This is a genomic window from Roseateles sp., from assembly GCF_052436255.1.
Classification (GTDB): Bacteria; Pseudomonadota; Gammaproteobacteria; order Burkholderiales; family Burkholderiaceae_C; genus Pelomonas.
Map to the genome: position 1 here is coordinate 1 of NZ_JBQVNP010000010.1, position 56,306 is coordinate 56,306.

Below are 56,306 nucleotides of genomic sequence, written 5' to 3' on the forward strand. Positions count from 1 at the left end.
GGCCTGGGCGACGCGCCGGAGCCGGCCGAGGGCCCGCGCTTCGTCGACCTGGGCCTGACACTGGCCGCCGCCCAGGCCGGCCAGGGCGTGGCGCTGGCACGGCACAGCCAGGCCCGCCACGAGCTGGCCGAGGGGCGGCTCGTGCAGCCCTTCGCGTTGACCGTGCCGGCCGAGCGCCACTACGGCCTGGTGCGCCACCGCGCCAGCCCGGCGGCAGAGGCCTTCGCCGGCTGGCTGCACGCCCACTGCCGTGCGGTGGAGGCGGAAAACTCTTCCCGCCCGCGCTGAGGTTTTTTCCGAGCCCGGCCGCGCGGCGCGGGCCTAGCATCGCGGCCTCACTCCACCCGCCCGCCATGCCCGTCATCACCTGCATCGAAGATCTGCGCCAACTCGCCGAAAAGCGCGTGCCGCGCATGTTCTACGACTACGCCGACTCCGGCTCCTGGACCGAGAGCACCTACCGCGCCAACGAGAGCGACTTCCAGGCCATCAAGCTGCGCCAGCGCGTGGCCGTGAACATGGAAGGCCGCAGCACCGCCGTGACGATGGCGGGTCAGGCCGCCAGGATGCCCGTGGCCATCGCACCGGTGGGCCTGACCGGCATGCAGCACGCCGACGGCGAGATCCACGCGGCCCGGGCGGCCGAGAAGTTCGGCATCCCGTTCACGCTGAGCACGATGAGCATCTGCTCCATCGAGGACATCGCCGAGAACACCTCGGCGCCGTTCTGGTTCCAGCTCTACATGATGCGCGACCGCGAGGCGATGGCACGCATGATCGAGCGCTGCAAGGCGGCCAAGTGCTCCGCGCTGGTGCTGACGCTGGACCTGCAAGTCATCGGCCAGCGCCACAAGGACCTGAAGAACGGCCTCACCGCGCCGCCGCGGCCGACGCTGGCCAACCTCATCAACCTGGCCACCAAGCCACGCTGGTGCCTCGGCATGCTGGGCACCAGGCGCCACACCTTCCGCAACCTGGTGGGTCATGTGAAGGGCGTCAGCGACATGCGCTCGCTGTCGGCCTGGACCAACGAGCAGTTCGACCCGCGCCTGTCCTGGGCCGACATCGCCTGGGTCAAGGCGCAGTGGGGCGGCAAGCTGATCCTCAAGGGCATCATGGACGTGGAAGACGCCAGGCTGGCCGTGCAGGCCGGCGCCGACGCCATCGTCGTCAGCAACCACGGCGGCCGGCAGCTGGACGGCGCGCCGAGCAGCATCCATGCGCTGCCGGCGATTGCCGCCGAGGTGGGGCAGCAGACCGAGGTGTGGATGGACGGCGGCATCCGCTCCGGCCAGGACGTGCTCAAGGCCTGGGCGCTGGGCGCGCGCGGCACGATGATCGGCCGCGCGATGGCCTACGGCCTGGGCGCGATGGGCGAGGAAGGCGTGACCAAGGCGCTGCAGATCCTGCACAAGGAGCTGGACGTGACCATGGCCTTCTGCGGCCACACGCAGCTGACGAATGTGACGCGCGACATCCTCGTGCCGGGCACCTACCCGACGGCATGACGGCCGCACGCCGGGGTGGTGCAGCTCGACTTCGAGGCGCTGCAGTGGGGTCGGCAGTTCATCCATCCCTTGGTTGTGGCCAGGCCCCGCTTGCAGTTGCCAGCACCGTGCAGTTAGGCTGGGTGATGCGCTCAACCCTGCTCACCTGCCTGCTCGCCGCCTTGCCGCTGCTGACTGCGGCGTCTCCACCGGCCGTGCCCGGCAGCGCGGCCATCGACGCCGAAGTCGCGCGGCTGATGCGCGCCACGCAGGCCCAGGGCCTGGCGGTGGCCGTCATCGACGCCGGCCGCGTCGTGCACGTCGGCGCCTATGGCAAGCGCAATGCCGGCGGCGAGCCACTGCTGACCGACACCGTCATGTACGGCGCCTCGCTGACCAAGGCGGTGTTCGGCTGCTGGGTCATGCAGCTCGTCGACCAGAGCGAGCTGGACCTGGACCGGCCCCTCGCCGCCTACCTCGACAAGCCGCTGCCCGACTACCCCCACGACCCCAAGTCCGGCCCCTGGCACCACCTGGCGGACGAGCCGCGCTGGCGCAAGCTGACCGCGCGCATGCTGCTGACGCACAGCAGCGGCTTCGCCAACTTCGCCTTCCTGGAGCCCGATCGCAGGCTGCGCATGCACGTCGACCCCGGCACGCGCTACGCCTACTCGGGCGAGGGGCTGATGCTGCTGCAGTTCGTGCTGGAGCGCGGGCTCAAGCTGGACGTGGGTGCGGAAGTGCAACGCCGCGTGTTCGATCGCTTCGGCATGACGCGGACCAGCTTGATGTGGCGCGCCGACTTCCGGCCCAACCTGGCCGACGGCTGGAAGGCAGATGGCAGCGTGGAACCGCACGACGAGCGCGGCAAGGTGCGCGTTGCGGGCTCGATGGACACGACCATTGCCGACATGGCGAAGATGGCCGCCGGCTACGTCAACAGCGCGAGCCTGGCCACGCTCACGGCACCGATCCTGCCTATCACGACGGCCACACAGTTCCCGACGCTGCAAGCCGAACTGCCGCCGAGTCAACGCCGCCCCGACCTTGCCGCCGGTCTCGGCGTCATCGCCTTCGACGGGCCGCAGGGAGCGGGCTTCTACAAGGGCGGGCACAACGACAGCACGGGCAACACCTGGGTCTGCGTGAAGGCGGGCAAGCGCTGTGTTGTCGTCCTGGCCAATGACGTGCGCGCCGAGGCGGCGTTCCCACGGCTTGTCGAGTTCATCCTCGGCGAGACGGGGGTGCCGTGGCGCTGGGAGTACGGCGAGATGACGTTTGTACGTTAACGCCCCGCAGCGTCCACCAGGGCCTGGGCCTCGGCCCACGTGACTGCGCCCTCGCCCGGCAACTCAACCACGACGGCATACCCCGCCAGGTCGGCCCGCGCACCAGCCGCCGCATAGGCCTGCGCCAAGCTCAACTGCCGGCTGGCCAGCAGCCGGCCCGTGGCCGTGTCCCAGTCCTCGTTGGAGATCATGCAGCCCTGCTGCGGCGTGCCGGGGAAGTAGCGGCTGCCGGCGTAGTAGGCCGGGTTGATCGTCGTGCCGTGGATGAGCAGCTCGTCGCGTCCGGCGCGGCCGGCGAGCCAGGCTTCCTTGATGGCCAGGTGGCCGCGCCAACTCGGCGGCAGGAAGCTGTCGTAGACCGCTTCGCTCCATGCGGCGACAGGCGCGGCGTCGGCATGCTCGAACTCCGCGATCGTCGCCTCGATGGGGAGCTTGCTGTGCAGATAAGGCGTGGGGCCGATGTTGGGGTTGGTGGCCGTGCCGGCGCCGACGATGGTGAAGACCCCCTGCGGCGTGTTGCCGTTGGTGATGGTGCCAGGCAGGCCGCTGCGCGACAGCGCGAGCTGGGGCTGGGCGAAGAGGCGGCCGGCCGCATCGCGCACGAAGCGGCCATCGGAAGCGCGCACCAGCACCAGGCCCATGTCGACTCGCCCGGGTCGCTGCAGGCTGTAGACGACCGGATAGCCCGGGCGCAACGGCGCGGCCAGCAGGTCGGCCAGCGGCGGCTGGGCCGCGCGCACCGGCGCAACCTCGTCCATCAACGCAACCAGCCGCGCGTCGTCGCGCCACTGCGGGAACCGGCGCGGCACGAGGTCGCGGATGAACTCGGCGTAGCCGGGGTTGGCAGCCGTCAGCGTGTAGGCGGCGATGGCGAAGGGCCGGCTCAGCGTCAGTTGCGTCAGCAGCGGCTGCACAGCCGCCTGCACGGCGGCGTCGCCCGTGTACAGCGCACGCGCGGCGGTCAGCAGGGCGCGCTGGTGGTTGGGGTCGCGGCTGGCGAGCGTGGGCAGGGCTTCCAGCAGCAGCGGCTTGGCGGCCGCAATCTCCAGGTTGTATTGCGCGACCAGGTCGAACAGGCGCGGCAAGGCGGCGTCGCGCTCCGGACCGGGGGGCAGCGCGATGCGCGCGCGGATGTCCGCCAGCACCGCTTCGCGCAGTGCGCGTTCACCGGCAGTGGCGGTGGCCGGCCAGCTGAAGTCGGCGGGCCGCAAGGCGAGCAGTTCGGCGGCGGTGTAGCGCTTGCCGATGGCGGGCGGCGGCGGGGTGGCGCATGCAGTCAACACAAGGGCCGCGGCCACCGTCAGCAGGGAGCGGAGCTTCATCGGTTCAGCAGGTGGAGAGAGTTGGCCACGCGGCGCAGCGCGGGCTCGTTGAAGGGGCGCGGCAGGCGCGATTCGCTGCCGATCAGCAGCGTGGACGAGCCCCCGCCATCGAGGTTGAACGCCTGCACGGCGCCCAGCTCGCGCAGCAGCTGGGCGGTCTGCGCCAGCGTCAGCCCCTTGACCGGGCCGCGGCGCCCGGCGGCCAGCAGCACGATGAGCTGGCGGCCCGATGCGTCCAGCCCGACCGCCGTGCGGGGGTGGGACCGGGCGCAGAGGCTGGCGCAGGTTGCGTCATCCTCGGCCGTGCGCGCCTGGCCATCGCGCACCAGCCAGGGTGTGCCGCTGACGGCCATCGCCCAGGCCGGTTCGGCGGCCGTGGGGCCATCGAAGCGGATGGTGCAGCGACTGGGCAGGTCGCTGCAGGCCAGCAGCGGATCCCTGACCGGCGGGCTCGGCTTGATGAATTGCGGCCACGGCTGGCCATCCGACACGGTCAACCCACGCGGGCGGAACTCGCGGTCGAAGAAGGACGCGTTGACGCTGGCCAGCGCGCTGCGGCCGCTGGCCATCTGGTCCATCGGCAGGCCCGCGTCGGCGGGCGGCGACAGCGCTACGCGCAGCGTCGTGAGGTCCACGCGCAGGGCCTGCACCTCGCTGTCGGCCCAGGGCGCCCAGGCCCGGTGCACCAGGCCCGGCGCCAGCGGCTGCCAGCCGTCGGCGGGCGGCGGCGGCGCCACGCTGGCGCAGCCGGCCAGTGCCAGCAGCAACGGCGCCAGGAGGACATGAAAACGAAGCATGGCGGCGATGCTAACGGCCCGTTGCACGGCGCCCACCCGGGCATGCGCTTGCACGCGCGACTCATCGGCGTGTCGAAAATCGCCTGCATCGCTCGTCGTGTGAATGACGTCCTGCCGAAACACCCCATCACCCAAGGAATGCCAATGAAAGTCCTGCCCCTGCTGGCCTGCGCCCTGTTCGCCAACCACGCCTTTGCCGCGCCGCTGACCTACGAGATCGACCCGACCCACACCTATCCCAGCTTCGAAGCTGACCACATGGGCCTGTCGGTGTGGCGCGGCAAGCTCAACAAGAACAGCGGTACGGTCGTCTACGACAAGGCCAACGGCACGGGCAATGTGGACGTTCAGATGGACCTGGCCAGCATCGACTTCGGCCTGGACGCGATGAACGCCTGGGCGCGCGGCAAGGACTTCTTCAACGCCGAGAAGAATCCGTCGGCCAGCTACAAGGGCCGCTTCGATGGCGCCACCGGCGGTGTGCCCGCGCGGTTGGTGGGCGAGCTGACGCTCAACGGCAAGACCCGGCCCCTGGCACTGACCATCCATCAGCTCAAGTGCATCCCGCACCCGCTGCACAAGCGCGAGCTGTGCGGGGCTGACGCGTCGGGCAGCTTCAACCGCGAGGACTTCGGCCTGGCGGCGGGCAAGGACTGGGGCTTCAAGATGGACGTCAATCTGCGCATCCAGGTCGAGGCGGTGGCCACGCAGTAACTTCCAACGAAGAACGGCAGCCTGGGGCTGCCGTCAGGCCGCAGGGGGCGGGCTATCGAACGCCCATCTCGTCGAGCAGGCGCTTCGTCTTGTCCACCGTGCTCATCTGCCAGAGCATGTAGCGCGCGTCGACGGAGATGCTGCGGACCATCTTGGGGTTGAAGTCCCAGTCGGAGATCACCGCGTCCAGCGTGCCGTCGAACAGCAGGCCGACGAGTTCGGCGTTCTTGTTCAGCACCGGCGAGCCGGAGTTGCCGCCGGTCGTGTCCAGCGTGGACAGGAAGTTCACGGGCACTGAGTCCAGGCCCTTCACGTAGTACTTGCCGAAGTTGCGCGCCTTGATCGCGGCGAGCTGTTCGGCCGGCGCGTTGAATTCGCCGCCGGCCTCGTCCGGGCCCTTGTGCTTGGCGACGATGCCGCGCAGCGTCGTGAAGGCCGTCCAGGTGCTGCCGTCGGTGCCGGGGCTGCGGCCCTCGACCTTGCCGTAGCTGATGCGCAGCGTGCTGTTGGCATCGGGGTAGACGGCCTCGCCGCGGCTGGCGTGGTAGTCGATCATGGCCTGCTGGACACCGGCGTAGGCCTTCTGCAGCTTGCCGCCCAGCTCCTTGTCACGGTTCTCCAGGCGGCGGTCGTCGTCGTAGAGCGCGACCGCGGCCTTGATGAAGGCGTCGTCGCTGGCCTTGAAGGCTGCCACGTCCTTGTCCAGCCAGGCCATGCGCAAGGCGCTGTCGGACAGCTTGCTGTCGGCGTAGACCTGATCGAGCCGGGCGCGGATGGCCGCTGGGTCCTGGCCCGCCTTCAGGCCGAAGACCTCCACCCAGGCCGGGTTCAGCGTGTCGGCCGGTTGGGCCAGGTACTGGGCCAGGAAGCGGGCGGCGACGCGCTTGTCGGTGGGCTCGTCGTAGCGGCGGTCCAGCGACTGCTGCGCAGCGCGCAGGCGCGGCAGGTCGCGCTCCTGGTAGCCGGCCTTGCGCTCGGCGTCGGGCTTGGCGCGCTCCTGGGCGATCAGGTAGAGCTGGCGGGCCGAGTTCAGCAGGGCCGGCATCATGAAGGTGTGCAGCAGCTCGGCACGGGTGTGGGTCTGGCGCTCGGCGATGAGGCTTTCGGTGGCGGCGATGTCGGCGCCGTAGCGCGCCCTGCGCTCGGGCGAGCCGTCGACCCAGGCCTTGAGTTGCTCGAATCCGGCGGTCTTGCGGTCCAGGATGTCGCTGCCGTCGTAGCTCTGCTGCTGGCCTTGCAGGTTCTTGTAGTAGTTCTGCAGGCCCTGCAGGCGGTTGGCCATCTTGATTTCGGCGTCACGGCGGCCGGCCGTCTCGGCCTTGATGAGCTCGATGGCCTCGCCCATCACGCGAGCTTGCGTGGGCTGCTGCCAGCCGAAGGCGAAATCGACCTCGGTGGGCAGGCGGTGGCGGTTGGTGTGGCCCGGGTAGCCGGCCACCATGACGAAGTCGCCCTGGTTGAGCGGGCTGCTGGGCATCTTCAGGTGGTGCCTGGGCGCATAGGGCTTGTTGTCCTGGCTGAAGTCGGCCGGCTTGCCGTCGGCGCCGACGTAGGCACGGTAGAAGCTGTAGTCGCCGGTGTGGCGCGGCCAGACCCAGTTGTCGGCGTCGCCGCCGAACAGTCCCACGCCGGTGGCGGGCGCATGCACCAGGCGCACGTCGCGGATTTCCATCTGCTTGATGAGCTGGTACTGCAGGCCGCCGAAGAAGGGGTGGACGTTGCAGCGGTGGCCGGCATCGGCCTCGCAGGCGGCCACCAGGCGCTTCTCGGTGGCTTCGATCGCGTCGGTGCGCGCCTTGCCGGTCAACGCGCGCGTCTTGTCGTTCAGGACCTCGGCGCTGACGTCCTTCATGTCCACGGTCACCCACATGCGCGTACCGGGCGCGGCGGGCAGCTCATCGGCCAGCGTGGCGGCATAGAAGCCGTTCTTCAGCAGGTCGCGCTCGGGCTTGGCGTTGTACTGGATGCTGCCGTAGGCGCAGTGGTGGTTGGTGACCGCCAGGCCATGGGGCGACACGAAGCTGGCCGTGCAGCCCGGGATGGCCACGACGGCGCCCATCGGGAAGTCGGTCAGCTCCCTGAGCTTGGCCGGATCCAGCGCCAGGCCGCCGGCCTTCAGCGCCTTGCTGATCTGCGGCAGTTGCTTGGGCATCCACATGCCCTCGTCGGCATGGGCGGAGGTGGCGGCCAGCGCTGCGACGGCCAGCAGCGAGAGGGAATGACGTGTCATGGAGCGGTTCGGCGAAAGACGAAACCGCGAGGGTACCCCGCAGGCATCGATTGCCCGGGGTGAGGAAAGGCAGGCTTCGGCCTGGGGAAAGCCCCGAGAACCGGCCGGGCGTGCGGTCCGGCGCCGGGACACGGCTGCGCGCGAAAACGGGGCGCGAAAGACCCGTCAGTGGGCCAAGCCGATCCACTCCCCGGCGGCCTGATAGGCCTCGAACAGCTCCAGAGCCAGCTCGCGCAGTCCGGGTTGGTTGCTGGCATGCCCGTCGGCCAGGCGCTCATGGGCGTAATGGCGGTCGTAGAGCATGCGGGTCGGGTTGATCGCCAGCCCGGCATCGTTCATCAGCTGCCCGAAGCGCAGCAGGTCGGCCGTGGCGACCGGGCCGCTGGTGGCGCCCGCCACGGTCAGCCCGAGCGCGCGGATGTCACCCAGGTGCACGCCCTGCGCAATCTTCAGGCCGCTCCAGGCATGGCCGGGATCACCCAAGCCGCGGGGCTCGTCGGCGGGAACGGGGATCAGGTGCAGGGGAATGAGCATGGCGGGCCTCGGACAGCTGGGCTGTGATGGCTGCCATCGTGCCGGGTCCTCGGCAAAGCCAAGGCCGGATAAAGCCCGAAATGACCCGGCTATCCGCCGCTGATGCCGCTCAAGTTCCGCGCCTGGCCAGGGCCTGTTAGCACGACCGCAGTAGGACCTAAAAGAACTGCAGGTCCAGATCCCCATGCGCATACAGGATGACGCCGGTGTCGGTCTCGGTGATGCGGTGGCCCGTGCCGGCCGGGGCCAGCTGGTAGTCGCCTTGCTGCAGCAGCACGTCGTCCAGGAAGAGCTCGCCCTGCACCATCAGGCATTCCTCGTCGTGGCCGTGGCTGTGGTTGGGCACGCTGGCGCCGGGGTCGGTCTGGTACAGCAGCGCCGCCTGGCCACCGGCCGTCCAAAGCACGCGGCGCCGGATACCCGGGGCGAACTCGGGCCAGCCGGCCTGCCGATCCCGCACCAGCAGGCGTTCGACGCCTTCGGCCTCGGACTCGCGCACGAAGACATGGGTGCCGTCCACACTGGCCAGCCGCACCGCGCTGCCTGCGGGCAACAGCAGGAAATCGCGCAAGCCGAGCGACTCGCCGTCGATGGCCGCGTTGCCGCGCAGCACCAGGAACTCGCGCGGCCCGCCGGCTGGCAGCTCAAGCGTGGCGCCCGCCTGCAGCTCGATGAGGCTGGCCGCGCGCGGCTCACCCCGCCGCAACGCACGTTCGCGTGGCGCGCGGTAGAGCCAGCGCTGCAGCACACCGTCGGCCAGCGGCTCGGCCTCGGCCTTGCGGCGGCGCACGGTGACCATGCCCTGCTCGGCTTTCAAAGACTGCGCCAGGCGCGAGCCCAGGCGCTCGCCCAGGCGGCCCGGCAAGCCGGGCGCGGGCGCGGCCCAGGCCTGGGCAAAGGGTTCGCTGAGCAGGGGGCTCAGGTCGTTGTCGTCGTGTTCGGGATAGTTCGGCATGTTTGTCATGGCGTCGCCTTCCTCGATCTCAGGCAGGCAGCGCGTGAGCGCCGTTGTCGCCCAGCGCCTCACGCAGGGTGATCAGCGCGCGGCGGATCTGGGATTTGACCGTGCCGAGCGGCAGGTGCGTCTGGCTGGCGATCTCTTCATGGGACAGGCCGTTGAAGAAGGCCAGCGCGACGAGTTGGCGAGGTTGCGGTTTAAGCAGCAGCAAGGCACGGTGCAGCTCGGCATGGCCCTGGGCCACGGCCAGCAACTCGTCGCCCGATCCGGTGGCCGGCCCGGATACCGCGGCGCCCTCCTCGTCCAATTCCTCGTGCTGGAAGCGCGCCTCGCGGCGGATGGCATCGATGGCGCGCGAGCGGGCCATGCCCAGCAGCCAGGTCAGCGGCCGGCCGCGCTCGGGATCGAACCGCGGCGCCTGGCGCCAGACCTGGAAATAAACATCCTCCGCCACCTCCTCGGCCAGCTGGCTGCGCCGCACCAGGCGCAGCACCAGGCCGTAGACGCGCGACAGCGTGGCTTCGTAGAGCGCGACCAGGGCGCGCTCGTCGTGGTCGACGATGCCGGCGATCCAGGTCTCGAGCAGGGCGTCGTCAAGCGGCGCGCAGCCGGCCTTGGCGGCGAGGGCCACACAGGCCGCCTCGGCCTCGGCCTGCGCTTCGGCTTGCGCGGCCTGCAGCTCAACGTCGTCGAAAAGCAGCGCGTGCGCGGGCACCTCGTCGTCGCCGGGCTCTTGGGGATGCGGGAGGTTCATCGTGTTCCTCAAACCAGCAGTTGGTCCATGCCCGGCTCGGCGCCGCGCAGGAAGATGGTGGCACCCGTCTCGGTGGCGATGCTGGCGTGCAGGCTGCCGGCCCGCGCCAGGTGATAGCCGCCGGGGCCGACCTCGATCTGGCTGCCCACCTTGAGCACGCCTTCCAGCACCACGCATTCCTCGTCCAGCGGGTGGCGGTGGGCGTCGATGCGGGCGCCGGGTGCAAAACGCAGCAGATAGCTCAGCACGCCGGCGTTCTCGTGCAGCACCTTGATCTGCACGCCGTCGCCGTAGGGCTGCCAGCCGGCGGGGCCGGCGGGCACGGTCAGGTGGCTGTCATCGGTGTCGGCCACCCGCTCCAGCAGGCGCCGGCGGATGGCGCGGGCCTGGGCTGGGGTGGTAAGGGGCGAGGTCATGTGAGGGCTGTACGCAGCGACATTGTTTCTGGATGCAGGTTACTCCCTGGCGCTGGCTAGCATCTACCCTGCGCGGTCGGTCGTATTCCTTTTCACATGTCCCGAATCGCTTATTTCGACCTTGTCAGCCATTGGCGCCTGGATGCCCCGGTGACGCATGTCTGGCGCGCCATTACAGAAACCGAACACTGGCCGCGCTGGTGGCCCGGCGTGGTGGGCGTGAGGAAGCTGCGCAGCGGCGACGGCACGGGCGTGGGCCTGCTGCAGGAGATCAGCTTCCGCACCGGCCTGGGCTACCGGCTGCACCTGCAGCTGGAAGTGACCGAGGTGCTGAAGGAAGAACGCCTGCGCGCCAAGGCTGCCGGCACACTGGCGGGCGAAGGCATCTGGCTGATGAAGCAGGCCGCACCCGAGGTCGGTGCGCATACCGACGTGACCTTCGTGTGGCGCGTTACGCTGCCGCCGGGCATGCTGCGCTGGACGGCGCCGCTGCTGGGGCCGCTGTTCCGGTGGAACCACAAGCGGGTGATGCGGGCGGGCCGGATCGGGCTGATGCAGTACCTGGCGCTGATGGGGGGCTGAGCCGCGCGGGCGTTCCTGGGCTGACGCCGGGGGCTTCAGCTCAAGCCTTCGGCAACGTCACCCCCACCTGCCCCTGGTACTTGCCGCCGCGGTCCTTGTAGCTGACCTCGCAGACCTCGTCGCTCTCGAAGAACAGCACCTGCGCGCAGCCCTCGCCCGCATAGATCTTGGCCGGCAGCGGCGTGGTGTTGCTGAACTCCAGCGTCACATAGCCTTCCCACTCGGGTTCGAAGGGCGTGACGTTGACGATGATGCCGCAGCGGGCGTAGGTGCTCTTGCCCAGGCAGATGGTCAGCACATTGCGCGGGATGCGGAAGTACTCCACGGTCCGCGCCAGGGCGAAGCTGTTGGGCGGGATGATGCAGACGTCCTTGTTGATGTCGACGAAGCTGTTCTCGTCGAAGTTCTTCGGGTCCACCACCGTGGAGTGGATGTTGGTGAAGACCTTGAACTCGGGCGCGCAGCGGATGTCGTAGCCGTAGCTGCTGGTGCCGTAGCTGACGATCTTGTGGCCGTCGCGCTCGCGCACCTGGCCGGGCTCGAAGGGCTCGATCATGCCGTGCTGCTCGCACATGCGGCGGATCCATTTGTCGCTCTTGATGCTCATCTCTTTTCCCTTTTATCGGGGCAGGACCCCGTCGAAATACATGCTGCCGTCCAGGTCGAGCACAAAGCCCTTGACCGCCGCACGCTCGGGCACGGCCAGGCGACCGTAGGCTATTGGGCTCCAGGGCAGCTGCTCCATGGCGAGGCGCTGAGCTTTGACGTAGTAGGCCTTGCGGTCCTCCTGCCTGAGCGCCTGGCGCGCCTGCGTGAGCAGCTTGTCATAAGCGGCGTTGCACCAGAAGCTGCCGCTGGCCGCGCCGCAGCCCAGCTGGGCTGCCGTGCTGGCGGGTTCGGGCTCGCCCATCCAGCCACTCAGCGCCGCGTCGTGCTCGCCAGCGTCGATGCGGCGCAGGTACTCGCCCCATTCATAGGTGACGATGCGCGCCGCGACGCCGACTTTGGCCCAGTCCGACTGGATCATCTGCGCCATGCGCTGCCCGTTGGGGTTGTAGGCGCGCACGACCGGCATGGCCCAGAGCGTGATGTTCAGCGGCAGCAGGCCAGCCTTTTGCAGCAGCGTTTTGGCCTTGTCCGGGTCGTACGGCGCGGGCCTGAGCGTGCCGTCATGTGCCCAGTTGGCGGCCGGTATGACGCTGTTGGCCAGCGTACCGGCATCGCCATACACGGTGCGGATGATGGCGGCCTTGTCGATGGCCATATCCAGCGCCTGGCGCACTTCGAGCCTGGCCGTCGCCGGGCGCCGGGTGTTGTAGGCCAGGATGCCCACGTTCATGCCTGGCGCGGTGGCGAGCCTGATGGCGGGGTCGCGCTGCAACGCCGCCAGTTCGGCAGGGCCGACCGGGGCGGCGATGTCGCATTCGTTGCGCTTCAGGCGCATGGCGCGCACGCTGCCATCGGGCGTGATGGCGAAGACAAGCTGGTCGGCGCGCGGACGTTCATCCTTGCGCCACCAGGTGGGGTGCTTCACGTAGCGGATGACGCTGTCGGCGCGGAAGCTCTTGAACTGGAACGGGCCGGTGCCGACCGGCACCTGCGTGATGCGCTGAGGCGTGCCGGCCTTGAGCAGCTGTGCGCCCCACTCGGCCGACTGGATCATCGTGAAGTTGTGGGTCAGCGCTGACAGGAAAGCCGCATCGCGTTCGGCCAGCGTGATGCGCAAACGATGGTCGTCCAGCTTCTCGACCTTGTGGATCAGCTTCTCCCAACCTAACGAGACGACATAGGGCGAGACGCTGGGAAGGGCCTTGGCGAAGGCGCCACCCAGACCACCCGGGCGGCTGAGCAGGCGGCCGAAGGTGAAGAGCACGTCGTCGGCATTGAACTCGCGCGTCGGCCTGAAACCTTCGGCGCTGTGCCAGGTCACGCCGCGGCGCAGCTCGAAGGTGTAGGCCAGGCCATCGGGGCTGACGCTCCAGCTGGTGGCCAGTCCGGGGATCAACTGGTCGGCGCCGCGCTTGACCTCGACGAGCGTGCTGAACACCGGTTGATTCGCGACATGGTCGATGCCGCTGTCCGTCATCGCCGGGTCGAAGGTCTTGGGGCTGCCGGCGGCGCAAAAGCGCAGCGTCGTGTCCGCCTGGGCGAGCAGCGGCAGGACCAGCAGCAGGGCGGCGAGGCGCTTCATCTCGTGATCTCCGCCGAACGCACGAAGGGCTGGATGCCCATCGATTGATACAGGGCCGAGGGCGACAGCGCCCTGCCACCCTGCACGACCAGCGCAATGCGGCGGATGGCGCGGATATCGGCCACTGGGTCGCCGTCCACCAGTACCAGGTCGGCACGTTTGCCGCGCTCGATGCTGCCGATCTCGGCGAGCCGGTCGCTGTACTTCGCGCCGTTCCAGGTGGCGATCTTCAGCGCCTGCGCCGCCGGAATGCCGGCTTGTACGTACAACTCCAGCTCGCGTTGAAAGGCAAAGCCCGGCAGCGCGTCGGTGCCGGCCACCAGCGGGATGCCGGCGGCATGCATGCGGCGCAGCAGGTCCATCATGACCCGCCAGCTCGCGCCCCAGCGCGCAGCCTTGGCGTCGTCCATGTCGACCTCGGCCGACAGGTAGCTGCGCTGCACGACGGCCGGCAGGTTGGCGGCCACCATCGCGTAGCTGGGGCTGGGCTGGCCCTGGCGCTGGGTGTAGGTGCCCTCGAAGGCCGTCATCGTCGCGTCGACCACCGTGCCGCGCTTCTTCAGCAGCGCGATGAAGTCCTGGGTACGGCGGTCATTGAGCTGGATGTCGGCCGCCTTGTCGCCGGGCAGGTTGAAGCGCAGCAGCGTGCGCGTGTCGTCGCCCTTGCCGACCAGGAAGTTGAGCGTGAGCTGGTTGATGTGGTGCAGCTCGTCATAGCCCGCCTCCACGGCCTGGCGCGCCGTCATGAAGGCGGGCACATGGCCGCCGGTGCGCAAGCCCAGGCTGCGGGCATGCGCCACCATCGGCTTGACCCATTCCGGCCGAATGGAGTTGTAGAGCTTGAGCTGGCGGTAGCCATGGGCGGCATACCAGTCGATGGCGGCCAGCGCATCGGGCAACGTGTCGGGCACGAAGTCGGCCTGCGACGAGAACGGGCTCTTGCCCTCGATGAAGCCGTTGGCAGCGATGCGCGGGCCCAGCACCTCACCGCGCTCGATGCGGCCCTTGAGCTCGGCCAGGTCGGCATTGCTGTTGCCCACGTCGCGCACGGCCGTCACGCCCGAGGCCAGGTTGAGCAGCAGCGCGCCGGCATCCAGGTGGGCATGCATGTCGACCAAGCCGGGCAGCAGGGTGCGGCCCTTGCCGCTGATGCGCTGGGCCGGCGCGGCGCCATTGAGGCCGCCCGGCTTGGCGATCGCCGCGATGCGGCCCTCAAACAAGTAGACGTCGGACGGCCCGCGCAGCACAGCGGCCTGCGAGTCGAACCAGCGCACGCCTTCGATCACTGTCAGCCCGGGCAACGGCATGGGCAGGGTATTGGCCAGGCGCTCCAGCCGTGCCAGCTGGGCGGCCTTCTGCGCGTCGGACAGGCGGTCCAGCTCGGCCTCGAAGCCCTGCAGCAGCGTGCCGCCCCAGCCCGGCGAGACCTGTGCGAAGAGGGCGTGGCTGTCCTCGCGCAGCCACAGGTAGCTGGGATCCAGGTCCAGGCCCTCGATGGCGTACAGGCCCACCTCGTAGCCGGCGCCGGCGGGCTTGAGCGTCTGCAGACGCTCGATGCTGACCTGCCCCACCGGCAGGGCCGTGGCGCGCTGGCCGGGGCGCCTGAGCAGCGTCTGCGCCAGTCGCCCCGCCCAGGCCGGGCTGGCCTGCACGGGCAGGTAGACCAGCTCGCGCCCCGCGCCCGGCCTGTCGCCACGGTCCACCGGCGAGCGCCAGCTGGCACGGCCGTCGTTCAGCGTGAAGCTTTCGTCGATGCGCGCGCCATAGGTGGCCACGCCCTCGGTGCGGTAGCCGAGCCAGGCGCCGTCGGGCGCCAGCTCGATGACCTCCTTCTGGTCGGGGCCGCGGCCGTTGTTGCGGTAGCTGTAATCCACGTCGAGCCGGCCGGCCGACTCGGTCAGCTTGAGATGGCCGCAGGCGGCCTTGGCGCAGACGACGGTGTAGGTCTGGGCGTGGGCCACGCTGGCCAGCAGCAGCACGATCAGCGGGGGCAGGAACTTCATGCAGGGACGGGTGCTGAGATCTCTAGATGGCGCGCACTTTACTGACGCGCCTTGGCCAGCGAGGCCACGCCCTTGTTGGCCAGCATGTCGGCGCGCTCGTTGCCGGGATCGCCGGCATGGCCCTTGACCCAGCGCCAGTCCACCGTGTGCAGCTTGCGCAGCGCGTCCAGGCGCTGCCAGAGGTCGGCGTTCTTGACCGGCTTGCCATCGGCCGTCTTCCAGCCACGGCGCTGCCAGTTGACGATCCATTCGGTGATGCCCTTGCGCACGTATTCGCTGTCCAGGTAGACGACGACATCGCAGCTGCGCTTGAGCGAGGCCAGCGCCTCGATGGGCGCCGTCAGCTCCATGCGGTTGTTGGTCGTTTCAAGCTCGCCGCCGAAGAGTTCCTTGTCGTGGCCGCCGCTGGAAAGCCAGGCGCCCCAGCCACCGGGGCCGGGGTTGCCCTTGCAGGCGCCATCGGTGTAGATGGTGACCTGGGGGCGCTTGATCAGGACGGCCGGCTTGGGTGCTTCAGTCATTCTTGTTGTGATGGTTGTTCAGTGCCACGGCGGGCGCCTTTTTGGCGACCGCACGCGAGTTTTTGGCCAGGCCGATCAGGCGCATGCCATGCACGCGCTTGACTGCCTGGATGAAATAGACGGCGCCCAGCACCGGCCACCAGCGCGAGCCGACGCCGTCCACCCAGCGCCAGCGCTGCAGCCAGGCCTCCGAGCGCAGCGGCGGCCGGTAGATGCCGAAGCGCGCCGCCTCGACATCGAAGCTCAGCAACTTGAGCCAGTCGCGCAGCCGCCAGTAGCCAATGAAATCGCCATCGCGCGGCAGGTAGGGTTCGCCGCGGCGCCTGAGCCGGCCCAGGTTCTGGCGCAGGCCCCAGAGGCTGGCCGGGTTGAGGCCGAAGACGATGAGCCGCCCCTCCGGCCGCAGCACGCGCTCCACCTCGCGCAGCAGCGCATGGGCGTCGGGTGCCAGCTCCAGCGCATGCGGCAGCAGCACGAGGTCGAGGCTGGCGGTGTCGAACGGCAGGGCGTCGAAGTCGCAATGCAGGTCGCGCCCGACCAGCCAGCGGTGGGGCATGCGGTTGCTCTGCAGGCCGTCGAGTTCCGGCAGGCCGAGCTGCAAGGCATGAAAGCCGAACAGATCGATGACGGCCGCGTCCACCTGCGCCTGTTCCCAGGCCAGCAAGTGGCGGCCAGGCGGCGTTTGCAGCCAGGCTGCCAAATCTATACTCGGCGCTTTATCTGTCATGGGTTGGCGCCACATTGACACTCAGTTTGACGCTCACGCCGCTCCCCGCTTTCGACGACAACTACCTCTGGCTGCTGGACAACGGCCGTGAGGCCCTGGTCGTCGATCCCGGCGATGCCGCGCCGGTCGCCGCGGCACTCGATGCCCGCGGCCTGACGCTCGCGGGCATTCTATTGACCCATCACCACGGCGATCACGTCGGCGGCGTCGACGCGCTGCGGTCGCGCTTGGCAGGCCCCATCTACGCGCCCGCTAACGAGACCATGCCTGAACCCGTGCAGCGCCTGCATGGCGGTGACACCGTCGAGCTGCTGGGCCTGCGCTTTGCGGTCATGGATGTGCCCGGCCACACCGCGGGCCACATCGCCTATTTCTCGACCGACGCGGGCCAGGACGGCCCGCTGCTGTTTTGCGGCGACACGCTCTTCAGCGCAGGCTGCGGCCGCCTGTTCGAAGGTACGCCGGCGCAGATGCATGCCTCGCTGCAGTCGCTGGCCGCGCTGCCGCCCGAGACCCGTGTCTGCTGCGCCCATGAATACACGCTGTCCAACCTGCGCTTTGCGCATGCGGTGGACCCTGCCAACCCAGACCTCGCGGCCTACACCGCCTGGTGCCACGCCGAACGCGCCGCCGGCCGGCCGACCCTGCCGGGCCGTATCGGCACCGAGGTTCGCATCAACCCTTTCCTGCGCTGTAGCGAGCCTGCCCTGCGCGACGCCGCCCGCCGACACGCCCCCCTGAAACTCCCGGCCGCGCCCAGCCCGGTCGATGTATTCGCCAGCCTGCGCGAATGGAAGAACGGATTCCGATGACATTGATCCACCGACTGTCCCCCCTGGTATTGTCGGCCCTGCTGGCCGCCGGCGCCACCCCCCCCCTGCCCCCGCTGGACGAAGCGCCGGCGCCACCCCTGTCTCCTCCCGCCGCGGTTGCCGTGGCCAGCGTCACGACCGACACCGCCGTCGAACCCGCGCCGGTGCGCGCCCTGGCCGCCAAGCTGCTGGAAGACAACCTGCGCCCCGGCGCCAAGATCGACCTTGACGCTCCCGAAGCCAATGCCGATCTGTGGGCCCGCATCCGCCAGGGCTTTGCGCTGCAGGACCTGGACGACGACTGGGTGCGCAAGGCCGAGGCCTGGTACAGCGCCCGGCCCGACTATGTCGAGCGCATGACGACGCGAGGCAGCCGCTACCTCTTCCACATCGTCGACGAGGTCGATAAGCGCGGCATGCCGGCCGAACTGGCCCTGCTGCCCTTCATCGAGAGCGCCTTCGTCACGCATGCCGTGTCCAGCGCCAAGGCCACCGGCATGTGGCAGTTCATGCCCGCCACGGGCCGTGACTTCGACTTGAAGCAGAACATCTTCCGCGACGACCGCCGCGACGTGCTGGCGTCCACCCGCGCCGCGCTCGACTACCTGGGCCGCCTGCACAAGATGTTCGGCGACTGGCACCTGGCGCTGGCTGCCTACAACTGGGGTCAGGGCAATGTGCAGAAGGCCATCGCGCGCAACCAGCGCCTGGGACTGCCGACCGACTACGCCAGCCTGAAGATGCCCGAGGAGACGCGCTACTACGTGCCCAAGCTGCAGGCCGTGAAGAACATCGTCCTCAACCCCGACCGCTATGCGCTGTCCTTGCCGCCGGTCGCCAATCACCCCTACTTCCTGAGCGTGAAGATCGAGCGCGACATCGATGTGTCGCTGGCCGCCCAGCTTGCCGGCCTGACGCTGGAGACCTTCCAGCAGTTCAACCCGCAGATGAACAAGCCGGTCATCCTGGCCGCGGCCACGCAGCAGGTGCTGCTGCCCTATGACCAAGCCAGCAACTTCGCCGCGAACCTGGCGCGCCACCGCGGCCCGCTGGCCAGCTGGACGGCCTGGGTCGTGCCCAGGACGATGAGCGCGGCGCAAGCCGCCAAGCGCAGCGGCATGCCGGAATCGGCGCTGCGCGAGATCAACCGCATCCCGCCCAAGATGCTGGTCAAGGCCGGCTCCACGCTGCTGGTGCCGCGCGCCGAACATGTGCACGACGACGTGTCGGAGCGCCTGGCCGACACGGCCAGCCTCAGCCTGGCGCCCGACGCACCGCCGCTGCGCCGCGTGACGCTGAAGGCCGGCAAGGGCGATACGGTGGCGGTGATCGCCGCGCGCTACAAGGTCCGCGCCGACCAGGTGGCGCAGTGGAACAAGGTCGGCAGCTCGGCACGCTTCAAGCCCGGCCAGGCGGTGGTCGTCTACACGGCGTTCAAGGCCAAGGCGACCCCCGCCAAGACGACGGTGGCGGCTCGCGCCGCTGCCAAGAAGGGCAAGGCCACCGTCCGCGCCGCCAAGCCGGCAGCGCCCCCCAATCTGGCCAAGGACCGCGGCGGCAAGGGCCGCAACAACGTGGTCGCGTCAGCCGCGCCTTGAGGCCGTCAGCCGACGAAGAACAGCGCCGCGCTGGTCACCAGGCCAGCCAGCCAGACAACTGAGCGCAGCGTCGCCTGGTCAGCCAGATAAAGGCCGACGAAGGCAATACGCGCGGCGATGAAGCCCAGGGCCAGTGCGTCGACAGTGGCCTGCGGCGCCTGGTGCTGGTGCGCCACGAACAGGCCGGCGACGAAGACCGGCAGGGCCTCCCAGCTGTTGGCCTGCGCGGCATGGGCCCGGGCCTGCCAGCCGCTCAGGTTCGCCAACCAGGCGCGCGGCTGGTGGTTGTCGAAGCCACCGTCGCGCCGCCGCTTGCCGAAGCCCTTGGACTTGGCCAGCCCGGCGCAAACGATGGGCAGCACGCAGGCCACGAGCAGGCAGAGTTGGCTGATGGTCAGTGAGGTCATCGGAGCGTTCCTTCAGCGTCGATCCGTCAGGGCGTGGGCGATGGTGCCCAGGTCCACATATTCAAGCTCGCTGCCGACCGGCACGCCGCGCGCCAGCCGGGTCGAGCGGATGCCGCGCGCTCGCAGCGCCTCGGCCAGCACATGGGCCGTGGCCTCGCCCTCGGCAGTGAAGCTGGTGGCGAGGATGACCTCCTCCACGCCGGCCTCGCCCGCCCGCGCGAGCAGCTCGGCCGCGCCGATCTGGCGCGTGCCCACGCCGTCGAGCGGGCTCAGCCGGCCCAGCAGCACGAAGTAGTAGCCGCGGTAGGAGGCGGTGCGCTCGAGCGCCGCCTGGTCGGCCGGCGTCTCGACGACACAGAGCAGCCGAGCGTCACGTTGGGCATCGGCGCAGACAGCGCAGATCGGCGCCTCGCTGAAGGTGTGGCAGCGCTCGCAATGCTTGATGCGCTCGCCCGCCGCCGTCAGCGCATCGGCCAGGCGCAGCATGGCCAGCCGGTCATGCTGCAGCAGGTGGTAGGCCATGCGCTGGGCCGACTTCTGGCCCACGCCCGGCAGGCGCTTGAGCGCCTCGATCAGCGTCTCAAGCGCGGCCAAGGTCCGGGCTCAAAAGGGGAACTTCATGCCGGGGGGCATCGGCATGCCCTGCGTCAGCTTGCCCATCTTCTCGCTGCTCGTCGCCTCGGCGCGGCGGGCCGCGTCGTTGAAGGCGGCGGCCACGAGGTCTTCCAGCATGTCCTTGTCATCGGCCAGCAGGCTGGGGTCGATGGTGACGCGCCGCACCTCGTTCTTGCAGGTCATGACGACCTTGACGAGGCCGGCGCCGCTTTGGCCCTCGACCTCGATGCTGGCGAGCTCGTCCTGCGCCTTCTTCAGGTTGTCCTGCATCGCCTGGGCTTGTTTCATCAAGCCGGCAAGTTGGCCTTTCATCATGATCGTGTCCTTGTCAAAGAGAGGGAGTCAGCGGCTGCACGGAGCCCGGCAAGATACGCGCCGACGGGAACTGGGAAAGCAGCGTCCGTGTCATCGGATGTTGGGCGGCGAGGTCCTCCGCCGCACGTTGCTGGGCCTCGGTGCGGGCCACGGTGCGCAGCGCAATCGAGTCCTCGGCGATGCCGACCTCGATCTCGAGCCTGGCGTCCAGCGCCGCTTCGAGCTTGGCGACGAGAGCCGGAGCACGCAGCGATTCGCGCTCGACGCGCAAGGTCCAGGTCTCGCGGCCGTCGACGGTGCGGCAGGCCAATGCCTGCGCCTGGCGAGCCAGTTCGGCGGTCATGCCGACCAGGTTGAGGGCTGCAACGCGTTCCGCCCATTGCGCGCCCTCGGGGGTCTCGCGCAAGGCTGCGCGGCGCGGCGCTTCGACATCCCGTGCGGCGACCGGCGACGGCACATCGTCGGCCTCCATCCACGGCGGCGGCGCGTCGTCGGGCGGCGCGCCGTCCATGTCGTCGTCCGCCTGTACCTCGACGCCGACCGGGCGCGGGCGCAGGCGGTCACTGAGCCTGGGGGTGGACGGCTCAACTGCCATGGGCGCCGCCACCACCGGTGCCGGCGCGAAACCCTTTGGCGCTGCGGCCGGTGCAATGACGGGCGCCGGCGGCGCCACCTTGGGCAAAGGCACGGCGACGACCGCCTTGGCCACCGCCGGCGGCCGCACCAGGGCCGCGGCCTTGATCGGTTTGGCACTGGTGCCTGCCGGCCGGAAGGCCAGCATGCGCAGCAGCACCATCAGCAGCCCGGCGTACTCGTCCGGTGCCAGGTGCAGCTCGGCGCGGCCGTGCAGGGCCATGCTGTACATCAGCTGGATCTCGTCGGCCGGCAGTGCGGCGGCCAGGCGGCGGATCTCGGCAGTCTCGGTGTCGGCATCGTCCAGCGCGGCGGGCGCGGCCTGCGCCAGGGCCATCTGTTGGAAGAGCGTGGCCAAGTCTTCCAGCGTGCCTGCCGCCGACAGTCCCGCACCGCGCAGCGCATCGGCCTGCGCGACGACCGCCTCGCCGCTGGCGGCTGCCAGCGCATCGACGATGGCCACGACATGACCGCGGTCCACGCTGCCCAGCATCTGGCGCACGCCGGCCTCGGAGAGCGAGCCGGCGCCAAAGGCAATCGCCTGGTCGGTCAGCGACAACCCGTCGCGCATGGAGCCGCGCGCCGCACGCGCCAGCAGGCGCAGGGCGCCCGGCTCGGCCGGCACGCTCTCGGCGCCCAGCACATTGCCCAGGTGCATCTGCACGTCCGCCGCCGCCATCGGCCGCAGGTTGAACTGCAGGCAGCGTGACAGCACGGTGACCGGCACCTTCTGCGGGTCGGTCGTCGCCAGCACGAATTTCAGGTAGTCGGGCGGTTCCTCCAGCGTCTTCAACATCGCGTTGAAGGCGGTGTTGGACAGCATGTGCACTTCGTCGATCATGTAGACCTTGAAGCGCCCGACGACCGGCTTGTAGACCGCCTGGTCCAGCAGCTGCGAGATCTCCTCGACGCCGCGGTTTGACGCTGCGTCCAGCTCCACGTAGTCGACGAAGCGGCCTGCATCGATGTCGCGGCAGGCGTGGCAAACGCCACAGGGCCGGGCCGTGATGCCGCCAGTGCCGTCCGGCCCGACACAGTTCAGGCTCTTGGCGAGGATGCGCGACACCGTCGTCTTGCCAACGCCACGGGTGCCGGTGAACAGATAGGCGTGGTGCAGGCGGCCCTGCGTCAAGGCGTTGGCCAGCGCTTGGACGACATGTTCCTGGCCAACGAGCTGCTCGAAACTCTGCGGACGGTATTTGCGGGCCAGGACCTGGTAACTCATCCTCAGGATTCTAGGCGTCGATAATCCCGCCCCATGACCTCGCAAGCCCCCCTCACCTACGACCAGGCCGGCGTCAACTACGACCTGATCGACCCGCTCAAGATCACCGCGCAACGCGCCGCCGCCGCCACCGGCGCCCACCTGGGCGCGCATGGCTTCACCGAAGTGAAGGCCTCGCGCGGCGAGTCAGCCTATGTCGTGGATGTGGGGCCGTTCTACATCGCCTCCATCGTCGAATGCCTGGGCACCAAGACGCTGGTGGCCGACGAGATGGCCAAACTGACGGGCAAGAGCTTCTTCGCCGGCATCGCCCAGGACACGATCGCGATGGCGGTCAACGACCTGATCACCGTCGGCGCGACGCCGCTGGTCGTGCAGGCCTACTGGGCCGCCGGCGGCAGCGACTGGTTCGGCGACGCCCAGCGCGCGCAAGCCCTGGTGGCGGGCTGGAAGGCCGCCTGCGACACCTGCCAGGTCGCCTGGGGCGGTGGTGAGACCCCCGCGCTGGCGGGCATCGTCGAGGACGGCCGCATCGACCTGGCCGCCTCCTGCACCGGCCTGATCAACCCCAAGGAGCGGCTGTCGGTCGGCGACAAGCTCGGTGCCGGGGACGCCATCGTGCTGCTGGCCTCCAGCGGCATCCATGCCAACGGCCTGTCACTGGCCCGCAAGCTCGCGGAACGCTTGCCTCAGGGCTATCTCACCGAGATCGAACCCGGCCTGAGCTACGGCGAGGCGCTGCTGGCGCCGACGGCGCTGTATTCCCCCGTCACCGAGGCACTGTGGAAAGCCGGCATCGCGCCTCACTACTGCGCCAACATCACCGGCCACGGCTGGCGCAAGCTGCTGCGCCACCCGAGCCAGCTGACCTATCGCATCCACACCGTGCCGCCCAAGACCGCGGTGCTGGACTTCATCCAGAAGCAGGCCGGCCAGGATGACCGCGAGGCCTACTCGACGCTGAACATGGGCGCCGGCTTTGCCATCTTCGTCAAGCCCGACGATGCCGAGCGCACAGCTCAGGTCGCACGCGATTGCGGCGTCAAGGCCTGGGTGGCGGGCACCGTCGAGGCGGGCGAGAAGCAGCTGTTGATCGAGCCGCTGAACATCCGCTTCAGCGAAGACGATCTCGCTCTGCGCTGACCATGTCGCTGGCATGCGCGTCGGCAGTCGAGCGTAGTGCCCCTCGGGCCGAGCGCAGGGCCGCTCCCAAGCCGGCCCGAGGTGGCGCTGTGCTTGCCGGTCAACCCGGCAAGCAGCGCCGTCCCCGCAACGGACCGGCCAAGGTACTCCTTGGACGAGGGGCCATATGACGTGGTACTACACGCAGATGGTCCAGTGGCATGTGTGGCTGGCCTGGTGCAGCGTAGGCCTGTTCTTCGTGCGCGGCCTGCTGTTCCAGTTCGGCACGCCGCAGCTACAGGGCATTGCCAAGGACGCGCGTCTGCTGGTGGTGGTGTTCAGCGTCAATGCCTGCCTTGTCGTCACGGGCCTGGCTCTGTGGGGTGCCATCGGCTATCACCCCGTGCGCAATGGGTGGCTAGGGGTCAAGCTGGTCGCGCTGATCGGCTACGTGGCCTGCGGCCATTGGGCATTGAGCCAGGTGCGCTTTCACCTAATCGGCTATCTCACCGCGTTGGCGCTGCTGGCTCTGGCGATGGACCTTTCGATCAACCGCCAGTTCCTGCCCGGTTAGAATGGTCAGCGACGGGCCTCCCCGCATGGAAGCGCGCCCAACCGGGTCAGGTGGGGAACCAAGCAGCCCTAAGCGTTGCAACCAGTGCCGGGGTCAGGCTCGTCACCCTCCCCTCCCTCACCTACGATCTTGACCGCAGCGATATCTTCGCGGTCGCGCAAGGTCGCTCCTCGGCCGCCTGACTGATCCCCAAAGAAAAAGGGGAGGCTCGTGCCCTCCCCTTTGTCGCCAGCGCCGTGAGCTAGTTTGGCGTCTTCGGGATGTCGGTCGACCGCACCGTCAGCGACTTGATCTGGCCACCGCCGCTCACGCTGCCGTCTACCTGTCCTTCACGCACACGACGCTCGCACAGCTCGCGGTCCTCTCCGCGCTGCGCCTGGCAGCGCTTTAGCGCGTTGGCGGCCCACTGCTCGGCCCGGTCGTCGGCGGGGACCAGCTTTCCTTGGCGGGCTTGGGCATACGCCGCCCCGGCTTCGCGCAGGCACACGTCGCGTGGCTGGGTGGTCTTGGCGGTCAGGCAGTCAGCCTTTTCCCGCTCGTACTGCAGGCGCAGTGGATCGGCGTTCTTCGCCGCGGGACCGGCCGCCTGGGCGAGACCGCCGCAGGCCAGCAGGCCCGCAAGCAGCCATCGGCAAGTCAGTGAACGTCCTGTCATCGCCATCTCCTCAAGGTGGAAGACACCAACTCAGCCACGCGAGCGAACCGGCTGGTTGTCGTTCGAGATGTAGACCTCGACGCGACGGTTCATGGCGCGATCCGAGGTGCTCGAGTTGCTGGCCACCGGGTATTGCTCGCCATAGCCGCGCGTGGCGATGCGGGCCGGGTCCACGCCGCGGGCGCGCAGCGCGTCAGCCACCGCTTGCGAGCGGCGCTGCGACAGCACCATGTTGGTTGAATCGCTGCCCGTGCTGTCGGTGAAGCCCTCGATCAGCACACGACGGTCCGCGTGTTGGTTGAGGTAGTTGGCCAGCTTGCCGATGGCCTCCTGCGCGGCCGGCCTGATCTCGGCGCGCCCCGTCTCGAACAGCACGTCACCCAGCGTGACGAGCATGCCGCGGTCGGTCTGCTTTGCCTGCAGGTCAGACAGCTCGCGCTGCAGAGCCTCGGCCTGCGCCTGAGCTTGTGCGGCGGTCAACGTGGCCGCTGCGGCTTGCTGGCGCGCGACATTGGCATCGGCGTTGGCATTGGCAGCCTGGGCTTGAGCTGTGGCAGCCTGGTTCTGTGCATTGGCAGCCTGAGCCTGGGCGCGGCGCGCACGCTCGGCGTTGGCATCGGCCCGCGCCCGCTCGCGGTCGGCCTCGGCAGACTTGATGGCCTCTTCGTCGGTCTGGGCCTTGGCCAGGGCCATCGCAGTGCGAGCCTGGGTGGCGGCCACATAGGCGGCTGAATCGATATCGGCGGGCGCTTCGCGCTTGACGCTGAGTTCATCGGCACGGCGCAGCGAGTCGGCGGCCTTCTTCAGCTCCAGCGGCGCGTACTTGGCGACTGCGGGATCGGCCTCGGCGCTGCGCACGGTAGCGCGCGCCTGCTGCAGTTGCGGCGTGACGGTGGGCGTGCTCGCACAACCGGCAAACAGGGCAGCGGCGGCGGCTAACGCGGTCAGGGTCTTGATGTTTCGCATGGCAATCCTCTTATTCAATTCAGGAACGGTTCAGCTGCGACTGCAATTGCTGGATGCTTTCGCGCACCTCAGACAAGGCACGTCCAGAGCGAGCCGAGCGCGCGGTGGCCTGGGCCAGCGCCGCATCTGCGGCAGCCTGATCGGCAAGTTGACGTGCCAGCACGTAGTCCTTGCGGGCCATCGCCTGGTTGGCGCGCGCCAGCTTGTCGCGCGCCGCCGCCAGTTCAACAGGCGCATCGGCGGAATTGCCCGTGGCCTGCTCGACGGAGGCGTTGGCAACCGCCATCTGTTCCTTGGGGGCGTCCGCCGTGGTCGAGCATGCCGACAGAGCTGCAGCAGCAAATGCCGCCAAAAAAACAGCTCGGCCATTCGTCGAATGGTGATTCATAGGAACTCCTGTAGTTTGAATTCCCCGGCGTCCGCGCATCACGCCCCACCGGGGTCGGGTTCTTTGAGGATGCCCATCCAGTATTCGCCGGCGCTGGTGTGCCACCCGTCAGTGCTCAGCGGCAACGGGTGTGGGAGATGCCCTACAGCTGCCGCGATGCAGCGGCGTGCAACGACCTCAGCCGGTTGCTTGGCGAAAGGCCATCACGGCCTGGTTGCGCAGCGTGCGCAGCAGGGACAGTTCCTTCTCGCCAAGCTGCACGGCACCGGCCTGAGCATGGTCGGCGTAGATCAGGCCCAGCGGCGAACCCTTGAGAACGAGAGGCAGCAGCAGAAAGCTCTGCGCCTGCAGTTCGCCACGGAACCAGCTCGGCAATCGCGTGGCGATGTTGGCGGCCCGCGCGTCCTGGATCAGCGTGTCGACGCCCTTCAGGCAGACCGCGGCGAACAGGTCCGGCGGCTGCGCGGTCAGCTCCACACGCAGCTGCGGCGCCAGGCGCTCGACATCGGCCCCCACACCGAGTCGGCCGGTCAGCGCCTGGCCGCGCGCATCACGCAGGCAGAAGATGACGCGGCGGAAGCCCAGGGCGCGGTAGACGGTCTCCAGGATCATGCGCAACACCGCGTTGAGCTGGAAGTTGTCGACCATGGCATCGGTGATGTCCTGCACCCCGGCAGCCAGCAGTTGGGTGGCCTGGTCGGCGGCGGAGGTCCTGCCCTTGTCCTGGATGCGCTCCAGCACCTGGGTCGGCGCGAGTTCATGGGCCGTCAGCGAGTCGTGCACCGAGGGCGTCAACGGCGCCAGCAGGCGCTGCGCCCGCGAGTCCTGGGGCAGGTGCAGCTCCAGTGCCTCGGTCATCTGCGCGAGATGCTGGCGCGCGGTGTCCGCCGCCTGCTCGAACGCCTCGGCGCTCAGGCCCAGTGCGCGCGCATGGCGCTGGGCCATCGCGCGCAGCTTGGCATGGGCTTGCTCGGGCGGCGTGTTCAGGATCAGGTCGGCCATGTCGTTGCTGGCGCGTGCCAGCCAGCGCTGGCGTTCAGCGCCTTCTTCCAGCAGCCGCTGCGGTGCCTCGCCCACGGGCCGGCGCATGGCGCGTTGCAGACTGTCGGGCAGGCCCCACTGCTTGGCCACACCCAGGCCGAGTGCCTCGTAGCTCATGCCGAGCACCTGCGACGACGCCGCGGCCTCGTTGATGGCGGACTGGCCCTCCTCGGGCGGGCTGACCAGGCGGCGCACGGCGTCGGCCTCTTCCGGGAAATAGAACTCGGTCAGCGAGCGACCCAGGTGATGGAACATGGCGCCAAGGAAGGCCTCCTCGGCCTCACGCGGGTTGGCGCAGAGCTCACGCGCCAGCGAGGCCGCCATCAGCGAGCGCAGATAGTCCTCGCGCAGCCGCTTGGCATGGCTCTTGTTCTCCATGCGCTCCAGCAGCACCAGGCTCAGAGCCAGGTTGCGGATGCCTGCAAAGCCGATCAGCGCCACCGCCCGCGACACCGTGCTGATGCCGCCGCCACCGGCATGCCGGTACTGCGCCGTGTTGACCAGGCGCAAGAGCTTTTGCGTCAGCGCCACGTCCTTGAGGATCTCGTTGGTCAGGCTGGCCAGGCTCTCGTTCTCGGACTGCGTCAGGCGCTGGATGCGGCCGATGGCGTCGGACAGCGCCGGGAAGTCGCTCTTGTGGCGCATGCGGCGCAGCAGGAAGTCCAGCACCGGCGCGTCGGGCGCGTCGGCGGCCGGCTCGGCCACGGGGCGCAGCCAGGCGGCCAGCGCGTCGCGCAGCAGCGCCACACTGGGCCAGCGCGCCGACGGCTCGCGGGCCAGGCCACGTTGCACGACGGCACGCAGTGCGTCGTCCACGCTGGGGTCCAGGCCCGAGGGCAGCAGAAGATCTGTCGTTTGCACGCGCTGGATGGCCCGCCAGGGGTCGGGGTCGTGGTTGAGGCGCTGGCCGCTCAACATCTCGGCCAGCATGATGGCGGCGGCGAACACGTCCATTTGCGGATGCGGCGGCGCACCGCGCGCCGCTTCGGGCGAGATATAGCCTGGCGTGCCGACGATGCGCGACGGCGCGTTGGCGTCGGTCGACACCCGTGCGGCAATGCCGAAGTCCATCACGCGCGGCCGACCGCGGGCGTCGATCAGGATGTTGCTGGGCTTGAGGTCGCGGTGCACCAGGCCGGCGGCATGGGCAGCGGTGAGGCCGTCCAGGATGCCCAGCATCAAGGTCACGGCCTCCGCCGCCGTGGGGCGCGGGCCGGCGCGCAGGCGCTGTGTCAGCGTGCCACCGGAAACGTATTCGAAGACCAGGTAGGAACGCCCGCCCTGGGCGTCGGCCTCGAAGACCGGCACGATGTTGGGATGGGTCAGGCGGCTGACGGCGCGGGCCTCGTGCAGCCACTCGTCCACGCTGCCGGGTTCGGCCGCGGGCTTGAGGAGCTTGACGGCGACCTCGCGGTCCAGCAAGGGGTCATGCGCCAGCCAGACCGTCGCCTGAGCGCCCTCGCCCAGGCGCTGCATCAGGCGGAAACGGCCGAGTTGAGGAGGCAGGTCGTCGATCATGCGGGCGCGCTCAGGAACCACCGCGGGCTGACAGGCGTTCGCGCAGCGATGAAGCGGACGATGCGGCCTCGTCCGCCGGCCTGGTGGGCACAGGCGGCTTTTGCGTGCCCGGGTTGAGCGCGTCCATGACCTCGCGCAGACCGACGCCCAGGGCCTTGGCATAGCGCCGCGTCGCGACCTCCAGCGCCGGGCGGCGGCGCGCCTCGGGCAGGCCGAGGGCATCGACCAGCTCGTTGGCAAAGCTGCAGGTCAGGCGGATGGCGTCGGCATCGCTGCGTGCCGGATGCACGAGCGCGTCCTGCGGCTGGCGGCGGATCATCTGCAGCAGCTCGTCGCCCAGGCCCCAATGGCGGGCCACGGCAATGCCCAGCGCGTCGAGATCGCAACCCAGCACGGCATAGGCGGCCGCCTGCTCGCTCATCGCCACGGGCTTGGGCTGCTCCTCGGTGGGCTCGGGAGGCACCATCAGCTGGCGGATCTGCTGGGCGTCGTCGGGGAAGTGGTACTGCAGCAGCAGGCGGCCGAGGTTTTGCATGACCGTGATCAGGTGCACCACCTCGCCGTCATACCCGGCCGGACGCAGCGCCTGGGCGATCTGGGCGGCCTTGGTGACGCGCGCCATCAGCTGGCGCAGCATCTCGGCGGCCACGGCGGCCAGCGGCCCCGGCCAGGGCTTGAGTGCATTGGCCGCCAGTTGCACGCCGTCCAGGCCCAGCATCTGGATGGCGCGCTGCATGTTGAGCACCGTCTCACCATGGTGGCCCGCCTGCTTGAGCGCGTTGTTGACGCGGCGCACCAGCTCCAGGCTCAAGGCCATGTCCTTGAGGACGAACTCGGACAGCGCGCTGGCGTGCTGGGCCTCCAGGCCCGACCCGCCGGTCAGGCGATGCAGGCCGGACCGCGTCGTGGGCAGGTGGCCGATGCGCTGCAGCTTGTCCAGCAGCAGCACGACCGGGCCACCGTCGTCGTGGGCGGCCGCCTGGCGCCAACCGTCCAGCGCGCGCCAGAAGCTGCGCGCCAGGTGGTAGCGCTGGCGCAGCTGGCGGTCGGTGGCGCGGTTGCAGATGGCGCGCAACGGGTCGGGAATCGGGTGGGGCGTCTCCCAGCCCAGGCGCACCATCTCTCGCCCCAGGGGCTGCATCTGCTGCACGACGTGCTGCAGGTCGTCTTCCTCAAGAACCGGCTTGCCGCTGAGGATGCGGTGGAGCAGCAGGCCGACGCAGAGCACGTCTTCCTCGGCCGACTCGCGCACGGCGCGGCGGGTCACCGCGTTGAAGTCGCCCGTGGCAGGGAAGACCTCCTGCGCAACTTCCAGCCCGGCCAGGCGCACCTTGTCGCCCGCGTCGATGACCAGGCACGCCGTCTGGATGTCACGATGGGCATGGCCGGCATCATGGGCAAAGGCCAGACCTTCGAGGAGCTGGGCAACCCAGCCGGCGGCGTCGAGGGGCAGAGGCGCGTTCTGGCGCGCCAGGCGCTCATCCAGGGTTTCGCCCAGGGCCCGGTCATAGGCGATGTAGGGCCAGTTCTCGACCTGGTCGATCTCGAGAACCGGCGCCAGGTTGGGATGCTGCACGCGCCCGCCGGCCTGCGCCATGCGCAGCCAGTGCTCCAGCGCTGCCGCACTGTTGGGTTTCTCGCGCGGCATGCACAGCATCAGCTCCTGGCCATGGCGCGAATCGAAGACGCGCCACATCAGGCTGCGGGCGCTCTTGGACAACAGCGCGAGCAACTCGAAGCGCCCAAAGCTTCTGAGCGACGTGGCGGTGGGCTGGGATTCGGGCACGGTGCAGGCGAGATCGTGGCAGTTACAGATGTAGCCCGCATTGGACTCCAGGCTGGCACCCTAAGAAGGGCAGTGCAGACCCTGAATTGCGATGGATTTCTGCGGCAGTCCAGGTCCCCGCGTGCCCGACCCGGGCGAGCCGGCCGGTGCCAGGCAGTCTCACTTCATGACAGCTGAGACCAGACCTTGTCGAGTCGTTTCACGCTCACCGGCTGCGGTGTGCGCAGTTCCTGGGCGAACAGGCTGACCCGCAATTCCTCCAGCTGCCACCGGAAATCATCCAACCGGGCATCGCGCACGCCCTTGAGCTCGGCAAGCCGGCGGGTGTAACGCTGTTCCAGCGGCTTGACCTCGCTCATCAGCCTGGTGTCGCGGGCGGGGTCGGCCCGGAGCTTGTCCAGCCGGGTTGTGATGGCCTTCAGGTAGCGCGGCAGGTGTTGCAGCTGGGACCACGGCGTGTCCAGCGCAAACCGTTTGGGCACCAGGCGCTGCAGCTGAGCCGTGATGTCGTCACCGACGTCCTTGGCCGGACGCGAGTCTTTGAGCTTGCGCGTCGCCTGGGCCAGTTCCTGCAGCACGGCATGGGCGGCTCGGGCGACTTCCTGGGCGATGAGGTTGAGCCGGCTTCGGCCTTCCTCGATGCGCTTCCTGAAAGACATCGGGTCGGTCGGCAGCGGGTCGGCCAGGAAAGCGCGGTCCAGCGCCACGCCGATGATCTGGTCGCGCAGCTCTTCGGCCGTGCCCAGCCCCATGTAGAGCACCGACATGCGCTGCAGGTCGGGGATGTTCTTCTCGAGGAACTTGAGCGGCTCCTTGAGCTGCAGCGCAATCAGTCGGCGCAGCCCGGCGCGGTGCCGGGCTGCAGCCACCTCGGGCTCGTCGAAGACCTCGATCTCGACATGGGCCCCCTTGTCGATCAGTGCCGGGAAGCCGATCAGGGTCTGGCCACCCTTCTTCACTTCCAGCAGCTCGGGCAGCTCGCCGAAGGTCCAGTCGGTGTAGGCCAGGGCGGCGTCGCGCACGGGTGCTGCGGGTGTGACGATCTCGGCGCGGATGCCGCGGCCCTCAACGGGCGCCGGCTTCGGCGCCGCCTCGGCGGCGGGCAGCTTCAACGCGGCCAGCGCCTGGAATGCCGACCTCGCCTGCCCGCCCAGCTCCGCCTTCAGCGCGGCAAGCTGCCGGCCCTGGCCGAGCTGGCGGCCATGCTCATCGACGACGCGGAAGTTCATGAACAGATGGGCGGGGAGCTGCTCGAGCTTGAAGTCGTTGCGCTGCACGGCAATCTGGCTGCGGTCCTTCACGGCCCGCAGCAGCGTGTCCACCAAACCACCCTGGCAAAACGGCTGCAGCTCAATGAACTCGGCGACAAAGTCCGGCAACGGCGTGAGACGCGCGCGCGGCTTCTGATGCAGACTCTTCAGCAGCGCCGTCACCTTGGCGGCAAGCATGCCGGGCACCAGCCATTCGGCGCGCTCCTCGCTGACCTGGTTGAGCGCAAAGATCGGCACGGTCACCGTCAGGCCGTCGCGCGCGTCGCCGGGCTGGTGCAGATAGGTCGCCGCGCAGTCCACGCCGCCCAGGCGAATGACCTTGGGGAAGGCCTCGCTCGTGACGCCCGCGGCCTCGTGGCGCATCAGCTCGTCCTGGCTGAGCTGCAACAGCTTGTCATTGCCCTTGCTGGCCTCGCGCCACCACTTCAGCAGCGTCGCGCCGCTGAACACATGGGCGGGCAGCTTGTCGTCGTAGAAGGCGTAGATCAGCTCGTCATCCACCAGCACGTCCTGCCGGCGCGACTTGTGCTCCAGCGCCTCCACCTTGGCGATCTGGCGGCGGTTGTGGCCGAGGAAGGGCAGCTGCCGCACGAGTTCGTCCGGCAGGTCGTCGTTGACCAGGCCCTCGCGGATGAAGATCTCGCGCGCGGCCCGCGGGTCCACGCGGCCGAAGTTCACGCGCTTGTTGCTGTAGAGCACGATGCCGTAGAGCGTCGCCCGCTCCAGCGCCACCACCTCGGCGGCCTTCTTTTCCCAGTGCGGCTCCAGCAGCTGGGTCTTGATCAGGTGGCCGGCGATGGGTGGCAGCCACTGCGGCTCGATGTTGGCGATGCCGCGGCCGTACAGGCGCGAGGTGTCGACCAGCTCGGCGGCGACGATCCAGCGGCCCGGCTTCTTGGAGAGGTGGGCGCCGGGGTGGCGATAGAACTTGATGCCGCGTGCGCCGAGATACCAGTCCTCGTCATCGCTCTTCTGCCCGATGTTGCCGAGCAGGCCGGCCAGCATCGACAGGTGCAGCTGCTCGTAGGTGGCGGGCGTCTGGTTCAGGCGCCAGCCGTGCTCGGTCACGACGGTGAGTAGTTGGGAGTAGACATCGCGCCACTCGCGCACACGGCGCGGGCTGATGAAGTTCTCGCGCAGCAGCTGCTCGTGCTTGCGGGCCGACAGCTTGTGCTCGGCGCCTCCACCGCGGCTTTCCTCCAGCCACTTCCACAACTTCAGGTAGCCGACGAACTCGCTCTTCTCGTCGTCGAACTTCTTGTGCTTTTCGTCGGCGGCCTGCGCCGCCTCCATCGGCCGGTCGCGGACGTCCTGGCCGGTCAGCGCCGAGGCGATGACCAGCACCTCCGACAGCGCCTCGCGGTTCTTGGCCTCCAGGATCATGCGGCCCACGCGCGGGTCCAGCGGCAGGCGCGACAGCTCCTTGCCCAGTGGCGTCAGCTCGTTGTTGTCGTCCGTCGCGCCCAGCTCGGCCAGCAGCTGGTAGCCGTCGGCAATCGCCTTCGGGCGAGGCGCCTCCAGGAAGGGGAAGCGCTCGACCTCGCCCAGGTGCAGCGCCTTCATGCGCAGGATGACGCCCGCCAGGCTGGACCGCAGGATTTCCGGGTCGGTGAACCTGGGCCGCTCGTTGAACTCCTTCTCGCTGTACAGGCGAATGCAGATGCCGTTGGCGACCCGGCCGCAGCGACCGGCGCGCTGGTTGCTCGCCGCCTGGCTGACCGGCTCGATCAGCAGCTGCTCCACCTTGTTGCGGTAGCTGTAGCGCTTGACCCGCGCCAGGCCGGGGTCGATGACGTAGCGGATGCCCGGCACCGTGAGCGACGTTTCGGCCACATTGGTCGCCAGCACGATGCGACGCTGTCCGTGCGGCTCAAACACGCGGTCCTGCTCGGCCTGCGACAGGCGCGCGAACAGCGGCAGGATCTCCACACCCGGCGGGTGGTGCTTGCGCAACGCCTCGGCCGCCTCGCGGATCTCGCGCTCGCCGGGCAGGAAGACCAGCACGTCGCCCCCACCCTCGCGCCACAGCTCGTCCACCGCGTCAGTGATCGCGTTGTTGACGTCGTACTCTCGGCTCTCCTCGAACGGCCGGTAGCGCTGCTCGACCGGGAACAGCCGCCCCGACACCGTCAGCACCGGCGCCGGGCCCTTGCTCGACGCGAAGTGCCTGGCGAACCGGTCCGCGTCGATGGTGGCCGAGGTGACGACGATCTTCAGGTCGGGCCGGCGCGGCAGCAGCTCGCGCAGATAGCCCAGCAAGAAGTCGATGTTGAGGCTGCGCTCGTGGGCCTCGTCAATGATGATGGTGTCGTAGGCCTTGAGCAGCGGGTCGCTCTGGGTCTCGGCCAGCAGGATGCCGTCCGTCATCAGCTTGACCGAGGCGTTCTTGGCCAGCCGGTCCTGGAAGCGCACCTTGAAGCCGACCACCTCGCCCAGCGGCGTCTTCAGCTCCTCGGCGATGCGCTTGGCCACGCTGCTGGCGGCGATGCGCCGCGGCTGGGTGTGGCCAATCAGGCCGCCGCCGTTGATGCGCCCGCGGCCCATCGCCAGCACGATCTTGGGCAGCTGCGTCGTCTTGCCTGAGCCGGTCTCGCCGCAGACGATGACCACCTGGTGCTCGGCCATCGCCGCGGCGATCTCGTCCCGCCGGGCACTGACCGGAAGGCTTTCAGGGAATGAAATGGAAAGAGCCGGCTGAGGAATTTGTTCGCCCCCACGCCCGTCTTCCGACGGGCTCCCCCCCGAGGGGGCTGTGCCGCCTTGGGGGCGGCCCGGCGCCGGCGCGCGCCGGCTCTCACTGCGTTCTGAACTCATTGCCGCCGATTGTCCCGCAGCCATGGAGAATCCCGCCCCATGACCGGTCTCGTCTTCCCTCACACCTTCGTGCCCTGGTTCCGCGCCGTGGCACCGTACATCCATGCCTACCGTGGCGAGACCTTCGTCGTCGGCATGCCGGGCGAGCTGATTGCGGCGGGCAAGCTGAACGCGTTCGTGCAGGATCTCGCCATCCTGCACGCCATGGGCATCAAGATCGTCCTGGTGCACGGCTTCCGCCCCCAGGTCAACGAGCAACTCGCCGCGAAAGGTCAGACGCCGCGCTTCAGCCACGGCCGCCGCATCACTGATGCCGTGGCGCTGGACTGCGCGCAGGAGGCCGCCGGCCAGCTGCGTTTCGAGATCGAGGCCGCCTTCAGCCAGGGCCTGCCCAACACGCCCATGGCCAACGCCACCGTGCGGGTCGTCTCGGGCAACTTCCTGACCGCACGCCCGGTCGGCATCGTCGACGGCGTGGATTTCGAGCATTCCGGCCTGGTGCGCAAGGTCGACGGCGCTGCCATCCAGCGCGCCATCGACATCGGCGCCATCGTGCTGCTGTCCCCATTTGGCTTCTCCCCCACCGGCGAGGCCTTCAACCTGTCGATGGAAGACGTCGCCACGTCAGCCGCCATCGCGATGCAGGCCGACAAGCTGCTCTTCGTCTGCGAAGTGCCTGGCGTGCCCGAGAACCCGGCCGACCCCGACAGCGCCATCGACACCGAACTGGCCCTGGCGGACGCCGAGCGCATGCTTGCCAGCGCCGGCCCGGCACCCGAACCGACCGACGTCGCCTTCTACCTGCGCCACTGCGCCGACGCCTGCCGCGCCGGCGTCGAGCGCTCGCACATCATCCCGTTCGCCGTCGACGGCGCGCTGCTGCAGGAGGTCTACACCCACGACGGCATCGGCACCATGGTCGTTGACGAGAAGCTGGAGAGTCTGCGCGAGGCCAGCGCCGACGACGTGGCGGGCATCATTCAGCTCATCGAGCCCTTCGAGCGCGACGGCACGCTGGTCAAACGCAGCCGGACCGAGATCGAGCGCGATGCCGAGCTCTACACGGTCATCGAGCACGACGGCGTCATCTTCGGCTGCGCGGCGCTCTACCCTTATGTCGAAGCGCGCACGGCCGAGATGGCCGCGCTGACGGTGTCCGCCGAAGTGCAGGGCCAGGGCGACGGCGACCGGCTGCTGAAAAGAATCGAACAGCGCGCCAAGGCCATGGGCCTGGACAGCATCTTCGTGCTCACTACGCGCACCAAGCACTGGTTCATCAAACGCGGTTTCCAGCAGGTCGATCCCGAATGGCTGCCCGAGGAACGCAAGCGCAAATACAACTGGGACCGGCGTTCGCTGGTGCTGGTCAAGAGATTCAACTAAGCCCAACCGCTGCGGTCGAAACGGCCGGCGCGCTAAAGTGCCGGCCGTTTTCTCATTTTGTGTTCAGGAGTCCGCCATGCCCCGCGTCGTTCAATGCGCCTATCTGAAGAAGGAAGCCGAAGGGCTGGACTTCCCGCCCTACCCCGCCCACACCGAACTGGGCAGACGAGTCTGGGAAAACGTCAGCAAGGAAGCTTGGGCAGCCTGGATGAAGCACCAGACCATGCTCGTCAATGAAAACCGACTGAACCTTGCCGACCTGCGCGCCCGCCAATACCTGATGCGCCAGGCTGAACAGTTTTTCTTCGGCACGGGTGCCGAGACGGTGGCGGGCTACGTCCCGCCAACGAACTGACTCAGCCGAAAAACTGGCGGATCGCCCGTCTCTGTGCAGCGCAGGCGATGCGATCACGACAGTTTTTCTTTGGCACGGGGTGCCGAAACGCTGGCCGGCCACTGGCGCCTTAACTGAGGCGCCGCTATTGTCTTGAGCGCCTGCCGACATATTGAAGAGCGCGCCTCTTGCGATAGCGCCTCAAGTAAGACCGTGCCGGCGCAAGTGAATGTGGCAGCTTCAATTCGAAGGCGTGCCAATTTCGCGGCGTTGATTGCAAACCCGTCGTCCAATCCCAACGAAAACTCTTGCTTGATTCCTTAGCTCGCGATTTAATTCAGCCGCGGAGATAATCGCCGGGCCCCGCGCCCAGCCCCTCCGAGGCCTCGATGCTTTCCATCGGGCGTCTCACCGGTCAAATCGCAAGAGGAATAGCAGCATGTCCAATCTCAAGGAACTTCTGGCTCAACGCGCGGCGCTTGATGAGCAAATCAGCCAAACCAAGGAGCGTGAACGCGGTGAAGCTGTAGCCAAGGTCAAATCCTTGATGAGCGAATATGGCCTGACGGTAGCGGATCTCAGCATGCGCACCCCCAAGCCGGTCAAGGTCTCCAAGGTCGCCGCCAAATATCGCAACCAGGCCACCGGCGAAACCTGGAGTGGCCGCGGTCTGCAGCCGAAATGGTTGAAGGCAGCCATCGCAGGCGGCGCCAAGCTGACGGATTTCGCGGTCTAAAGCGGGCCGAGCGACTGACCTCGCCCGTGCCGCATTCAGGTTTAAGCGGGTTCTCGCGCCCCGGACGCTGAAGGCGCACCACCCTAAGCAGGGGCCATCTTTGGGATGGCCCCTTTCTTTTGCGGCGGACACCGCGCCTAAACTGCGCCATGCCTTTCGTCACCTTGTTCGAAGCCAAAGCTCGCGGGTTTCTTCGGGGTGCGCTGGCTCATTGCAGAAACGAAATTCCGCCGATGTCGGCCCGCCCTCCTCGCCCGGCCTGCGCGATCCAGGCCATGTCAGGGTCGACACAGGTATCGGCCTGATCCATGGATTTGCATTCCGGCACGCCTGATTCCAACGCCCATGAGCAGGGCGCGGATCTGAGCGTGCATGCGCCGCCTTCCACGACGCTGCCTCCTGGCCCGCGCCGTATCCATGATCCGCGCGGCTGGCGCTGGCTCCGGCGCGTCGGGCTGGCCGTCATGTCGGGACTGGGCGGCGGCCTGCTCATCGCCTGGGCTTTGGCCACGGACGCGCTGCCGCCGATGATGCGCCTGCCGCAACCGGCAAACGCAATGCCTGCACAGGATCTGCTGATCCCGCTGCTGCTGGCTGCCCTGGGCCTGCTGACGCTATGGCGACTCAGCGCCTGGACGCTGCCGCTCCTGATGGCCGGTTGGCTGCTTGGTGCCAGCCTGCCGCTGCTCTTGACGCCAACCCACGACCCGGTCGCAGCGCTGGGCTTGCTGATCTCCGCCCCGGTTATGGCCGTGCTGACGTTGCCATTGCTTGCCGCAGTGCTCAACCGCACGCTGCTGCGCCGCCTGGGGCTCACCGGCCGGCTGACCGGCTGGCGCGAGGTCGGCTTGTTCGGATTGCTCGCCGGCGTCGCCGCGCCCTTGCTGGGCGGCCTGCTGACGCTGGGCGCGCAGCTGGCCGCTGGCCTGGCGCTGCCCGAGGCCGTCCCAGCTGCGTTGGGGCTTGCGGCAGCCTGTGCGCTCGGCCTGGTGAGCGCCGGTACCGCGCTCCAGGCCAGCACGCAAAGGCCGCGTCGCGGCAACCGGTGGTGGGCCCGCGGCCTCGCCGTGGCCGCTGTCGCCGCGCAGGCGGGCCTGACCTGGCTGCCCGGCGCCACGGCGGTGCTGTTGCTGCCGCACTTGCTGCTCTGCCTGCACGCGCTGCAGGCCTCACCACGGGCCAACGCCAGCCTCGGCACCGGCTTGCTGGTCCTGTGGGCCGTGTGCGCACCGCCCACGATGATGGCCTATGCGCTCGGTGCGACGCTGGCCTGCGTGCCGCTGTTCATCGTCGCGCTCGGCCAGCAGCAGTTGCGCGACCGCGACGGCTGGCGCAGCGCCCTCGACGCCCAGGGCCTGGCTTTGGCCGAATGGCGGCTGCCCGAGGGTCGGCGCCACGCATCAGCGCGCTGGCTGGCTCTGACGACGCCCATCGACGGCAGCACAAGCGGCAGCGCGCCGCTGGACTGGCTGCGGCTGGCGCATCCGCGCGACCGTGAGCCCGTGCGCCGTGCGCTGCGCGAGCTGCTGACCGACCGGCACCGCAACCACCTCGGCTTGTCATTGCGGCTGGCGGCCGACGGTGGTGACTGGCGCTGGCACGAGCTGCAGGCCCACGTACCGCTGCGTGACCGCCAGGGCCGCGCGCGCGGGCTGATCGCCACCCTGGCCGACGTCAGCTGGCGCCACACCGCCGAGGAACGCGAGCGCATGTCTGCCACGCTGTTCCAACAGGCCAGCGAGGGCCTGGCCATCGTCGACATGCAGTGGCGCGTCGTCGAGGTCAACCCGGCCTACTGCGACATCCTGCATGCGCCGCGCGAGGCCCTCATCGGCCGGCTGGCCACGCCGCTGAGCGCGGCCAACCTGCAGCGCAGCGGCCATGAGCCCACCGCACTGCACGCCGAACTGGGCGCCGGCCGAAGCTGGAGGGGGCAGCTGCAGGCCGAACTGGACGACGGCGGCAGCCATGTCTTTGCCGCCAAGCTCAGCCCCGTGCCCGAGCCCGACGGCGTCAGCGCGCGCTGGCGGGTGCTCAGCCTGATCGACCTGGGCGAAAGCCTGCGTCAGCAAGACCTGCTGCGCCGGCGCCTGCGTTACGACATCGCCACCGGCCTGCCCAACCGCGACGAGTTCATGCGCCTGCTGCAACTCGCCCTGGTGGCGGCCAATCGCGATGGGTTCAAGCTCGTCGTCGGGGTCATTGACCTGGACGACTTTCGCCATGTCAATGCCGAGCACGGCCAGCTCGTCGCCGACGCGGTGCTGCTGCAGCTCAGCGGTCGGCTGCAGGCGACGCTGCGCGGCTCGCGTGGTGCCGCTCCGGATACCGCCGACCAGCTCGCCCGGCTGCATGGCGACGAATTCGCGGTGCTGATGCGCGCGCAGTCCCCCGAGGAGGCGCAGCGCGGGGCGGACCGCCTGCTGGCGGTACTGTCGACGCCGGTCGCCGTGCGCGAGAGCCGGGCTGGCACCGGCATGGCGCTGGAAATCGGTGCCAGCATGGGCGCCACGCTCTACCCGCATGACGATGCCGACCCCGAAACCCTGCTGCGCCACGCCGGCCACGCGCTCTATCGCGCCAAGCACGCCGGGCGCGGGCGCATACAGTTCCATGACCCGACGCTGGATCAGCGCGACGAAGCCGGCCTGATCGCGCTGGCCCGCCTGCAACGCGCGCTGGACAGCAATGAGCTGCTGCTGCATTACCAACCGCAGATCGACCTGCGCACCGGTCAGGTCATGGGCGTCGAGGCCTTGCTGCGCTGGCAGCATCCGGACCGCGGCCTGCTGGCGCCAGCGCATTTCCTGCCGCTGATCGAAACGACCGGCCTGGCCGTCCAGATCGGTGACTGGGTGATCGAGCAGGCGCTGGCGCAGACGGCGGCCTGGGCGCGCGACGGTGTCAACGGCGGCAAGGGTCTGCAGGTCAGCGTCAATGTCGGCGCCCGCCAGCTCAGCCGCCACGACTTCCCGCAGCGCCTGCAGGAACTCATCCAGCGCCAGCCGCCGGAAGCGGCCGCGCTGCTGCACCTGGATGTGCTGGAGGCCGATGCCCTGGCCGAAACGGCTGCCACGCAGGCACTGATCCAACGCTGCCTGGGCCTGGGGATTGGTATTGCGCTGGACGACTTCGGTGCTGGCTATTCGCGGCTGGCCTCGCTGAAGCGCCTGTCCGTCGACACCTTGAAGCTCGACCGCAGCTATGTGCAGGGCATGCTGGGCGATGCCCAAGACCTGTCGCTGGTCGAGAGCGTCATCGGCCTGGCCCGCAACATCGGCTGCGGGGTGCTTGCCAAGGGTGTGGAAAGCCGCGCCCATGCCCGTGAGCTGCTGCGCCTGGGCTGTCGCCTCGGCCAGGGCAACGGTATCGCTGCGGCCATGCATCCGACGGCCCTCGGCGGATGGATGGAGTCCTTCGCCCGCAGCGACTGGGTGGGTCATCTGAAGATGCCCTCCCAGGTCAATCCTTAAACTGCCGGGGTGATACCGCCCGGCTTCATCCAGGATCTGCTCGCCCGCGTCGACGTCGTCGAGGTGGTTGGCCGGCATGTCGAGCTGAAAAAGGCCGGCATCAATCACAAGGGCCTGTGCCCTTTCCACGGCGAAAAGTCGCCCAGCTTCATCGTCAGCCCCAGCCGCCAGACCTACCACTGCTTCGGTTGCGGCGTGCATGGCAACGCCATCGGCTTCCTGATGGAGCACACCGCAGCCACTTTCGTGGAGGCTGTCGAAGACCTGGCCCAGCAGGTCGGCATGCAGGTGCCGCAAGATGAACGCTCACCCGAGCAGCGCGAGCGGGCCAAGGCCGACCGGGCGAGGCAGCAGAGCCTGACCGATGTGCTGGCCCGCGCAGCGGACTTCTACAAGGCACAGCTCCGCAAGACGCCGCGGGCCGTCAGCTACCTGAAGGGCCGCGGCTTGACAGGCCAGATCGCCGCCCGCTTCGGTCTGGGCTATGCGCCCGAGGGCTGGCGCTCCCTGGCCAGCGGTTTCCCGTCCTACGACGACCCCCAGCTGGTCGAAGCCGGGCTCGTCATCAGTCCGGACGTCGAGCCCGGCGAGGACGCGAAACGGTATGACCGCTTCCGGGACCGGATCATGTTCCCGATCCGCAATGTGCAGGGCGAGGTCATCGGCTTTGGCGGGCGGGTGCTGGACAAGGGTGAACCCAAGTATCTGAACTCTCCCGAGACGCCGGTCTTCAGCAAGGGACGGGAGCTGTACGGCCTGTTCGAAGGCCGCCAAGCGATGCGCCAGCGCGGCCACGCCCTGGTTGTCGAGGGCTATATGGACGTGGTGGCGCTGGCCCAGCACGGCATCGCCAACGCGGTGGCGACGCTGGGCACGGCTTGCACGGCGGAGCATGTGCACAAACTCTTCCGCCACACCGAGTCGGTCGTCTTCAGCTTCGACGGGGACGCCGCCGGCCGCCGCGCCGCCGTGCGGGCGCTGGAGGCCGCCCTGCCCCACGCCACCGAGACGCGCACGGTCAAGTTCCTGTTTTTGCCGCCCGAGCACGACCCCGACTCCTACGTGCGCGAGCTGGGTGCCGAGGCCTTCGAGCGCTGCATCGAGGGGGCCGTGCCGTTGTCTCGCCAGCTCATCACCGTGGCCGCCGATGGCTGCGATCTGGGCACGCCCGAGGGCCGCGCGCGCATGCTCGCCCAGGCCAGGCCGTTGTGGAGCCTGCTGCCCGACAGCCTGTTGCGCCGGCAACTGCTGGGCGAACTGGCGCGCCAAGGGCAGATGCCCGAGGCCGAACTGCAAGCGCTGTGGTTGGGAGAGGCCATGCCGGCATCGTCCGCCGCTGAGCCCGCGACGCGGGCCGAAAAGCCGCGCTGGCAGCCCAAGGCTGAATGGAAGCCCAAGGGCGACTGGAAATCGCGCCGCGACCGCGATGCAGAGCCGCGCCCGGCGGGACCGCGCACAACCCCCGCGACAGCCGCCGACAACGCGACGCGGCTTTTGCTGCAGCACAGCGAACTCTGGGATGCTCTTCCCGACGAGGACCGTGCACTGCTGCATGATCTTCCCGGCGCCAACGGCGAGCTGATTCATTGGCTGGAGCGCCACCTGACCCACCACGGCGCCAGCGCCTGGGCCGTCGTCCAGGCTGGTCTCGCAGCGGACGGCCATGCCGAGACCGTGCACCGACTTGTGCGCAGCTTCCAGGAGCTGGGTGTCGAGGAGTCCGATCCGGCCGGCGACCTGGCCAGCGCCGTGTCGGCGTTGCGCGCCCGCACGCCCGCAGCGTTGCCGGGCGGGGGCGGCGCCACCGACGACGAACGTCGCAGGGCTTTGGAGGCATTGGCACGCCTTCGCGAACGCCATGGCGTGCAGAACTAGGGTTTACCTGTCACAGCTTTGCAATTCAGCCGCGCTTGATTCATAATCTCGCGTTTTCCGCGCGCGTCAACAAGAGTGACGGCAGAGAAATGCCGGACCCGGCCACCCAGCGACACTGGGCAACTCGCTAAGAGTTTTGATGGCCAACACATCCGCCAGCTCTGCATACCAAACGATCACGCCAGCTTGTTCGCGCCACGCCAGGGTCCCTCGCTCGATATCGGAGTGATACCCGGTGACGAAAGCCACCGCCCCCATGCCCCGCCGGTTTTGCGTCCGAGCCCGGGCTGGCCGCGGTGGCTGCTGCATTTCTGATTGACCGCGCAAACCCCCGAAGGACCTGCATGACCGCCAAGAAGACCGCGCCCAAGGCCAGCCCCGCCCCCGCCGAAGAGCTCAAGAAGAAGACTGCCGTGAAGGCGGCTGCCGAGGCGCCGGCCAAGACCGCTGCCAAGGCGGCGGCCGCCAAACCGGCCGCAAAGGCGGCGGCGGGCGACGACGACAAGCCCAAGCGCGGCCGCAAGCCCAAGGCGGAAACCGAGACCAAGAAGGCCGGCAGCAAGAAGGAAGTCGACGAAGACGTGGACTTGTCCGACGTCGACGCCGAGCTGGAGGGCGAGCCGGAAGCCGAAGAGACGACCGCAGTCGTCACGGAAGACACGCCCAAGGCCAAGCCGCTGCGCATGAAGGTCAGCCGCGCCAAGGAGCGCGCGCTGATGCGCGAGTTCGGTCTGGAAGAGACCGCGCTGACGGAAGAAGAAGCCGTCAAGCGCCGCAGCGAGCTGAAGACCCTCATCAAGATGGGCAAGACGCGTGGTTTCCTGACGCACCAGGAAATCAACGACCACCTGCCCGAGAAGCTGGTCAGCGAGGAAATCCTCGAGGCCATCATCTCCATGCTCAACGACATGGGCATCGCGGTCTACGAGCAGGCGCCCGACGCCGCCACGCTGCTGATCCAGGGCAACACGACGGCCACCTCGACCGAGGAAGAAGCTGAAGAAGCCGCCGAAGCCGCGCTGTCGACGGTGGACTCCGAGTTCGGCCGCACGACCGACCCGGTGCGCATGTATATGCGCGAAATGGGCACGGTCGAACTGCTGACGCGTGAAGGCGAAATCGAAATCGCCAAGCGCATCGAAGGCGGCCTGCAGGCCATGATGCTGGCGATCTCGGCCTCGCCGACGACCATCGCCCACATCCTGGAATTCGCCACCAAGATCCGCGCCGGCGAGATGCAGATCTCCGAAGTAGTGGACGGCTTCGTCGCCGCCGATGAAGCCGATGACTATGTGGCCGAAGAAGACTTCGACGAATTCGACGAGGAAGACGACGACGACGGCAACGGCGGCTCCAAGGCGCTGACCAAGAAGCTCGAAGAGCTGAAGAATGCGGCGCTGGTCAAGCTGGACTCGATGTCCGTCGCCTTCGACAAGATGCGCAAGGCCTTCGAGAAGGACGGCTACAAGTCGATCCCGTACAACAAGGCCCAGCAGGCCATCAGCGCCGAGCTGATGACCATCCGCTTCACGGTCAAGACGATCGAGAAGCTGTGCGACATCCTGCGCAGCCAGGTCGACGACGTGCGCCGCTACGAGCGCGAGCTGCGCAAGATCGTGGTGGACAAGTGCGGCATGCCGCAAGAGCACTTCATCAAGACCTTCCCGCCCAACGCGCTGAACCTGAAGTGGGCCGAGAAGGAAGTCGCCAGCGGCAAACCCTATGCGGTGATCCTGGCGCGCAACCTGCCGCCCGTGCAGGAATTGCAGCAGAAGCTGACGGACATCCAGGCCAAGGCCGTCGTGCCGCTGGACGACCTCAAGGACATCAACAAGAAGATGAACGAGGGCGAGAAGGCCTCTCGTGACGCAAAGAAGGAAATGATCGAGGCCAACCTGCGCCTCGTGATCTCCATCGCCAAGAAGTACACCAACCGCGGCCTGCAGTTCCTGGACTTGATCCAGGAAGGCAACATCGGCCTGATGAAGGCGGTGGACAAGTTCGAATATCGCCGCGGCTACAAGTTCTCGACCTATGCGACGTGGTGGATCCGCCAGGCCAACACGAGGAGCATTGCCGACCAGGCCCGCACCATCCGCATCCCGGTTCACATGATCGAGACGATCAACAAGATGAACCGCATCTCGCGCCAGCATCTGCAGGAGTTCGGCTTCGAGCCGGACGCACCGACGCTGGCCGAGAAGATGGAGATCCCGGAAGACAAGATCCGCAAGATCATGAAGATCGCCAAGGAGCCGATCTCCATGGAGACGCCGATCGGCGACGACGACGACAGCCACCTGGGCGACTTCATCGAGGACACCTACAACACGGCGCCCATCGAGGCCGCGATGCAGGCCGGCCTGCGCGACGTGGTGAAGGACATCCTCGACACGTTGACCCCCCGCGAAGCCAAGGTGCTGCGCATGCGCTTCGGCATCGAGATGCAGAGCGACCACACGCTGGAGGAAGTCGGCAAGCAGTTCGACGTCACGCGTGAGCGCATCCGCCAGATCGAGGCCAAGGCGATCCGCAAGCTCAAGCACCCGAGCCGGTCGGACAAACTCCGCACGTACTTGGACAATCTGTAAGGGTTGGCCGAGGACGTGGCCGCCGCAGACGGTGCCGGTTGCAAAGCCGCCGGCACGGAGTTTGCGCCCCGTCTTGCGAGGCAAGGCGAGGCACAAGTTGCGCGCGACGCCAAAAAGGCCGGCATGTCCGGCCTTTCCTACGCCGATAAACTGACTCCATGACCGTGATCCGAGAGCGCACCGTCCTCTTTGCCGACCTTCGCGGCAGCACCGGGCTGTACGAGTCTCTGGGCAACGCCGAGGCCAGTGCGATGGTGACGCAGACCGTCGGCCAGATCAGCGAGGCCGTGCTGGAAAGCGGCGGCCAGCTGATCAAGACACTGGGCGACGGACTGATGGCTGCCTTCGACGCGCCGCGCGATGGCGTACGCGCTGGGCAGCGCATGCAGGAAATGCTCGAGCGCACCGTGCAGCGCGCGCGCCGCCAGAGCGACCCCGCAATGCTGGCGCTGCGCCTGCAGGTGGCGCTGGCGCGCGGCGAGGTGGTCGAGCTCAACGGCGACTGCTTCGGGGACGCGGTCAATGTCGCGGCCCGGCTGATCGACCATGCCGGCGACGGCGAGATCCTGATCACCGCGGAGGTGCTGGCGGGCCTGCACCACGCTTCCAAGGGACGCTTTCGCAGCCTGGACCGCATCTCGGTGCGTGGCCGCGTCGAGCCCGTGCATGTCTACCGCATGGACGCCGTACCGCAGGTCAGCGCCGACGCGACCGCCACACAGTTCGGCGAGCCGATGCGCTCGGTGGAGCCGGACGGCATGCGGCTTGTCTGGCAAGACCTGGACCGCGTCTTCGACATCGGTGCCATGCCCATCGTGCTGGGCCGCAGCGTGCAGGCCACCTACTGCATCACCGACGCGCGCGTGTCGCGCTCACATGCCCGCATCGACTGGCAGGGCAGCAGCTTCGAGCTGACCGACCTTTCCTACAACGGCACCTATGTGCGCTTTGGCGCCTCGGGCGAGCTGCTCAGCCTGAAGCGCGGCAGCTGCACCCTGCACGGCAGCGGCATCATCGGCCTTGGCGGCCTGCCGACCGACGACCAGTCGCCCATCGTGCGCTTCGAGGTGCTGCACTTTGCCGACACCGAGCCGCAGCCTTTCGGCGCCCCTCGATCACGCCGCTGAGGCCACGACACATGCGTTTCCTGCCCGAACCGCCGCAGTGCCACGGCGCCGCGCCCGCTGGCCCGCTGGCGACCGACGTCGCCGTCCTGTTCTGCAATCTCGGCACGCCGGATGCACCGACGGCGCCGGCGCTGCGGCGCTACCTGGCGCAGTTTCTTGCCGACCCCCGCGTCGTCGAGCTTCCGAAGCTGATCTGGCTGGCCATCCTGCACGGCATCATCCTGCGACTGCGGCCGGCCAAGTCGGCGGCGAAGTACGCGACGGTCTGGACGCCCGAGGGTTCACCGCTGAAGGTCTGGACCGAGAAGCAGGCCAAGCTGCTGCAAGGCCTGCTGGGTGAGCGCGGTCTGCGCGTGCGCGTGGCCTACGCCATGCGTTATGGCCAACCCGCCATCGGCCAGACGCTGGACGCGCTCAAGCGCGAAGGCGTGCACCGTGTGTTGGTGCTGCCGGCCTATCCGCAGTACTCGGGCGCGACGACGGCGAGCGTCATTGATGACGTCGCGCGCTGGGCGCTCAAGACGCGGCACCTGCCCGAGCTGCGCTTTGTCAACCGCTACCACGACGACGCCGGCTACATCGCCGCGCTGGCGCAGAGCGTGCGAGACCACTGGCAGCGTGAGGGCCGCGCTGACAAGCTCGTCATGAGCTTTCACGGCATGCCCGAGCGAACCCTGTACCTGGGCGATCCCTACCACTGCGAATGCCTCAAGACCGGCCGCCTGCTTGCTCAGACACTGGCGCTGAAGGACGGCGAGTGGTTGGTGACCTTCCAGAGCCGCTTCGGCAAGGCCAAGTGGCTGCAGCCGTATACCGAACCCACGCTGATCAAGCTGGCGCAGGGCGGCCTCAAGTCGGTCGACCTGGTCTGCCCGGGCTTCGCGGCCGACTGCCTGGAAACCCTGGAAGAAATCGACCAGGAAGCGCGCGCCGCCTTCCTGGCCGCCGGCGGCCAGCGCTTCGCCTACATCCCCTGCCTGAACGACCACCCGGCCGGCATGCGAGCACTCGCCGGCCTGGCCGAACGCCATCTGCAAGGCTGGTCGGTCGAGACCCAGCACCCGGACACCTTGGCCCTGCAGCGCGAGCGGGCGCTGGCGGCCGGAGCACCGCAGTGACCGAGGCGCCGACCAGCATGCGGCTGGACAAATGGCTGTGGGCAGCGCGCTTCTACAAGACCCGAGCTTTGGCCGTCGACGAGATCAACCTCGGCCGTGTGCGCGTGGGCGGCCAGCCGGTCAAGCCGGCGCGGGACGTCAGGGTCGGCGACCTGCTCACCATCCGCATCGGCACGCTGGCCCGCGAGGTCTCGGTTCTCGGCCTGTCCAACCAGCGCGGCCCGGCGCCCCAGGCGCAAGCGCTCTACGCGGAGACGCCAGCGAGCATCACGGCGCGTGAGGCCGCCGCCGAGGCGCGCCGGCTGGCGCCGGAGCCGGCGGCCAGCATCGAACAGGGCCGGCCGACCAAGCAGGATCGGCGGCGCCTGGCCGACTGGGACCGCTGGTCGGCCTCCCTGAACGATGTCGACGACACGGGTGATCCGGGTTGACCCGGATCATTCCTTTTTGAATCCCCCCTCTTGAAACCGGGACATCGTGCCCAACGTCGACGCGATCCTGCCTATTCATGCCATGACGACCGAACACAACCTGCCCGAAGACGCGGCTGGCGCCACCGAGCCCACGGCCGCTGACCTGAACCCTGAAACCTTGACCGCCGAGCTCGAAGGCCTGAAGCAGCGGTTAGCCGAGATGAGCGACGCCTATCTGCGCGCCAAGGCCGAGGCCGAGAACACACGCCGTCGCGGCGAAGAGGACGTTGCCAAGGCGCGCAAGTTCGCCATCGAAAGCTTTGCCGAAGCCATGCTGCCGGTGATGGACAGCATGGAGGCAGCCATCGCCACGCCCAGCGCCACGGTCGACACCGTGCTCGAAGGTGTGCACGCCACACGCCGCCAGCTGTCCAGCGCGCTGGAACGCAATAAGGTCGTCGAGATCAACCCCGGCCAGGGCGCCAAGTTCGACCCGCACCAGCACCAGGCCATCTCGGTGGTGCCGGCGCCCCAGCAGGACGCCAACACAGTCGTCACCGTGCTGCAAAAAGGCTTCCTGATCGCCGACCGCGTGTTGCGGCCGGCGCTCGTGACGGTTGCCGCACCGAAGTAATGCAGAAGCCGCCGTTCTCTTGAAACGGCGCGACTGATCCACAACTCGAACACATCAACAAATCTTCAGGAGTTCCAAATGGGAAAGATCATCGGCATTGACCTGGGCACCACCAATTCGTGCGTCTCGGTCATGGAAGGCAACACCACGCGCGTGATCGAGAACGCGGAAGGCGCGCGCACCACGCCGTCCATCATTGCCTACCAAGAAGATGGCGAGATCCTCGTCGGCGCCTCGGCCAAGCGCCAGTCGGTGACCAACCCGAAGAACACGATCTACGCGGTCAAGCGCCTGATCGGCCGCAAGTTCACCGAGAAGGAAGTGCAAAAGGACATCGACCTGATGCCCTACGCCATCACCGCAGCCGACAACGGTGACGCCTGGGTGGAAGTGCGCGGCAAGAAGCTGGCGCCGCAGCAAGTCTCGGCCGAGATCCTGCGGAAAATGAAGAAGACGGCCGAGGACTACCTCGGCGAGGAAGTGACCGAGGCCGTCATCACGGTGCCGGCCTACTTCAACGACGCCCAGCGCCAGGCCACCAAGGACGCCGGCCGCATCGCCGGCCTGGACGTCAAGCGCATCATCAACGAGCCCACCGCCGCAGCCCTGGCCTTCGGCCTGGACAAGCACGGCAAGGGTGACCGCAAGATCGCCGTCTACGACCTGGGTGGCGGCACCTTCGACGTGTCCATCATCGAGATCGCCGACGTCGACGGCGAGATGCAGTTCGAAGTGCTGTCGACCAACGGCGACACCTTCCTGGGCGGCGAGGACTTCGACCAGCGCATCATCGACTACATCATTGCCGAGTTCAAAAAGGACCAGGGTGTCGACCTGACCAAGGACGTGCTGGCCCTGCAGCGCCTGAAGGAAGCCGCCGAGAAGGCCAAGATCGAGCTGTCCAACTCGTCGCAGACCGACGTCAACCTGCCCTACATCACAGCAGACGCGACCGGGCCGAAGCACCTGAACGTCAAGCTGACCCGCGCCAAGCTGGAGTCGCTGGTGGATGAGCTGATCGAGCGCACCATCGCCCCCTGCCGCGTGGCGGTCAAGGACGCCGGCGTCGCGCTCTCCGACATCGACGACGTCATCCTGGTCGGCGGCATGACCCGCATGCCCAAGGTGCAGGACAAGGTCAAGGAGTTCTTCGGCAAGGAGCCGCGCCGTGACGTGAACCCCGACGAGGCCGTGGCCGTCGGAGCTGCCATCCAGGGCCAGGTCCTGGGTGGCGAGCGCAAGGACGTGCTGCTGCTGGACGTCACCCCGCTGAGCCTGGGCATCGAGACCCTGGGCGGCGTGATGACGAAGATGATCAAGAAGAACACGACCATCCCGACCAAGTTCTCGCAGACGTTCTCGACGGCCGACGACAACCAGCCGGCCGTGACCATCAAGGTCTACCAGGGCGAGCGCGAGCTGGCCCAGGCGAACAAGTCGCTGGGCGAGTTCAACCTCGAAGGCATCCCGCCGGCACCGCGCGGCACGCCACAGATCGAGGTCAGCTTTGACATCGACGCCAACGGCATCCTGCACGTCGGCGCCAAGGACAAGGGCACCGGCAAGGAAAACAAGATCACCATCAAGGCGAACTCGGGCCTCTCCGAAGCCGAGATCGAGAAGATGGTCAAGGACGCCGAAGCCAATGCGGCCGAGGACAAGAAGAAGGTCGAGCTGGTGCAGGCCCGCAACCAGGCCGACGGCATGGTGCACAGCGTGCGCAAGTCGCTGAGCGAGCACGGCGACAAGCTTGAAGCCGCCGAGAAGGACGCCATCGAAGCCGCCGCCAAGGAGCTGGAAGAAGCCATCAAGGGTGACGACCAGACCGTCATCGAGGCCAAGACCGAGGCGCTGATGACCGCCAGCCAGAAGCTGGGCGAGAAGGTCTATGCCGACCAGCAAGGCGCGCAGGCGGCTGCCGCGGCAGCCGCCGGCGCCGGTGCTGCCGAGCAGCCACAGGCGGCACCGCAAGCTGAAGCCAAGCGCCCGGCCGACGACAACGTCGTGGATGCCGAGTTCAAGGAAGTCAAGGACAGCAAGTAAGCCGTCGATGACCCGGCCCGGCAGCGCCCTCCAAGCGTTGCCGGGCTTTTGCCTTTAACGAGTAGAGCAATGGCTTCCAAGCGCGATTACTACGAAATCCTCGGCGTCGCCAAGAACGCGAGCGATGAGGACATCAAGAAGGCCTACCGCAAGCTGGCCATGAAGCACCACCCCGACCGCAACCAGGGCGACGGGGCGAAGAAGGCCGAGGAAAGCTTCAAGGAGGCCAAGGAGGCCTACGAGATGCTGTCCGACGCGCAAAAGCGCGCGGCCTATGACCAGTACGGCCATGCCGGCGTCGACCCCAACATGGGCGGCGGACGCGGTGGCCCGGGCGCGGAAGGCTTCGGCGGCTTTGCCGAGGCCTTCGGCGACATCTTCGGCGACATCTTCGGCGGCCAGGGCGGCCAGCGCCGCGGCGCCGGTGGCCAGCAGGTCTACCGCGGCAGCGACCTCAGCTACGCGATGGAGATCACGCTGGAAGAAGCCGCCCGCGGCAAGGAGACGCAGATCCGCATCCCGAGTTGGGAAGGCTGCGAGACCTGCGGCGGCACCGGCGCCAAGCCGGGCACCAGCGCCAAGACCTGCGGGTCATGTGGGGGCTCCGGCACGGTGCACATGCGCCAGGGTTTCTTCAGCATCCAGCAGACCTGCCCGCATTGCCACGGCAGCGGCAAGATCATTCCCGACCCCTGCACCAGTTGCAACGGCCAGGGCAAGGTCAAGAAGACCAAGACGCTGGAGGTCAAGATCCCCGCTGGCATCAACGAAGGCATGCGCATCCGCTCGGCGGGCAATGGCGAGCCCGGCGTGAACGGCGGCCCGAGTGGCGATCTCTACATCGAGATCCGCATCAAGCAGCACGACATCTTCGAGCGCGATGGCGACGACCTGCATTGCACGATGCCGGTGTCGATGATCACGGCGGCACTCGGCGGCGGCATCGAGGTGCCGACGCTGGGAGGCAAGGCGGAGATCGAACTTCCTGAAGGCACCCAGCACGGCAAGACCTTCCGCCTGCGCGGCAAGGGCATCAAGGGCGTGCGCTCCAGCTATCCGGGCGACCTCTACTGCCACATCGCGGTCGAGACGCCGGTCAAGCTCACCGAGCATCAGAAAAAGCTGCTCAAGGAGCTCGACAAGAGTCTCAAGGATGGCGGCGAGCGCCATTCGCCCAACGCCAAGAGCTGGACGGACCGGGTCAAGGACCTGTTCAAGTAAGCCGCAGCTCACCCAGCAAGCCGCGACACCCGACCGGGTCTCGCGGCTTTCTTGTGACCGTTTTTCCGCGGTCACTCCCAGGCCGGCCTGCGTCGTAAGTCACGGCCCTTGCCGTGTTGCGGTATCTACCAGCGCACCCGGTTGCCCGCATCAACCCTAAAGTTCGCCGACTGTCACACCGATGGCTCATAAGTGATCCTTCCACCGCGCCTCCCGATCACAGTCCACGGCTTCGCGCCGCGGAAGGGGGCGGTATGTTCCTGATGGACAGCACCATCCAGACCGCGTCGGCGCTGATCATCGATGGCAATGCCAATTCGCGCAGCCTGATGTCGGCTCAGTTGCGCGACCTCGGCATCGGCACGGTGCGGCAGACGCCGCGTGTCAAGGATGCCCGCGTGATGCTGGAGCACCAGACCTTCGACATCGTGCTGTGCGACTACCACTTCGACGCCAGCGACACCTCGGGCCAGGACCTGTTGGACGAGCTGCGCCGCGAAGGCCTGCTGCCCTACTCCACCGTCTTCGTCATGGTCACCAGCGAGGCCACCTACGCCAAGGTGGCCGAGGCCGCCGAAGCTGCGCTCGATGCCTATCTGATCAAGCCCTACACCAGTGCCAACCTCGCCGAGCGGCTGGCCAGCGCGCGGCAGCGCAAGCGCATCCTGAAGGACATTTTCGAAGCCATCGAAAACCAGGATTTCGAGACGGCAGCCAACCTCTGCCTGGCGCGCTTCGAGGCCAAGGACAAGTACTGGCTCTACGCCGCCCGCATCGGCGCCGAACTGCTGCTGCGGCTCAAGCGTTATGCCGATGCCCGCGTCCTGTACGAGGCCATCATTGCGGCCAAGACGGTCCCCTGGGCGCGCCTGGGCGTGGCGCGCACCGAGGTCGCCGCCGGCAACTTGCAGGCGGCCCGCCGCACGCTGGAGAACCTGACAGGCGACCTGCCCGACTACGCCGACTCGCACGACCTCATGGGTCATGTGCAGATGGAACATGGCGACCTCGCGCAGGCGCTCAAGACCTACCAGACGGCCGCGACACTGACCCCCGGCTGCCTGCTGCGCCTGCAGCGCTGCGGATCGCTCGGCTTCTACGCCGGCCAGCGTGCCGAGGCGCTGAAGATGCTGGAGCGCGCCATGTCGCAGGGCCTGCGCTCCAAGCTTTTCGACATGCTGAGCCTGGTGCTGATCGGGCTGATGCGCTTCGATGCCAAGGACACCAAGGGCTTCAAGTACGCCCACGACTCACTGGCCGCTGCCCTGGAGCGCGCACCGGGCTCCGTCCGCCTGCAGCGCTTCGACCTGGTCTTCCGCGGCCTGGCCTTCTTGCTGGAGCGCCGTGTCGGCCAGGCCCTTGTCGTCGCGCGCGAGTTCACCGGACACGCGGACAGCGGCAACTTCGACCTGGAGGCCGCCTCGCTGCTGACGGCGCTGTGGATACGTCTTTGCAGCCAAGAGGTCGAACTCGAGGAAATGATGCCCATCCTGCGCAGCCTGGGGGTGCGCCATTGCGCCACCAAGGCCAGCACCGAGATCCTCGTCGCGATGTCCGAAGCTCACCAGGGATCGGCCGAGCAGTTCCGCGATTGCCACCAGCAGATCTTCAACGCCGCCGAGACGGCCATGCGGCACTCGCTGCGCGGCAGCGCCAAGGTGGCCGTCGAGTTGTTGATCCAGCAGGGTGAGGTCACGCGCAATGCCAAGCTCATCGACATGGCCGGCCTGGTGCTGAAGCGCCATGCCGACAAGATCGACAGCGCCGCCGTGTTGGCCGGCCAGATCGACGCATTGCACAGCCGGTATGTGAAGCCCATGGGCGGCAGCCCCGGCAAACCGCGCGCGGCGGGCGGCGTGGCGCTGCGAGCGCCCGAAGCGGCTGTTGCCGGCTGAGCTCGGGCTGTCGCTCCATCACCGGGCTGACACGGGCCGCCCCCTAAAAGAGGCTGCCTTGTGCCGTGGCCTTGGGCGGCCGGCGGAACAGCCCCAGCTCCACCGGCCGCCGCTTGTTGTGCAGGCCCAGCCTGCTGACAGCGCGCTGGAACCGCGCCTGCAGAAGCTCGGCCCAGACGCCTTCGCCCGTGAAGCGCGTGCCAAAACGCGCGTCGTTGTCCTTGCCGCCGCGCATCTCGCGGATGCGCGCCATCACGCGCTCGGCGCGATCGGGGAAGTGGCGCTGCAACCAGTCCTGGAACAGCGGGTTCACCTCCCAGGGCAGTCGAACCGGGATGCTGAACGCGCTGCTCGCGCCCGCCGCGGCGGCGGCTTCCAGGATGCGCTCCAGCTCGGGCTCGTTGATGAAGGGAATGATGGGCGAAACGCTTACCCCCACCGGAACTCCCGCCTGGGCTAACGCAGTGATCGTGCGCAGCCGCCGCGCCGGCGCCGCCGCGCGCGGCTCCAGGATGCGCGCCAGCTCGTTGTCCAGTGTTGTCACCGACAGATAGACCGATACCAGGCCCTGCGCCGCCATCGGCGCGATCAGATCGAGCTCACGCTCGATGCCCGCCGATTTGGTGACGACCGAGAAGGGATGGGCGGACTCAGCCAGCACCTCGACGATGCGCCGCGTGATGCCCAGCTTGCGCTCGACGGGCTGGTAAGCATCGGTCGCCGTACCCAGCACCAGCGAACGCGGTTCATACCGTGCGCTCGCCAGCGTCTCGCGCAGGCGCTCAGCCGCATTGACCTTGGCGACGATGCGCGTCTCGAAGTCCAGCCCCGGCGACAGGTTGAGGTAGCTGTGGGTGGGCCGCGCGAAGCAGTAGATGCAGCCGTGCTCGCAGCCGCGATACGGATTGATCGAGTAGTCGAAGTTGATATCCGGCGACTGGTTGCGCGTGACGATGCTCTTGGCATGCTCCTCGATGACCTGCGTTTCGGGTGGCAGATGCTCTTCGGCGGCATCCTGGTCCAGCGACCCCCAACCATCGTCGAACTGCTCGCGCTCACGTTGCTCGAAGCGATGCGGCATGGCGGTCGCGCTGCCGCGGCCCCTGATGGATTCGAGTGGCACCAGGGCGGGTTGGGCGCGGGCGATGCGGGCGGGTATAGGCGACATGCTGTAAATATATACAGTATTTGACCGTGCACTGAATGGTTTTGCGCCAAGCTGTATCGCAAGGGCAAGGAGACCGTCGGCCGCCGCCTACGGCCGGACGTGCAACGCGCTGACCTCAGGATCCAACGACCTCATCGAAAGTGAGTACCTCACCGAGGAGTCTTTTATGAGCTTGAAAACCACCATTTCGTCTTCCCGTGTCGAGGGCACTGACGTCTACAACCTGGCGGGCGAAAAGCTTGGCGCCATCGACGACCTGGTCATCGACAAACGCACGGGTCACGTGCGCTACGCGGCACTCGAATTCGGGGGTTTCCTTGGCATGGGCTCCGACAGGTTTCCTCTGCCGTGGAGCATGCTGACCTACGACACCGAGAAAGACGGCTATGTCGTCAACCTCGACATGGAGCAGCTCAGGAGCGGGCCGCATTACGCCAAGGAAGACCGACCGGACTATTCCGATGAATACGGTCGCGGCGTCTACGACCACTACGGCGCGCACTGGGGCGTCTGAGCGCCCCGGTACTCCAGTGACTTGAACGGAGCAGGCAATGAGGCCGCAGCAGCGCTTGGTGCAGGTGATGTCGGGCATCGTCATCACGCTGGCGGTGCTGACGGCGTGTCGCAAGGAAGTGCCGCCGCCGAATCCCATACCGGCGCCCGATCGGCTGCCGAAACCGACGACTCTGCCGCCGGCGACGCAGTTCACCGCCGCGCCATGGGGCGGGTTTGCCAGCAGCTAGGTGATTGTCCCCAGAGCAGCTTGCAGCGCTTGGGCCGACAGTCGCAACCCATGACCCCACATGCCCCCGCGCCGGCCGACTCCGCCGATCCGCAAAAGCTCAGGGTCCTGGTCGTGGACGACGACCCGGACTCGGCGGAGTCATTGGCATTCAGTCTGCAACTGGAAGGCCGACAGGTGCGCTATGTCACTTGTGCGCGGGATGCCCTCATGGTGGCGGAGACCCTCTCCCCTCACTTCGCGCTGATCGACGTCTTCATGCCCCAGATCGACGGCCATGCCCTGGCGGCCGAGCTGCGCCAGCGCTTCGGCCAGCAGATCGTCGTTGTCGCCGTCACCGGCGCATTGAAGAGCGTCGAACTGAACGCTTTCGATCACCACCTGATGAAGCCGATCAATTTCGAGCAACTCGACGAGCTGCTGTCCCAGCAGCGGCGCGGCAGCTGAGTCGCCCAGGCGCCTGAGCCCGGACGCGGCTCAGTACTCGTCCCGCTCCACGCCGACATAGCCTGGCGCCAGATTCTCGAACTTGGTGTGCATGCGCTGGAACATCAGCTTCACAGTGCCCACCGGGCCGTTACGCTGTTTCGCAATGATGATCTCGGCCACACCCGGCTCCTTGCACTCGTCCTTGGTGTAGTACTCGTCGCGGTAGATGAACATGATGATGTCCGCGTCCTGCTCAATGGCGCCCGACTCGCGCAGGTCGGACATCATGGGCCGCTTGTCGGGTCGCTGTTCCACCGAGCGGTTCAACTGCGACAGCGCAATGACGGGGCATTTCAATTCCTTGGCCAGCGCCTTGAGGCCGCGCGAAATCTCGCCGAGCACGGTCGCACGGTTTTCCTCGCTGCCGCCGCCGTTGCCGCTCATCAGCTGCAGGTAGTCGATGACGATCAGCCCGAGCTGGCCGCAGATGCGGGCCTGGCGCCGCGCACGGGCGCGCACTTCGCTGGGCGACAGGCCAGGGCTCTCGTCGATGAAGATGCTCGCCTTGCCGAGCTTGTCGACCGCCTCGGACAGGCGGCCCCACTCGTCGTCCTTGAGTTGCCCGGTGCGCAGATGGCTCTGGTCGATGCGGCCAATGGAGCCCACCATGCGCAGGGCCAGCTGGGCAGCGCCCATTTCCATCGAGTAGATGACGACGGGCAGGCCCTCGTTGATCGCCACGTTCTCGGCGATGTTGACGGCAAAGGCGGTCTTGCCCATGGAGGGACGCGCGGCCAACACGATGAGGTCGCCGCCTTGCAGGCCGGCCGTCTGGCGATCGAGGTCGTAGAAGCCCGTG

The 56,306-nt window shown here is 68.2% G+C and carries 49 protein-coding genes and 1 other RNA gene (1 of these 50 running past the window's edge); 26 read left to right on the forward strand and 24 right to left on the reverse strand.

Going from position 1 to position 56,306, the window contains the following annotated elements:
• The 3 genes from ACT6S0_RS04230 to ACT6S0_RS04240 all read left to right on the forward strand — a co-directional run.
• Positions 1-288 (forward strand): LysR substrate-binding domain-containing protein (locus ACT6S0_RS04230; protein WP_444762646.1); only part of this gene is annotated, 288 nt, incomplete at its 5' end.
• A 65-nt stretch (positions 289-353) separates the two neighbouring features.
• Positions 354-1,508, forward strand: coding sequence for an alpha-hydroxy acid oxidase (locus ACT6S0_RS04235; protein ID WP_444762647.1), 1,155 nt, complete (start codon positions 354-356; stop codon positions 1,506-1,508).
• A gap of 125 nt (positions 1,509-1,633) precedes the next feature.
• The gene (locus tag ACT6S0_RS04240; protein WP_444762648.1) at positions 1,634-2,776 is read left to right on the forward strand and encodes a serine hydrolase domain-containing protein; all 1,143 of its coding nucleotides are present in this window, start codon (positions 1,634-1,636) and stop codon (positions 2,774-2,776) included.
• Here the strand turns inward: ACT6S0_RS04240 and ACT6S0_RS04245 are convergent.
• Positions 2,773-4,098 (reverse strand): hypothetical protein, encoded by a 1,326-nt coding sequence (locus tag ACT6S0_RS04245; RefSeq protein WP_444762649.1) that lies wholly within the window; start codon positions 4,096-4,098, stop codon positions 2,773-2,775. The two genes, ACT6S0_RS04240 and ACT6S0_RS04245, sit on opposite strands and share 4 nt — an antisense overlap.
• Positions 4,095-4,895, reverse strand: coding sequence for a phosphodiester glycosidase family protein (locus ACT6S0_RS04250; protein ID WP_444762650.1), 801 nt, complete (start codon positions 4,893-4,895; stop codon positions 4,095-4,097). Before ACT6S0_RS04250 ends, ACT6S0_RS04245 begins: the two co-directional genes overlap by 4 nt.
• Positions 4,896-5,033: 138 nt before the next feature.
• Between ACT6S0_RS04250 and ACT6S0_RS04255 the strand changes: the two genes are divergently transcribed.
• A complete protein-coding gene (locus ACT6S0_RS04255; protein WP_444762651.1) occupies positions 5,034-5,609 on the forward strand; it encodes a YceI family protein in 576 nt (191 codons plus the stop codon).
• A 52-nt stretch (positions 5,610-5,661) separates the two neighbouring features.
• Here the strand turns inward: ACT6S0_RS04255 and ACT6S0_RS04260 are convergent, their stop codons facing one another.
• From ACT6S0_RS04260 to ACT6S0_RS04280, 5 genes are all read right to left on the reverse strand, one after another.
• A complete protein-coding gene (locus tag ACT6S0_RS04260; RefSeq protein ID WP_444762652.1) occupies positions 5,662-7,839 on the reverse strand; it encodes a S46 family peptidase in 2,178 nt (725 codons plus the stop codon).
• A gap of 165 nt (positions 7,840-8,004) precedes the next feature.
• A complete protein-coding gene (locus tag ACT6S0_RS04265) occupies positions 8,005-8,373 on the reverse strand; it encodes a hypothetical protein (protein WP_444762653.1) in 369 nt (122 codons plus the stop codon).
• Between the two features lie 157 nt (positions 8,374-8,530).
• Positions 8,531-9,337, reverse strand: coding sequence for a cupin domain-containing protein (locus ACT6S0_RS04270; protein WP_444762654.1), 807 nt, complete (start codon positions 9,335-9,337; stop codon positions 8,531-8,533).
• 19 nt (positions 9,338-9,356) lie between these two features.
• Entirely contained in the window at positions 9,357-10,085 is a 729-nt protein-coding gene (locus ACT6S0_RS04275) for a sigma-70 family RNA polymerase sigma factor (RefSeq protein WP_444762655.1), read from the reverse strand.
• 8 nt (positions 10,086-10,093) lie between these two features.
• Complete coding sequence (locus ACT6S0_RS04280; RefSeq protein WP_444762656.1) at positions 10,094-10,501, reverse strand: cupin domain-containing protein; 408 nt, start codon at positions 10,499-10,501, stop codon at positions 10,094-10,096.
• A 96-nt stretch (positions 10,502-10,597) separates the two neighbouring features.
• Between ACT6S0_RS04280 and ACT6S0_RS04285 the strand changes: the two genes are divergently transcribed.
• Complete coding sequence (locus ACT6S0_RS04285) at positions 10,598-11,083, forward strand: SRPBCC family protein (protein WP_444762657.1); 486 nt, start codon at positions 10,598-10,600, stop codon at positions 11,081-11,083.
• Positions 11,084-11,123: 40 nt separating this feature from the next.
• Here ACT6S0_RS04285 and dcd read toward each other — a convergent pair whose 3' ends face one another.
• The 5 genes from dcd to ACT6S0_RS04310 are packed head-to-tail and all read right to left on the reverse strand — an operon-like array spanning position 11,124 to position 16,525.
• Entirely contained in the window at positions 11,124-11,690 is a 567-nt protein-coding gene (dcd, locus tag ACT6S0_RS04290) for a dCTP deaminase (RefSeq protein ID WP_444762658.1), read from the reverse strand.
• Positions 11,691-11,702: 12 nt separating this feature from the next.
• The gene (locus ACT6S0_RS04295) at positions 11,703-13,274 is read right to left on the reverse strand and encodes an ABC transporter substrate-binding protein (RefSeq protein WP_444762659.1); all 1,572 of its coding nucleotides are present in this window, start codon (positions 13,272-13,274) and stop codon (positions 11,703-11,705) included.
• The gene (locus ACT6S0_RS04300; RefSeq protein ID WP_444762660.1) at positions 13,271-15,277 is read right to left on the reverse strand and encodes an amidohydrolase family protein; all 2,007 of its coding nucleotides are present in this window, start codon (positions 15,275-15,277) and stop codon (positions 13,271-13,273) included. Before ACT6S0_RS04300 ends, ACT6S0_RS04295 begins: the two co-directional genes overlap by 4 nt.
• A gap of 38 nt (positions 15,278-15,315) precedes the next feature.
• Positions 15,316-15,798 (reverse strand): ribonuclease HI, encoded by a 483-nt coding sequence (rnhA, locus tag ACT6S0_RS04305; protein WP_444762661.1) that lies wholly within the window; start codon positions 15,796-15,798, stop codon positions 15,316-15,318.
• Positions 15,791-16,525 carry a class I SAM-dependent methyltransferase gene (locus tag ACT6S0_RS04310; RefSeq protein ID WP_444762662.1) on the reverse strand — a complete coding sequence of 245 codons (735 nt, stop codon included), beginning with the start codon at positions 16,523-16,525 and terminating at the stop codon, positions 15,791-15,793. The genes rnhA and ACT6S0_RS04310 overlap by 8 nt, the downstream gene beginning before the upstream one ends.
• Before the next feature lie 26 nt (positions 16,526-16,551).
• Between ACT6S0_RS04310 and gloB the strand changes: the two genes are divergently transcribed.
• A complete protein-coding gene (gene gloB, locus ACT6S0_RS04315; protein ID WP_444762663.1) occupies positions 16,552-17,337 on the forward strand; it encodes a hydroxyacylglutathione hydrolase in 786 nt (261 codons plus the stop codon).
• The gene (locus ACT6S0_RS04320; RefSeq protein ID WP_444762664.1) at positions 17,334-18,935 is read left to right on the forward strand and encodes a transglycosylase SLT domain-containing protein; all 1,602 of its coding nucleotides are present in this window, start codon (positions 17,334-17,336) and stop codon (positions 18,933-18,935) included. The genes gloB and ACT6S0_RS04320 overlap by 4 nt, the downstream gene beginning before the upstream one ends.
• A gap of 5 nt (positions 18,936-18,940) precedes the next feature.
• Here the strand turns inward: ACT6S0_RS04320 and ACT6S0_RS04325 are convergent, their stop codons facing one another.
• The 4 genes from ACT6S0_RS04325 to dnaX are packed head-to-tail and all read right to left on the reverse strand — an operon-like array spanning position 18,941 to position 22,130.
• Positions 18,941-19,342, reverse strand: a complete 402-nt coding sequence (locus ACT6S0_RS04325; protein WP_444762665.1) for an MAPEG family protein — start codon at positions 19,340-19,342, stop codon at positions 18,941-18,943.
• 12 nt (positions 19,343-19,354) lie between these two features.
• Positions 19,355-19,936, reverse strand: coding sequence for a recombination mediator RecR (gene recR, locus ACT6S0_RS04330; RefSeq protein WP_444762666.1), 582 nt, complete (start codon positions 19,934-19,936; stop codon positions 19,355-19,357).
• 9 nt (positions 19,937-19,945) lie between these two features.
• On the reverse strand, positions 19,946-20,272 hold the full coding sequence (locus ACT6S0_RS04335) for a YbaB/EbfC family nucleoid-associated protein (protein WP_444762667.1): 327 nt from the start codon (positions 20,270-20,272) through the stop codon (positions 19,946-19,948).
• A gap of 13 nt (positions 20,273-20,285) precedes the next feature.
• The gene (dnaX, locus tag ACT6S0_RS04340; protein ID WP_444762668.1) at positions 20,286-22,130 is read right to left on the reverse strand and encodes a DNA polymerase III subunit gamma/tau; all 1,845 of its coding nucleotides are present in this window, start codon (positions 22,128-22,130) and stop codon (positions 20,286-20,288) included.
• 33 nt (positions 22,131-22,163) lie between these two features.
• Between dnaX and ACT6S0_RS04345 the strand changes: the two genes are divergently transcribed.
• From ACT6S0_RS04345 to ffs, 3 genes are all read left to right on the forward strand, one after another.
• Positions 22,164-23,273, forward strand: coding sequence for an AIR synthase-related protein (locus ACT6S0_RS04345; RefSeq protein ID WP_444762669.1), 1,110 nt, complete (start codon positions 22,164-22,166; stop codon positions 23,271-23,273).
• A gap of 166 nt (positions 23,274-23,439) precedes the next feature.
• Positions 23,440-23,826 carry a SirB2 family protein gene (locus tag ACT6S0_RS04350; RefSeq protein ID WP_444762670.1) on the forward strand — a complete coding sequence of 129 codons (387 nt, stop codon included), beginning with the start codon at positions 23,440-23,442 and terminating at the stop codon, positions 23,824-23,826.
• Positions 23,827-23,836: 10 nt separating this feature from the next.
• Positions 23,837-23,933: signal recognition particle sRNA small type (gene ffs, locus ACT6S0_RS04355), an RNA gene on the forward strand.
• Positions 23,934-24,067: 134 nt separating this feature from the next.
• On the opposite strand, the gene ACT6S0_RS04360 is transcribed toward ffs, so the two are convergent.
• The 6 genes from ACT6S0_RS04360 to hrpA form a co-directional block, all read right to left on the reverse strand.
• Positions 24,068-24,481, reverse strand: coding sequence for a hypothetical protein (locus ACT6S0_RS04360; protein WP_444762671.1), 414 nt, complete (start codon positions 24,479-24,481; stop codon positions 24,068-24,070).
• A 30-nt stretch (positions 24,482-24,511) separates the two neighbouring features.
• Positions 24,512-25,447 (reverse strand): OmpA family protein, encoded by a 936-nt coding sequence (locus ACT6S0_RS04365; protein WP_444762672.1) that lies wholly within the window; start codon positions 25,445-25,447, stop codon positions 24,512-24,514.
• Between the two features lie 19 nt (positions 25,448-25,466).
• Complete coding sequence (locus ACT6S0_RS04370) at positions 25,467-25,874, reverse strand: DUF4398 domain-containing protein (protein ID WP_444762673.1); 408 nt, start codon at positions 25,872-25,874, stop codon at positions 25,467-25,469.
• 138 nt (positions 25,875-26,012) lie between these two features.
• Positions 26,013-28,394 (reverse strand): protein kinase domain-containing protein, encoded by a 2,382-nt coding sequence (locus tag ACT6S0_RS04375; protein ID WP_444762674.1) that lies wholly within the window; start codon positions 28,392-28,394, stop codon positions 26,013-26,015.
• 10 nt (positions 28,395-28,404) lie between these two features.
• Complete coding sequence (locus ACT6S0_RS04380; RefSeq protein ID WP_444762675.1) at positions 28,405-30,180, reverse strand: HDOD domain-containing protein; 1,776 nt, start codon at positions 30,178-30,180, stop codon at positions 28,405-28,407.
• A 164-nt stretch (positions 30,181-30,344) separates the two neighbouring features.
• Positions 30,345-34,289, reverse strand: coding sequence for an ATP-dependent RNA helicase HrpA (hrpA, locus tag ACT6S0_RS04385; protein WP_444762676.1), 3,945 nt, complete (start codon positions 34,287-34,289; stop codon positions 30,345-30,347).
• 15 nt (positions 34,290-34,304) lie between these two features.
• Here hrpA and argA point away from each other — a divergent pair, with 15 nt between their 5' ends.
• From argA to ACT6S0_RS04450, 13 genes are all read left to right on the forward strand, one after another.
• A complete protein-coding gene (gene argA, locus ACT6S0_RS04390; protein WP_444762677.1) occupies positions 34,305-35,648 on the forward strand; it encodes an amino-acid N-acetyltransferase in 1,344 nt (447 codons plus the stop codon).
• A 76-nt stretch (positions 35,649-35,724) separates the two neighbouring features.
• The gene (locus ACT6S0_RS04395; RefSeq protein WP_444762678.1) at positions 35,725-36,003 is read left to right on the forward strand and encodes an oxidative damage protection protein; all 279 of its coding nucleotides are present in this window, start codon (positions 35,725-35,727) and stop codon (positions 36,001-36,003) included.
• A 418-nt stretch (positions 36,004-36,421) separates the two neighbouring features.
• Positions 36,422-36,718, forward strand: a complete 297-nt coding sequence (locus ACT6S0_RS04400; RefSeq protein WP_444762679.1) for an H-NS histone family protein — start codon at positions 36,422-36,424, stop codon at positions 36,716-36,718.
• Between the two features lie 308 nt (positions 36,719-37,026).
• A complete protein-coding gene (locus tag ACT6S0_RS04405; protein ID WP_444762680.1) occupies positions 37,027-40,191 on the forward strand; it encodes an EAL domain-containing protein in 3,165 nt (1,054 codons plus the stop codon).
• 9 nt (positions 40,192-40,200) lie between these two features.
• Complete coding sequence (gene dnaG, locus ACT6S0_RS04410; protein ID WP_444762681.1) at positions 40,201-42,066, forward strand: DNA primase; 1,866 nt, start codon at positions 40,201-40,203, stop codon at positions 42,064-42,066.
• A gap of 344 nt (positions 42,067-42,410) precedes the next feature.
• A complete protein-coding gene (gene rpoD, locus ACT6S0_RS04415) occupies positions 42,411-44,657 on the forward strand; it encodes an RNA polymerase sigma factor RpoD (protein ID WP_444762682.1) in 2,247 nt (748 codons plus the stop codon).
• A gap of 158 nt (positions 44,658-44,815) precedes the next feature.
• On the forward strand, positions 44,816-45,784 hold the full coding sequence (locus ACT6S0_RS04420; RefSeq protein ID WP_444762683.1) for an adenylate/guanylate cyclase domain-containing protein: 969 nt from the start codon (positions 44,816-44,818) through the stop codon (positions 45,782-45,784).
• Positions 45,785-45,795: 11 nt separating this feature from the next.
• Complete coding sequence (gene hemH / locus ACT6S0_RS04425; protein WP_444762684.1) at positions 45,796-46,902, forward strand: ferrochelatase; 1,107 nt, start codon at positions 45,796-45,798, stop codon at positions 46,900-46,902.
• A gap of 17 nt (positions 46,903-46,919) precedes the next feature.
• The gene (locus ACT6S0_RS04430; RefSeq protein WP_444762712.1) at positions 46,920-47,333 is read left to right on the forward strand and encodes an RNA-binding S4 domain-containing protein; all 414 of its coding nucleotides are present in this window, start codon (positions 46,920-46,922) and stop codon (positions 47,331-47,333) included.
• An 82-nt stretch (positions 47,334-47,415) separates the two neighbouring features.
• The gene (grpE, locus tag ACT6S0_RS04435) at positions 47,416-47,949 is read left to right on the forward strand and encodes a nucleotide exchange factor GrpE (protein WP_444762685.1); all 534 of its coding nucleotides are present in this window, start codon (positions 47,416-47,418) and stop codon (positions 47,947-47,949) included.
• A 36-nt stretch (positions 47,950-47,985) separates the two neighbouring features.
• Positions 47,986-49,992: a molecular chaperone DnaK gene (gene dnaK / locus ACT6S0_RS04440; RefSeq protein WP_444762713.1), complete on the forward strand. Its 2,007-nt coding sequence runs from the start codon at positions 47,986-47,988 to the stop codon at positions 49,990-49,992.
• Positions 49,993-50,061: 69 nt separating this feature from the next.
• Entirely contained in the window at positions 50,062-51,213 is a 1,152-nt protein-coding gene (gene dnaJ, locus ACT6S0_RS04445) for a molecular chaperone DnaJ (RefSeq protein WP_444762686.1), read from the forward strand.
• 254 nt (positions 51,214-51,467) lie between these two features.
• Positions 51,468-53,108 (forward strand): response regulator, encoded by a 1,641-nt coding sequence (locus ACT6S0_RS04450; RefSeq protein ID WP_444762687.1) that lies wholly within the window; start codon positions 51,468-51,470, stop codon positions 53,106-53,108.
• Between the two features lie 43 nt (positions 53,109-53,151).
• Here the strand turns inward: ACT6S0_RS04450 and ACT6S0_RS04455 are convergent, their stop codons facing one another.
• Positions 53,152-54,276: a PA0069 family radical SAM protein gene (locus ACT6S0_RS04455; protein ID WP_444762688.1), complete on the reverse strand. Its 1,125-nt coding sequence runs from the start codon at positions 54,274-54,276 to the stop codon at positions 53,152-53,154.
• Between the two features lie 166 nt (positions 54,277-54,442).
• Between ACT6S0_RS04455 and ACT6S0_RS04460 the strand changes: the two genes are divergently transcribed.
• From ACT6S0_RS04460 to ACT6S0_RS04470, 3 genes are read left to right on the forward strand one after another with little or no spacing between them, the layout of a single operon-like run.
• On the forward strand, positions 54,443-54,790 hold the full coding sequence (locus ACT6S0_RS04460; RefSeq protein WP_444762689.1) for a PRC-barrel domain-containing protein: 348 nt from the start codon (positions 54,443-54,445) through the stop codon (positions 54,788-54,790).
• Between the two features lie 37 nt (positions 54,791-54,827).
• On the forward strand, positions 54,828-55,019 hold the full coding sequence (locus tag ACT6S0_RS04465; protein WP_444762690.1) for a hypothetical protein: 192 nt from the start codon (positions 54,828-54,830) through the stop codon (positions 55,017-55,019).
• 50 nt (positions 55,020-55,069) lie between these two features.
• Positions 55,070-55,465: a response regulator gene (locus ACT6S0_RS04470; RefSeq protein ID WP_444762691.1), complete on the forward strand. Its 396-nt coding sequence runs from the start codon at positions 55,070-55,072 to the stop codon at positions 55,463-55,465.
• A 30-nt stretch (positions 55,466-55,495) separates the two neighbouring features.
• Here the strand turns inward: ACT6S0_RS04470 and dnaB are convergent, their stop codons facing one another.
• Positions 55,496-56,306, reverse strand: the 3' portion of a protein-coding gene (gene dnaB, locus ACT6S0_RS04475; RefSeq protein ID WP_444762692.1) for a replicative DNA helicase. 614 nt of this gene lie beyond the right edge of the window; only the last 811 of its 1,425 coding nucleotides appear in the window; its start codon lies beyond the right edge, outside the window; its stop codon occupies positions 55,496-55,498.

What these genes read in the sequence shown, in the direction of transcription:
- ACT6S0_RS04235 (WP_444762647.1), top strand. Translation starts at nt 354, where the DNA reads ATGCCCGTCATCACCTGCATCGAAGATCTGCGCCAACTCGCCGAAAAG.
- ACT6S0_RS04240 (WP_444762648.1), top strand. Translation starts at nt 1,634, where the DNA reads ATGCGCTCAACCCTGCTCACCTGCCTGCTCGCCGCCTTGCCGCTGCTG.
- ACT6S0_RS04245 (WP_444762649.1), bottom strand. Translation starts at nt 4,098, where the DNA reads ATGAAGCTCCGCTCCCTGCTGACGGTGGCCGCGGCCCTTGTGTTGACT.
- ACT6S0_RS04250 (WP_444762650.1), bottom strand. Translation starts at nt 4,895, where the DNA reads ATGCTTCGTTTTCATGTCCTCCTGGCGCCGTTGCTGCTGGCACTGGCC.
- ACT6S0_RS04255 (WP_444762651.1), top strand. Translation starts at nt 5,034, where the DNA reads ATGCCAATGAAAGTCCTGCCCCTGCTGGCCTGCGCCCTGTTCGCCAAC.
- ACT6S0_RS04260 (WP_444762652.1), bottom strand. Translation starts at nt 7,839, where the DNA reads ATGACACGTCATTCCCTCTCGCTGCTGGCCGTCGCAGCGCTGGCCGCC.
- ACT6S0_RS04265 (WP_444762653.1), bottom strand. Translation starts at nt 8,373, where the DNA reads ATGCTCATTCCCCTGCACCTGATCCCCGTTCCCGCCGACGAGCCCCGC.
- ACT6S0_RS04270 (WP_444762654.1), bottom strand. Translation starts at nt 9,337, where the DNA reads ATGACAAACATGCCGAACTATCCCGAACACGACGACAACGACCTGAGC.
- ACT6S0_RS04275 (WP_444762655.1), bottom strand. Translation starts at nt 10,085, where the DNA reads ATGAACCTCCCGCATCCCCAAGAGCCCGGCGACGACGAGGTGCCCGCG.
- ACT6S0_RS04280 (WP_444762656.1), bottom strand. Translation starts at nt 10,501, where the DNA reads ATGACCTCGCCCCTTACCACCCCAGCCCAGGCCCGCGCCATCCGCCGG.
- ACT6S0_RS04285 (WP_444762657.1), top strand. Translation starts at nt 10,598, where the DNA reads ATGTCCCGAATCGCTTATTTCGACCTTGTCAGCCATTGGCGCCTGGAT.
- dcd (WP_444762658.1), bottom strand. Translation starts at nt 11,690, where the DNA reads ATGAGCATCAAGAGCGACAAATGGATCCGCCGCATGTGCGAGCAGCAC.
- ACT6S0_RS04295 (WP_444762659.1), bottom strand. Translation starts at nt 13,274, where the DNA reads ATGAAGCGCCTCGCCGCCCTGCTGCTGGTCCTGCCGCTGCTCGCCCAG.
- ACT6S0_RS04300 (WP_444762660.1), bottom strand. Translation starts at nt 15,277, where the DNA reads ATGAAGTTCCTGCCCCCGCTGATCGTGCTGCTGCTGGCCAGCGTGGCC.
- rnhA (WP_444762661.1), bottom strand. Translation starts at nt 15,798, where the DNA reads ATGACTGAAGCACCCAAGCCGGCCGTCCTGATCAAGCGCCCCCAGGTC.
- ACT6S0_RS04310 (WP_444762662.1), bottom strand. Translation starts at nt 16,525, where the DNA reads ATGACAGATAAAGCGCCGAGTATAGATTTGGCAGCCTGGCTGCAAACG.
- ACT6S0_RS04320 (WP_444762664.1), top strand. Translation starts at nt 17,334, where the DNA reads ATGACATTGATCCACCGACTGTCCCCCCTGGTATTGTCGGCCCTGCTG.
- ACT6S0_RS04325 (WP_444762665.1), bottom strand. Translation starts at nt 19,342, where the DNA reads ATGACCTCACTGACCATCAGCCAACTCTGCCTGCTCGTGGCCTGCGTG.
- ACT6S0_RS04335 (WP_444762667.1), bottom strand. Translation starts at nt 20,272, where the DNA reads ATGATGAAAGGCCAACTTGCCGGCTTGATGAAACAAGCCCAGGCGATG.
- dnaX (WP_444762668.1), bottom strand. Translation starts at nt 22,130, where the DNA reads ATGAGTTACCAGGTCCTGGCCCGCAAATACCGTCCGCAGAGTTTCGAG.
- ACT6S0_RS04345 (WP_444762669.1), top strand. Translation starts at nt 22,164, where the DNA reads ATGACCTCGCAAGCCCCCCTCACCTACGACCAGGCCGGCGTCAACTAC.
- ACT6S0_RS04350 (WP_444762670.1), top strand. Translation starts at nt 23,440, where the DNA reads ATGACGTGGTACTACACGCAGATGGTCCAGTGGCATGTGTGGCTGGCC.
- ACT6S0_RS04360 (WP_444762671.1), bottom strand. Translation starts at nt 24,481, where the DNA reads ATGACAGGACGTTCACTGACTTGCCGATGGCTGCTTGCGGGCCTGCTG.
- ACT6S0_RS04365 (WP_444762672.1), bottom strand. Translation starts at nt 25,447, where the DNA reads ATGCGAAACATCAAGACCCTGACCGCGTTAGCCGCCGCCGCTGCCCTG.
- ACT6S0_RS04370 (WP_444762673.1), bottom strand. Translation starts at nt 25,874, where the DNA reads ATGCGCGGACGCCGGGGAATTCAAACTACAGGAGTTCCTATGAATCAC.
- ACT6S0_RS04375 (WP_444762674.1), bottom strand. Translation starts at nt 28,394, where the DNA reads ATGATCGACGACCTGCCTCCTCAACTCGGCCGTTTCCGCCTGATGCAG.
- hrpA (WP_444762676.1), bottom strand. Translation starts at nt 34,289, where the DNA reads ATGGCTGCGGGACAATCGGCGGCAATGAGTTCAGAACGCAGTGAGAGC.
- argA (WP_444762677.1), top strand. Translation starts at nt 34,305, where the DNA reads ATGACCGGTCTCGTCTTCCCTCACACCTTCGTGCCCTGGTTCCGCGCC.
- ACT6S0_RS04395 (WP_444762678.1), top strand. Translation starts at nt 35,725, where the DNA reads ATGCCCCGCGTCGTTCAATGCGCCTATCTGAAGAAGGAAGCCGAAGGG.
- ACT6S0_RS04400 (WP_444762679.1), top strand. Translation starts at nt 36,422, where the DNA reads ATGTCCAATCTCAAGGAACTTCTGGCTCAACGCGCGGCGCTTGATGAG.
- ACT6S0_RS04405 (WP_444762680.1), top strand. Translation starts at nt 37,027, where the DNA reads ATGGATTTGCATTCCGGCACGCCTGATTCCAACGCCCATGAGCAGGGC.
- rpoD (WP_444762682.1), top strand. Translation starts at nt 42,411, where the DNA reads ATGACCGCCAAGAAGACCGCGCCCAAGGCCAGCCCCGCCCCCGCCGAA.
- ACT6S0_RS04420 (WP_444762683.1), top strand. Translation starts at nt 44,816, where the DNA reads ATGACCGTGATCCGAGAGCGCACCGTCCTCTTTGCCGACCTTCGCGGC.
- hemH (WP_444762684.1), top strand. Translation starts at nt 45,796, where the DNA reads ATGCGTTTCCTGCCCGAACCGCCGCAGTGCCACGGCGCCGCGCCCGCT.
- ACT6S0_RS04430 (WP_444762712.1), top strand. Translation starts at nt 46,920, where the DNA reads ATGCGGCTGGACAAATGGCTGTGGGCAGCGCGCTTCTACAAGACCCGA.
- grpE (WP_444762685.1), top strand. Translation starts at nt 47,416, where the DNA reads ATGACGACCGAACACAACCTGCCCGAAGACGCGGCTGGCGCCACCGAG.
- dnaJ (WP_444762686.1), top strand. Translation starts at nt 50,062, where the DNA reads ATGGCTTCCAAGCGCGATTACTACGAAATCCTCGGCGTCGCCAAGAAC.
- ACT6S0_RS04450 (WP_444762687.1), top strand. Translation starts at nt 51,468, where the DNA reads ATGTTCCTGATGGACAGCACCATCCAGACCGCGTCGGCGCTGATCATC.
- ACT6S0_RS04455 (WP_444762688.1), bottom strand. Translation starts at nt 54,276, where the DNA reads ATGTCGCCTATACCCGCCCGCATCGCCCGCGCCCAACCCGCCCTGGTG.
- ACT6S0_RS04460 (WP_444762689.1), top strand. Translation starts at nt 54,443, where the DNA reads ATGAGCTTGAAAACCACCATTTCGTCTTCCCGTGTCGAGGGCACTGAC.
- ACT6S0_RS04465 (WP_444762690.1), top strand. Translation starts at nt 54,828, where the DNA reads ATGAGGCCGCAGCAGCGCTTGGTGCAGGTGATGTCGGGCATCGTCATC.
- ACT6S0_RS04470 (WP_444762691.1), top strand. Translation starts at nt 55,070, where the DNA reads ATGACCCCACATGCCCCCGCGCCGGCCGACTCCGCCGATCCGCAAAAG.